The sequence below is a fragment of the Pseudomonas sp. R11-23-07 genome (assembly GCF_003852295.1).
GTDB lineage: Bacteria > Pseudomonadota > Gammaproteobacteria > Pseudomonadales > Pseudomonadaceae > Aquipseudomonas.
In genome coordinates, this window is the sequence record NZ_CP027761.1 from 1,090,559 (window position 1) to 1,148,229 (window position 57,671).

At 61.3% G+C, this 57,671-nt stretch carries 49 protein-coding genes (2 of these 49 running past the window's edge); 20 read left to right on the forward strand and 29 right to left on the reverse strand.

All coding sequences use genetic code 11. The features are described from left to right. The 11 genes from murF to lpxC form a co-directional block, all read left to right on the forward strand. Positions 1-334 carry the 3' end of a UDP-N-acetylmuramoyl-tripeptide--D-alanyl-D-alanine ligase gene (gene murF, locus C4J84_RS04800; protein WP_124434993.1) on the forward strand. It extends 1,037 nt beyond the left edge of the window, so only the last 334 of its 1,371 coding nucleotides appear in the window; its start codon lies beyond the left edge, outside the window; it ends in the stop codon at positions 332-334. Further along, positions 334-1,416 carry a phospho-N-acetylmuramoyl-pentapeptide-transferase gene (gene mraY, locus C4J84_RS04805; RefSeq protein WP_057724619.1) on the forward strand — a complete coding sequence of 361 codons (1,083 nt, stop codon included), beginning with the start codon at positions 334-336 and terminating at the stop codon, positions 1,414-1,416. The genes murF and mraY overlap by 1 nt, the downstream gene beginning before the upstream one ends. Positions 1,417-1,422: 6 nt before the next feature. Continuing rightward, positions 1,423-2,769: a UDP-N-acetylmuramoyl-L-alanine--D-glutamate ligase gene (gene murD / locus C4J84_RS04810; RefSeq protein WP_124434994.1), complete on the forward strand. Its 1,347-nt coding sequence runs from the start codon at positions 1,423-1,425 to the stop codon at positions 2,767-2,769. Then, entirely contained in the window at positions 2,766-3,989 is a 1,224-nt protein-coding gene (ftsW, locus tag C4J84_RS04815) for a putative lipid II flippase FtsW (RefSeq protein WP_124365876.1), read from the forward strand. The genes murD and ftsW overlap by 4 nt, the downstream gene beginning before the upstream one ends. Beyond that, positions 3,979-5,049 carry an undecaprenyldiphospho-muramoylpentapeptide beta-N-acetylglucosaminyltransferase gene (gene murG / locus C4J84_RS04820; protein ID WP_124434995.1) on the forward strand — a complete coding sequence of 357 codons (1,071 nt, stop codon included), beginning with the start codon at positions 3,979-3,981 and terminating at the stop codon, positions 5,047-5,049. The genes ftsW and murG overlap by 11 nt, the downstream gene beginning before the upstream one ends. Further along, entirely contained in the window at positions 5,042-6,487 is a 1,446-nt protein-coding gene (gene murC / locus C4J84_RS04825) for a UDP-N-acetylmuramate--L-alanine ligase (RefSeq protein WP_124434996.1), read from the forward strand. Before murG ends, murC begins: the two co-directional genes overlap by 8 nt. Next, positions 6,484-7,440: a D-alanine--D-alanine ligase gene (locus C4J84_RS04830; RefSeq protein ID WP_124369688.1), complete on the forward strand. Its 957-nt coding sequence runs from the start codon at positions 6,484-6,486 to the stop codon at positions 7,438-7,440. Before murC ends, C4J84_RS04830 begins: the two co-directional genes overlap by 4 nt. Before the next feature lie 4 nt (positions 7,441-7,444). Further along, on the forward strand, positions 7,445-8,314 hold the full coding sequence (locus C4J84_RS04835) for a cell division protein FtsQ/DivIB (protein ID WP_057724625.1): 870 nt from the start codon (positions 7,445-7,447) through the stop codon (positions 8,312-8,314). Between the two features lie 15 nt (positions 8,315-8,329). Next, positions 8,330-9,592, forward strand: a complete 1,263-nt coding sequence (gene ftsA / locus C4J84_RS04840; protein ID WP_057724626.1) for a cell division protein FtsA — start codon at positions 8,330-8,332, stop codon at positions 9,590-9,592. Between the two features lie 75 nt (positions 9,593-9,667). Continuing rightward, positions 9,668-10,864: a cell division protein FtsZ gene (gene ftsZ / locus C4J84_RS04845; protein WP_124434997.1), complete on the forward strand. Its 1,197-nt coding sequence runs from the start codon at positions 9,668-9,670 to the stop codon at positions 10,862-10,864. Positions 10,865-10,976: 112 nt separating this feature from the next. Continuing rightward, positions 10,977-11,888 (forward strand): UDP-3-O-acyl-N-acetylglucosamine deacetylase, encoded by a 912-nt coding sequence (gene lpxC, locus C4J84_RS04850; protein ID WP_003171886.1) that lies wholly within the window; start codon positions 10,977-10,979, stop codon positions 11,886-11,888. 50 nt (positions 11,889-11,938) lie between these two features. Here lpxC and C4J84_RS04855 read toward each other — a convergent pair whose 3' ends face one another. The 6 genes from C4J84_RS04855 to C4J84_RS04880 form a co-directional block, all read right to left on the reverse strand. After that, positions 11,939-13,426, reverse strand: coding sequence for a sensor domain-containing diguanylate cyclase (locus C4J84_RS04855; RefSeq protein WP_124434998.1), 1,488 nt, complete (start codon positions 13,424-13,426; stop codon positions 11,939-11,941). A 187-nt stretch (positions 13,427-13,613) separates the two neighbouring features. Further along, complete coding sequence (locus C4J84_RS04860; protein WP_124434999.1) at positions 13,614-14,942, reverse strand: OprD family porin; 1,329 nt, start codon at positions 14,940-14,942, stop codon at positions 13,614-13,616. Positions 14,943-15,326: 384 nt separating this feature from the next. After that, positions 15,327-16,691, reverse strand: a complete 1,365-nt coding sequence (locus C4J84_RS04865; RefSeq protein ID WP_124435000.1) for a heavy metal sensor histidine kinase — start codon at positions 16,689-16,691, stop codon at positions 15,327-15,329. Then, the gene (locus tag C4J84_RS04870) at positions 16,681-17,358 is read right to left on the reverse strand and encodes a heavy metal response regulator transcription factor (RefSeq protein WP_124361366.1); all 678 of its coding nucleotides are present in this window, start codon (positions 17,356-17,358) and stop codon (positions 16,681-16,683) included. Before C4J84_RS04870 ends, C4J84_RS04865 begins: the two co-directional genes overlap by 11 nt. A 31-nt stretch (positions 17,359-17,389) precedes the next feature. Then, positions 17,390-20,485, reverse strand: coding sequence for a multidrug efflux RND transporter permease subunit (locus C4J84_RS04875; RefSeq protein WP_124435001.1), 3,096 nt, complete (start codon positions 20,483-20,485; stop codon positions 17,390-17,392). Then, a complete protein-coding gene (locus tag C4J84_RS04880; RefSeq protein WP_124435002.1) occupies positions 20,482-21,648 on the reverse strand; it encodes an efflux RND transporter periplasmic adaptor subunit in 1,167 nt (388 codons plus the stop codon). Before C4J84_RS04880 ends, C4J84_RS04875 begins: the two co-directional genes overlap by 4 nt. Positions 21,649-21,861: 213 nt before the next feature. Here C4J84_RS04880 and C4J84_RS04885 point away from each other — a divergent pair, with 213 nt between their 5' ends. Then, a complete protein-coding gene (locus C4J84_RS04885) occupies positions 21,862-22,095 on the forward strand; it encodes a hypothetical protein (protein WP_124361369.1) in 234 nt (77 codons plus the stop codon). Between the two features lie 165 nt (positions 22,096-22,260). Next, positions 22,261-23,070, forward strand: coding sequence for a transporter substrate-binding domain-containing protein (locus C4J84_RS04890; protein WP_124435003.1), 810 nt, complete (start codon positions 22,261-22,263; stop codon positions 23,068-23,070). Here C4J84_RS04890 and C4J84_RS04895 read toward each other — a convergent pair. The 5 genes from C4J84_RS04895 to C4J84_RS04915 form a co-directional block, all read right to left on the reverse strand. Next, positions 23,048-23,791, reverse strand: coding sequence for a YkgJ family cysteine cluster protein (locus C4J84_RS04895; RefSeq protein ID WP_124435004.1), 744 nt, complete (start codon positions 23,789-23,791; stop codon positions 23,048-23,050). The genes C4J84_RS04890 and C4J84_RS04895 overlap by 23 nt on opposite strands. A gap of 107 nt (positions 23,792-23,898) precedes the next feature. Beyond that, positions 23,899-24,378 (reverse strand): N-acetyltransferase, encoded by a 480-nt coding sequence (locus C4J84_RS04900; protein WP_124435005.1) that lies wholly within the window; start codon positions 24,376-24,378, stop codon positions 23,899-23,901. A gap of 3 nt (positions 24,379-24,381) precedes the next feature. Continuing rightward, entirely contained in the window at positions 24,382-25,284 is a 903-nt protein-coding gene (locus tag C4J84_RS04905; RefSeq protein ID WP_124369699.1) for a chemotaxis protein CheV, read from the reverse strand. Positions 25,285-25,482: 198 nt separating this feature from the next. After that, positions 25,483-26,457: a D-glycerate dehydrogenase gene (locus C4J84_RS04910; protein WP_124435006.1), complete on the reverse strand. Its 975-nt coding sequence runs from the start codon at positions 26,455-26,457 to the stop codon at positions 25,483-25,485. Positions 26,458-26,578: 121 nt separating this feature from the next. After that, entirely contained in the window at positions 26,579-27,547 is a 969-nt protein-coding gene (locus tag C4J84_RS04915) for a LysR family transcriptional regulator (protein ID WP_124361375.1), read from the reverse strand. 182 nt (positions 27,548-27,729) lie between these two features. On the opposite strand from C4J84_RS04915, the gene C4J84_RS04920 reads away from it, so the two are divergent. The 4 genes from C4J84_RS04920 to C4J84_RS04935 are packed head-to-tail and all read left to right on the forward strand — an operon-like array spanning position 27,730 to position 32,490. Then, positions 27,730-29,241: an efflux transporter outer membrane subunit gene (locus C4J84_RS04920; protein ID WP_124435007.1), complete on the forward strand. Its 1,512-nt coding sequence runs from the start codon at positions 27,730-27,732 to the stop codon at positions 29,239-29,241. Positions 29,242-29,251: 10 nt separating this feature from the next. Next, positions 29,252-31,429 (forward strand): FUSC family protein, encoded by a 2,178-nt coding sequence (locus C4J84_RS04925; RefSeq protein ID WP_124435008.1) that lies wholly within the window; start codon positions 29,252-29,254, stop codon positions 31,427-31,429. Further along, entirely contained in the window at positions 31,419-31,619 is a 201-nt protein-coding gene (locus C4J84_RS04930; protein WP_124361378.1) for a DUF1656 domain-containing protein, read from the forward strand. Before C4J84_RS04925 ends, C4J84_RS04930 begins: the two co-directional genes overlap by 11 nt. A gap of 10 nt (positions 31,620-31,629) precedes the next feature. Next, entirely contained in the window at positions 31,630-32,490 is an 861-nt protein-coding gene (locus C4J84_RS04935) for an HlyD family secretion protein (RefSeq protein WP_124428726.1), read from the forward strand. A gap of 104 nt (positions 32,491-32,594) precedes the next feature. Here C4J84_RS04935 and C4J84_RS04940 read toward each other — a convergent pair whose 3' ends face one another. From C4J84_RS04940 to C4J84_RS04960, 5 genes are all read right to left on the reverse strand, one after another. Next, the gene (locus C4J84_RS04940) at positions 32,595-32,996 is read right to left on the reverse strand and encodes a DUF4440 domain-containing protein (RefSeq protein ID WP_124435009.1); all 402 of its coding nucleotides are present in this window, start codon (positions 32,994-32,996) and stop codon (positions 32,595-32,597) included. A gap of 13 nt (positions 32,997-33,009) precedes the next feature. Beyond that, complete coding sequence (locus tag C4J84_RS04945; RefSeq protein WP_124435010.1) at positions 33,010-33,639, reverse strand: TIGR02646 family protein; 630 nt, start codon at positions 33,637-33,639, stop codon at positions 33,010-33,012. Then, positions 33,632-34,963, reverse strand: a complete 1,332-nt coding sequence (locus C4J84_RS04950) for an AAA family ATPase (protein WP_124365895.1) — start codon at positions 34,961-34,963, stop codon at positions 33,632-33,634. Before C4J84_RS04950 ends, C4J84_RS04945 begins: the two co-directional genes overlap by 8 nt. A gap of 91 nt (positions 34,964-35,054) precedes the next feature. Beyond that, positions 35,055-35,867: an SDR family oxidoreductase gene (locus tag C4J84_RS04955; protein ID WP_124435011.1), complete on the reverse strand. Its 813-nt coding sequence runs from the start codon at positions 35,865-35,867 to the stop codon at positions 35,055-35,057. Positions 35,868-35,881: 14 nt separating this feature from the next. Next, positions 35,882-36,346, reverse strand: coding sequence for a multidrug transporter (locus C4J84_RS04960; RefSeq protein WP_124369706.1), 465 nt, complete (start codon positions 36,344-36,346; stop codon positions 35,882-35,884). A 156-nt stretch (positions 36,347-36,502) separates the two neighbouring features. On the opposite strand from C4J84_RS04960, the gene C4J84_RS04965 reads away from it, so the two are divergent. Next, the gene (locus tag C4J84_RS04965) at positions 36,503-37,009 is read left to right on the forward strand and encodes a hypothetical protein (RefSeq protein ID WP_124435012.1); all 507 of its coding nucleotides are present in this window, start codon (positions 36,503-36,505) and stop codon (positions 37,007-37,009) included. A gap of 188 nt (positions 37,010-37,197) precedes the next feature. On the opposite strand, the gene C4J84_RS04970 is transcribed toward C4J84_RS04965, so the two are convergent. From C4J84_RS04970 to yaaA, 13 genes are all read right to left on the reverse strand, one after another. Continuing rightward, the gene (locus tag C4J84_RS04970; RefSeq protein WP_124369708.1) at positions 37,198-38,649 is read right to left on the reverse strand and encodes a mannose-1-phosphate guanylyltransferase/mannose-6-phosphate isomerase; all 1,452 of its coding nucleotides are present in this window, start codon (positions 38,647-38,649) and stop codon (positions 37,198-37,200) included. Between the two features lie 220 nt (positions 38,650-38,869). Next, entirely contained in the window at positions 38,870-39,526 is a 657-nt protein-coding gene (locus tag C4J84_RS04980) for an alginate O-acetyltransferase AlgF (protein WP_043049782.1), read from the reverse strand. 16 nt (positions 39,527-39,542) lie between these two features. After that, entirely contained in the window at positions 39,543-40,730 is a 1,188-nt protein-coding gene (locus tag C4J84_RS04985) for an alginate O-acetyltransferase (protein ID WP_124435013.1), read from the reverse strand. A gap of 11 nt (positions 40,731-40,741) precedes the next feature. Beyond that, complete coding sequence (locus C4J84_RS04990) at positions 40,742-42,274, reverse strand: MBOAT family protein (RefSeq protein ID WP_124361386.1); 1,533 nt, start codon at positions 42,272-42,274, stop codon at positions 40,742-40,744. A 189-nt stretch (positions 42,275-42,463) separates the two neighbouring features. Next, entirely contained in the window at positions 42,464-43,573 is a 1,110-nt protein-coding gene (locus C4J84_RS04995) for a mannuronate-specific alginate lyase (protein ID WP_124361387.1), read from the reverse strand. An 8-nt stretch (positions 43,574-43,581) separates the two neighbouring features. Beyond that, positions 43,582-45,030, reverse strand: coding sequence for an alginate O-acetyltransferase (locus tag C4J84_RS05000; protein WP_124365902.1), 1,449 nt, complete (start codon positions 45,028-45,030; stop codon positions 43,582-43,584). A gap of 11 nt (positions 45,031-45,041) precedes the next feature. Continuing rightward, a complete protein-coding gene (gene algG / locus C4J84_RS05005) occupies positions 45,042-46,610 on the reverse strand; it encodes a mannuronan 5-epimerase AlgG (protein ID WP_124428731.1) in 1,569 nt (522 codons plus the stop codon). Then, on the reverse strand, positions 46,610-48,097 hold the full coding sequence (locus C4J84_RS05010; protein ID WP_124365903.1) for an alginate export family protein: 1,488 nt from the start codon (positions 48,095-48,097) through the stop codon (positions 46,610-46,612). The genes algG and C4J84_RS05010 overlap by 1 nt, the downstream gene beginning before the upstream one ends. Beyond that, positions 48,094-49,473 carry an alginate biosynthesis TPR repeat lipoprotein AlgK gene (gene algK, locus C4J84_RS05015; RefSeq protein WP_124369712.1) on the reverse strand — a complete coding sequence of 460 codons (1,380 nt, stop codon included), beginning with the start codon at positions 49,471-49,473 and terminating at the stop codon, positions 48,094-48,096. Before algK ends, C4J84_RS05010 begins: the two co-directional genes overlap by 4 nt. A 170-nt stretch (positions 49,474-49,643) precedes the next feature. Continuing rightward, on the reverse strand, positions 49,644-50,810 hold the full coding sequence (locus tag C4J84_RS05020; RefSeq protein WP_124365905.1) for an alginate biosynthesis protein Alg44: 1,167 nt from the start codon (positions 50,808-50,810) through the stop codon (positions 49,644-49,646). A gap of 38 nt (positions 50,811-50,848) precedes the next feature. Next, complete coding sequence (alg8, locus tag C4J84_RS05030; protein ID WP_164484512.1) at positions 50,849-52,330, reverse strand: mannuronan synthase; 1,482 nt, start codon at positions 52,328-52,330, stop codon at positions 50,849-50,851. A gap of 83 nt (positions 52,331-52,413) precedes the next feature. After that, positions 52,414-53,730 carry a nucleotide sugar dehydrogenase gene (locus C4J84_RS05035; protein ID WP_124365906.1) on the reverse strand — a complete coding sequence of 439 codons (1,317 nt, stop codon included), beginning with the start codon at positions 53,728-53,730 and terminating at the stop codon, positions 52,414-52,416. Between the two features lie 876 nt (positions 53,731-54,606). Next, positions 54,607-55,386 carry a peroxide stress protein YaaA gene (yaaA, locus tag C4J84_RS05040; RefSeq protein ID WP_124365907.1) on the reverse strand — a complete coding sequence of 260 codons (780 nt, stop codon included), beginning with the start codon at positions 55,384-55,386 and terminating at the stop codon, positions 54,607-54,609. Positions 55,387-55,518: 132 nt separating this feature from the next. Here yaaA and C4J84_RS05045 point away from each other — a divergent pair, with 132 nt between their 5' ends. Together C4J84_RS05045 and C4J84_RS05050 are read left to right on the forward strand one after the other, a co-directional pair. Next, positions 55,519-56,643 (forward strand): polysaccharide deacetylase family protein, encoded by a 1,125-nt coding sequence (locus C4J84_RS05045; protein ID WP_124369713.1) that lies wholly within the window; start codon positions 55,519-55,521, stop codon positions 56,641-56,643. A gap of 341 nt (positions 56,644-56,984) precedes the next feature. Next, positions 56,985-57,671, forward strand: partial view of a PhoH family protein gene (locus C4J84_RS05050; RefSeq protein WP_057724660.1) — the beginning only. Its footprint extends 708 nt past the window's final position; 687 of the gene's 1,395 nt are visible here — the first part of the coding sequence; it begins with the start codon at positions 56,985-56,987; its stop codon lies beyond the right edge, outside the window.

Consider the following 57,671-nt stretch of genomic DNA (forward strand, 5'->3'; position numbering starts at 1 on the left):
CGTGGATCTGCTCAGAGGCTTTGATGGCCGCAAGGTGCTGGTACTTGGCGACATCGGCGAATTGGGCGACTGGGCTGAACAAGGGCACCGCGAAGTCGGCGCCTATGCCGCCGATAAAGTCGACGCGTTCTACGCCGTCGGCCCGAACATGGCGCACGCGGTAAACGCCTTCGGCCCCGGTGCGCGGCATTTTGCGACCCAGGGCGAATTGATCCAGGCGTTGGCTGCGGCTGAACACGACACACACACAACCATTTTGATCAAGGGATCGCGCAGCGCGGTGATGGAAAACGTCGTCGCAGCCTTGTGTGGCTCAAGTACGGAGAAACATTAATGCTGCTGCTGCTGGCTGAGTATCTGCAACAGTTCCACAAAGGCTTCGCGGTCTTTCAGTACCTGACCCTGCGCGGGATCCTGGGTGTGCTGACCGCGCTGTGTTTGTCGCTGTTTCTGGGGCCGTGGATGATCCGCACCCTGCAGAACCTGCAAATTGGTCAATCGGTTCGCAATGACGGCCCGCAGTCGCACCTGTCCAAGTCCGGCACCCCGACCATGGGCGGCGCGTTGATCCTGTCGTCCATCGGCGTCAGCACCCTGCTCTGGGCTGACCTGCACAACCGCTACGTGTGGGTGGTGCTGCTGGTGACCCTGCTGTTCGGCGCCATCGGCTGGGTGGACGATTACCGTAAAGTGATCGAGAAAAACTCCAAGGGGCTGCCGAGCCGCTGGAAGTACTTCTGGCAGTCGGTATTCGGCCTGGCGGCGGCGATCTTCCTGTACACCACCGCACCAAGCGCCGTGGAAACCACCTTGATCATCCCGATGCTCAAGGACGCCAGCATTCCACTGGGCATCGGTTTCGTGGTGCTGACCTATTTCGTGATCGTCGGCTCCAGCAATGCGGTGAACCTGACTGATGGCCTCGACGGCCTGGCCATCATGCCGACGGTAATGGTCGGCGGCGCCCTCGGCATTTTCTGCTACCTCTCGGGTAACGTGAAGTTCGCCGAGTACCTGCTGATTCCCTACGTACCGGGTGCGGGTGAGCTGATCGTGTTCTGCGGCGCGCTGATCGGCGCCGGCCTGGGGTTCCTGTGGTTCAACACCTACCCGGCACAAGTGTTCATGGGCGACGTCGGCGCACTCGCACTGGGCGCGGCGCTGGGCACCATCGCGGTGATCGTGCGCCAGGAAATCGTGCTGTTCATCATGGGCGGTGTGTTCGTGATGGAAACCCTGTCGGTGGTCATCCAGGTGGCTTCCTTCAAATTGACCGGGCGCCGTGTATTCCGAATGGCGCCGATCCACCACCACTTTGAACTCAAGGGCTGGCCCGAGCCACGCGTGATCGTCCGTTTCTGGATCATCACCGTGATTCTGGTACTGGTCGGCCTTGCCACCCTGAAACTGAGGTAGAAACGAGTGTCCCTGATCGCTTCAGACCACTTCCGCATCGTTGTCGGCCTCGGCAAGAGCGGCATGTCCCTGGTTCGCTTCCTGGCGAACCGGGGCACGTCGTTTGCCGTGGCCGACACGCGGGAAAATCCACCGGAGCTGGTCACGCTGCGCCGTGACTACCCGCACGTGGAAGTGCGTTGTGGCGAATTGGACGTCGAATTTCTGTGCCGCGCCGATGAGCTTTACGTGAGTCCCGGCCTGGCGTTGGCCACACCGGCCCTGCAAGCGGCAGCGGCGCGTGGCGTGAAGCTGTCCGGCGATATCGACCTGTTTGCGCGTCACGCCAAGGCGCCGATCGTCGCCATCAGCGGTTCCAACGCGAAAAGCACCGTGACCACCCTGGTCGGCGAAATGGCGAAGGCTGCCGGCAAGCGCGTGGCGGTGGGCGGCAATCTTGGGGTGCCGGCGCTGGACCTGCTCAGCGACGACGTTGAGTTGTATGTGATGGAGTTGTCGAGCTTCCAGCTGGAAACCACCCATGACCTCGGTGCCGAAGTGGCCACCGTGTTGAACGTCAGCGAAGACCACATGGACCGCTACAGCGGCCTGCCGGCTTATCACCTGGCCAAGCATCGTATCTTCCGGGGCGCCAAGCAGTTTGTAGTCAACCGCCAGGATGCCTTGAGCCGTCCACTGATAGGCGAAGGCATGCCGTGCTGGACCTTCGGCCTGGGCAAACCCGATTTCAAGGCCTTCGGTATCCGCGAAGAGAACGGCGAGAAATACCTGGCCTTCGAATTCCAGAACCTGATGCCGGTGCGCGAGTTGAAAATCCGCGGCGCCCATAACCAGTCCAACGCCCTGGCAGCCTTGGCGCTCGGCCACGCGGTGGGCTTGCCCTTCGACGCCATGCTCGCCAGCCTGCGTACCTTTGCTGGCCTCGAGCATCGCTGCCAGTGGGTGCGCGACCTCGACGGCGTCAGCTATTACAACGATTCCAAGGCCACCAACGTCGGCGCTGCCGTGGCGGCCATTGAAGGCCTGGGTGCCGATATCGACGGCAAGCTGGTGCTGATCGCCGGTGGCGATGGCAAGGGCGCCGACTTCAAGGACCTTAAAGTGCCGGTCGCTGCGCATTGCCGCGCCGTGGTGCTGATGGGCCGTGACGCGGACCTGATCGCCGCAGCCCTGGGCGACGCGGTGCCGCAAGTGCGCGCTACCTCCCTGGACGACGCGATCGCCCAGTGCAAAGCCCTGGCCCAGCCGGGTGATGCGGTGCTGCTGTCGCCGGCCTGCGCCAGCTTCGATATGTTCAAGAACTATGAAGAGCGCGGCCAGTTGTTCGCCCGCGCCGTGGAGGCTTTGGCATGAGCCTCAACCTGAAAAACATCATCAAGCCGTACCCGTCGCCGATCATTACCGGGCGCGGCATCGACCTGGATTTCCCGATGCTCGCCGGTTGCCTGGCGCTGCTCGGCCTGGGCCTGGTGATGATCACCTCGGCGTCCTCCGAAGTGGCCGCGGTGCAGTCGGGCAACACCCTGTACATGATGATCCGTCACCTGGTGTACCTGGTGATCGGCCTCGGCGCGTGCATCGTCACCATGATGATCCCGATCGCCACGTGGCAGCGCCTGGGTTGGCTGATGCTGATCGGGGCGTTTGGTTTGCTGGTGATGGTGATCCTGCCCGGCATCGGCCGCGAGGTGAACGGTTCGATGCGCTGGATCGGCTTCGGTGCCTTCAACGTGCAACCCTCGGAAATCGCCAAGGTGTTCGTGGTGATCTACCTGGCCGGCTACCTGGTGCGCCGTCAGAAAGAAGTGCGCGAAAGCTGGATGGGCTTTTTCAAGCCATTCATCGTGCTGCTGCCCATGGCCGGCCTGCTGCTGATGGAGCCCGACTTCGGCGCCACCGTGGTGATGATGGGAGCCGCCGCCGCGATGCTGTTCCTGGGTGGCGTCGGCCTGTTCCGCTTCACCTTGATGGTGGTGCTGGCGGTCGCGGCCGTGACGGTGCTGGTGCAGGCGCAACCCTACCGGATGGCCCGTCTGATTACCTTTACCGACCCATGGTCCGACCAGTTCGGTTCCGGCTACCAGTTGACCCAGGCGCTGATTGCCTTCGGTCGCGGCGAGTGGCTGGGCGTGGGCCTGGGCAACAGTGTGCAGAAGCAGTTCTACCTGCCCGAAGCGCACACCGACTTCGTGTTCTCGGTACTGGCCGAGGAACTGGGCGTGGTCGGTTCGCTGTGCACCGTCGCGTTGTTCGTGTTCGTGTGTGTACGCGGCATGTACATCGGCTTGTGGGCCGAGAGGGCGAAACAGTATTTCGCCGCCTATGTGGCGTACGGCTTGTCGTTCCTGTGGATCGGCCAGTTCCTGATCAATATCGGCGTGAACGTCGGGCTGCTGCCGACCAAGGGCCTGACCTTGCCGTTCCTCAGTTACGGCGGCAGTTCGTTGGTGATTTGCTGCGCCTGCCTTGGCTTGTTGTTGCGCATCGAGTGGGAGAGTCGTACTCACCTGGGCAGCGAAGAGATGGAGTTCAGCGAAAGCGACTTCGCCGAGGAGCCGACCCATGGGCGCTAACGTGCTGATCATGGCTGGCGGCACCGGGGGCCATGTGTTCCCGGCCCTGGCCTGCGCGCGCGAATTCCAGAACCGTGGCTACAGCGTGCACTGGTTGGGAACGCCGCGTGGCATCGAGAACGAGCTGGTGCCGAATGCCGGCTTGCCGCTGCACCTGATCAACGTCACGGGCTTGCGGGGCAAGGGCAAATTGTCGCTGCTCAAGGCGCCTTTCGTGTTGCTCAAGGCGGTATGGCAGGCACGCCAGGTCATCCGTGAGTTGCAGCCTGTGTGTGTGCTCGGTTTTGGCGGTTATGTGACCGGCCCCGGTGGCGTGGCGGCAAAACTCGCCGGTGTACCCGTGATCGTGCATGAACAGAACGCCGTCGCCGGTACCGCCAACCGCTTGCTGGTGCCACTGGCCGCGCGGGTGTGTGAAGCGTTCCCGAATACCTTCAGCGCGTCGAGCAAGCGCCGTACCACCGGCAACCCGGTGCGCACCGAGCTGTTCATGGACATCGCCCGCCAAGCGCTGGTCGGACGCAAGGCGCACCTGCTGATCCTCGGCGGAAGCCTGGGCGCCGAGCCGCTGAACAAATTGCTGCCGGAGGCGCTGGCGCAACTCCCTGTGGAATTGCGGCCTGAGATCTTCCACCAAGCCGGCAAGCACCACGATGAAGTCACCGCCACGCGCTATCGCGAGGCCGGTGTCGAGGCGATTGTACAGCCCTTCATCAAAGACATGGCCCACGCCTATGGCTGGGCCGACCTGGTGGTCTGTCGCGCTGGTGCGCTGACCGTCAGTGAACTGGCTGCCGCCGGTCTGCCGTCGTTGCTGGTGCCTCTGCCCCACGCAATCGACGATCACCAGACCCGCAACGCCGAATATTTGGCCGGGGAGGGCGCTGCCTTCCTGCTGCCGCAAAGAACGACTGGCGCCGCCGATTTGGCCGCACGCCTGACCGAGGTTTTGATGCAACCGGAACGACTCAACAGCATGGCGAGCACCGCAAGCCGCCTGGCCAAACCTGACGCAACCCGCACCGTGGTCGATATCTGCCTGGAGGTGGCCCATGGTTGAGAATCAGAAAGCCATGCCACAACCGGAAATGCGCCGCATCCGTCGCATCCACTTCGTCGGTATCGGCGGCGTGGGCATGTGCGGGATTGCCGAAGTATTGCTGAACCTGGGCTACCAGGTGTCCGGCTCTGACCTCAAAGAGTCGCCGGTCACCGAGCGCCTGAAGTCCTTTGGCGCGCAAATCTTCATCGGCCACCGCGCCGAAAACGCCGCCGAGGCAGATGTGCTGGTGGTGTCCAGCGCTGTGAACACGTCCAACCCGGAAGTGGCCACCGCCCTAGAGCGCCGCATCCCGGTGGTGCCGCGTGCCGAGATGCTCGCCGAGCTGATGCGCTACCGCCACGGCATCGCCGTCGCCGGTACCCACGGCAAGACCACTACCACCAGCCTGATCGCCTCGGTGTTCGCCGCCGGTGGCCTGGACCCGACCTTCGTCATCGGTGGCCGCCTGAATGCAGCCGGCACCAATGCCCAGCTCGGTACCAGCCGCTACCTGATCGCCGAAGCCGATGAAAGCGACGCGAGCTTCCTGCACCTGCAACCGCTGGTCGCCGTCGTCACCAACATCGACGAAGACCACATGGCAACCTACGACGGTGACTTCAACAAATTGAAGAAAACCTTCGTCGACTTCCTGCACAACCTGCCGTTCTACGGGTTGGCCGTGGTGTGCCTGGACGATCCGGTGGTGCGCGAGATTCTGCCGCAGGTCAAGCGCCCTACCGTGACCTACGGCTTCAGCGAAGACGCCGACGTGCGCGCGATCAATGTGCGCCAGGAAGGCATGCAGACCTTCTTCACCGTGCTGCGCCCCGACCGCGAGCCGCTGGATGTGTCGGTCAACATGCCGGGCAACCACAACGTACTGAACTCCTTGGCGACCATCTGCATTGCCACCGATGAAGGCGTCAGCGATGAAGCCATCGTCGAAGGCCTGTCGCGCTTTGCCGGTGTTGGCCGCCGCTTCCAGGTCTACGGCCAGCTGCCGGTTGAAGGCGGTGAGGTGATGCTGGTGGATGACTACGGTCACCACCCCACCGAAGTCGCCGCCGTGATCAAGGCCGTGCGCGGTGGCTGGCCGGAGCGTCGCCTGGTGATGGTCTACCAGCCGCACCGCTACAGCCGCACCCGTGACCTGTACGACGACTTCGTCAATGTATTGGCCGATGCCAACGTGCTCTTGCTGATGGAGGTGTACCCGGCCGGTGAAGAACCGATTCCGGGCGCCGACAGCCGCAAGCTGTGCAACAGCATCCGTCAGCGTGGGCAGTTGGATCCGATCTACATCGAGCGGGGCGTCGACCTGGCGCCGATCGTCAAGCCGCTGCTGCGCGCCGGCGACATCCTGCTGTGCCAGGGTGCCGGTGATATCGGTGGGCTTGCGCCTAAATTGCTGGCCAGCCCGCTGTTTACCGCCGAAAAGGGGAAGTCGAAATGATCACTGACTACGCCTCCCTGTTCTCCACTGTCGCGCCTGCCGACTTCGGCCGCGTTGCCGTGCTGTTCGGCGGCAAGAGCGCCGAGCGCGAAGTGTCGCTCAAGTCTGGCAATGCGGTGCTTGAAGCGCTGCAAAGCGCCGGTGTGAACGCCTTCGGTATCGACGTGGGCGATGATTTCCTCGCCCGCCTGCAGGCCGAAAAGATCGACCGCGCCTTCATCATTCTTCACGGCCGTGGCGGTGAAGACGGCAGCATGCAGGGCCTGCTCGAGTGCGCCGGCATCCCCTATACCGGCAGCGGCATCCTGGCGTCGGCGCTTGCGATGGACAAGTTGCGCACCAAGCAGGTGTGGCACAGCCTGGGCATTCCCACACCACGTCACGCCGTGTTGCGCAGCGAGGAAGATTGTATTTGCGCAGCCAAGGAACTGGGCCTGCCTTTGATCGTCAAACCTGCCCATGAAGGCTCCAGTATCGGCATGGCCAAAGTGAACTCGGCCGCTGAATTGATCGACGCATGGAAAGCGGCAAGTACCTACGATTCGCAAGTGTTGGTGGAACAGTGGATCCAGGGTCCCGAGTACACCATCGCCACCCTGCGTGGCCAGGTATTGCCGCCTATCGCATTGGGCACGCCCCACACTTTTTACGATTACGACGCCAAGTACGTGGCTTCCGATACCCAGTACCGGATTCCCTGCGGCCTTGACGCAACCAGGGAACAGCAATTGATGGACCTCACGGCGCAAGCCTGTGAGGCGCTGGGTATCGCCGGTTGGGGGCGGGCAGACGTGATGCAGGATGACCAAGGGAATTTCTGGTTCCTGGAAGTCAACACCGCACCCGGGATGACCGACCACAGCCTGGTCCCTATGGCCGCCCGTGCCGCCGGCCTGGATTTCCAGCAGTTGGTGCTGGCGATCCTGGCCGACAGCATTGAGCCAAGAGGCTAAGCACATGAAAGGCGCATCGCTTCGTCATCAGCCCCCACAAGCACCGAGCCGCAAGCCGGTGCCACGGGGTGCCAGCCGCATGGTGGCCAAAGAGCCGATGTCGGCGCGCCTGCCCAAAGCCAACTTTGGTTTCATCAAGGCGCTGTTCTGGCCGGTGTTGCTGGTGGTACTGGGCTTTGGCACCTACGAAGGGGCGCAGCGCCTGTTGCCATATGCCGACCGGCCGATCACCAAGATCAGCGTGCAGGGCGACTTGAGCTACATCAGCCAGCAAGCGGTACAGCAGCGCATCAGCCCGTTCCTGGCGGCGAGCTTCTTTACCATTGACTTGGCCGGAATGCGCGCAGAACTGGAACAGATGCCGTGGATCGCCCATGCCGAAGTCCGCCGCGTATGGCCGGACCAGGTAACGATCCGCCTGGAAGAACAGCTGCCCGTGGCCCGCTGGGGCGATGGTGCGCTGTTGAACAACCAGGGGCAGGCATTTGCGCCGCGTGAAGTGGCGAACTATGAGCACCTGCCGCAGCTGTTCGGGCCGCAGCGGGCGCAGCAGCAAGTGATGCAGCAGTACCAGGCCTTGAGCCAGATGCTGCGGCCACTGGGCTTCTCCATCGCACGCCTGGAATTGCGTGAGCGGGGCAGCTGGTTTCTGACGACCGGGGCAGGCAGTTCCGGCCCGGGCATCGAGTTGTTGCTGGGACGCGACCGCTTGGTGGAAAAGATGCGCCGCTTTATTGCCATCTATGAAAAAACCTTGAAAGAACAGATTACGAACATTGCGAGCGTCGACCTGCGTTACGCCAACGGCCTGGCCGTCGGTTGGCGTGTACCGGTAGCGCCCACGGCAGCACAACCCGCTGTCGCGAAGAATTAAGAAGAGGCAGGACCCATGGCAAACGTGCAAAGCGGCAAAATGATCGTCGGTCTCGATATCGGCACCTCCAAGGTGGTGGCGCTGGTGGGCGAGGTCGGTGAAGACGGCACGATCGAAATCGTCGGTATTGGCACGCATCCGTCCCGGGGCCTGAAGAAGGGCGTGGTGGTGAACATCGAGTCCACCGTGCAATCGATCCAGCGCGCCATCGAAGAAGCGCAGCTGATGGCCGGTTGCCGGATCCACTCGGCGTTCGTCGGCGTGGCCGGCAACCATATCCGCAGCCTGAACTCCCACGGCATCGTGGCGATCCGCGACCGTGAAGTCAGCGCGGCCGACCTTGAGCGCGTCCTCGACGCCGCCCAGGCCGTGGCGATCCCGGCTGACCAGCGCGTGTTGCACACCTTGCCCCAGGACTACGTGATCGATAACCAGGAGGGCGTTCGCGAGCCACTGGGCATGTCGGGCGTGCGTCTGGAAGCCAAGGTCCACGTAGTGACCTGCGCCGTCAACGCCGCGCAGAACATTGAAAAATGCGTGCGTCGCTGCGGCCTCGAAATCGACGACATCATTCTTGAGCAGTTGGCGTCGGCCTACTCGGTGCTGACCGACGACGAAAAAGAACTGGGCGTGTGCCTGGTGGACATCGGCGGCGGCACCACCGATATCGCGATCTTCACCGAAGGTGCGATCCGTCACACCGCCGTGATCCCGATTGCCGGCGACCAGGTCACCAACGACATCGCCATGGCGTTGCGTACACCGACCCAGTACGCCGAAGAAATCAAGATTCGCTACGCCTGCGCCCTGGCCAAGCTGGCCGGTGCCGGTGAAACCATCAAGGTGCCAAGCGTCGGCGACCGTCCACCGCGCGAGCTGTCGCGCCAGGCCCTGGCCGAAGTGGTCGAGCCGCGCTACGACGAGCTGTTCACCCTGATCCAGGCCGAACTGCGCCGCAGCGGCTACGAAGATCTGATCCCGGCCGGCATCGTGCTGACCGGTGGCACCTCGAAGATGGAAGGCGCGGTCGAACTGGCCGAAGAGATCTTCCACATGCCGGTGCGCCTGGGCGTGCCCCATGGCGTCAAAGGCCTCGGCGACGTGGTGCGCAACCCGATTTATTCCACCGGTGTGGGCTTGCTGTTGTACGGGCTGCAAAAGCAGACCGATGGCATTTCCCTGTCGGGCCCGAGCATCCGTGACAGCTACCGCAGCGATGACGAAGCGAAAGCGCCGTTGTTCGAGCGGCTGCAGGCTTGGGTAAAAGGCAATTTCTGAAGATTTACCGCGACACCGCAACACCCGTAATAAGCAGTAGGCGAAAAAACTAGAGAAAACGAAAGGAGAGGGAACATGTTTGAACTCGTAGACAACATCCCCGCTAGCCCGGTTATCAAAGTAATCGGTGTCGGCGGTGGCGGCGGCAACGCTGTCAACCATATGGTCAAGAGCAACATTGAAGGCGTTGAATTCATCTGCGCCAACACTGATGCCCAGGCGCTGAAAAGCATCGGCGCGCGGACCATCCTGCAATTGGGCACAGCCGTGACCAAGGGCCTCGGCGCTGGCGCCAATCCAGAAGTCGGCCGTCAAGCCGCCCTGGAAGACCGCGAGCGTATTGCCGAAGTGCTGCAAGGCACCAACATGGTGTTCATCACCACCGGCATGGGCGGCGGTACCGGTACCGGTGCAGCGCCGATCATTGCCGAAGTGGCCAAGGAAATGGGGATTCTGACCGTCGCTGTTGTGACGCGTCCGTTCCCGTTCGAAGGCCGCAAGCGCATGCAGATCGCCGACGAAGGCATCCGTCTGCTGTCTGAAAGCGTCGACTCGTTGATCACCATTCCCAACGAGAAACTGCTGACCATCCTGGGCAAGGACGCCAGCCTGCTGTCCGCGTTCGCCAAGGCTGACGATGTACTGGCCGGTGCCGTTCGCGGTATCTCCGACATCATCAAGCGTCCCGGCATGATCAACGTCGACTTTGCCGACGTGCGTACCGTGATGAGCGAAATGGGCATGGCGATGATGGGTACCGGCTGCGCCAGCGGTCCGAACCGTGCACGCGAAGCTACCGAAGCGGCCATCCGCAACCCGCTGCTGGAAGACGTGAACCTGCAAGGTGCGCGCGGCATACTGGTGAATATCACCGCAGGTCCTGACCTGTCCCTGGGTGAGTACTCCGACGTGGGTAGCATCATCGAAGCCTTCGCGTCCGAGCACGCCATGGTCAAGGTCGGCACCGTTATCGACCCGGACATGCGCGACGAACTGCACGTGACCGTGGTTGCGACCGGCCTGGGTGCAAAAATCGAGAAGCCTGTAAAGGTCATCGACAATACCGTCCATACCAGCCACGCCAGCCAGCAAACGGCCGCTCCAGCGCCTTCGCGCCAGGAACTGCCGTCAGTGAACTACCGCGACCTGGACCGTCCGACCGTGATGCGCAACCAGGCTCAGGCCGGTGCTGCGGCGTCCCGTAGCCCGAATCCGCAAGACGATCTGGACTACCTGGACATCCCGGCATTCCTGCGTCGTCAGGCCGATTAATGGAATGTATCAGGGCTATGAAGGTGATTGGTGTTCAGCAAAGGTCTGGTCTGCTATTATCGCCAGCCTTTGTTGATACCAGTTCGCAATTTGCGCTGAAGCGGTCCAAGCCATGATTAAACAACGCACCCTGAAGAATATTATTCGTGCCACAGGTGTAGGTCTGCACTCCGGGGAAAAGGTATACCTGACCCTCAAGCCTGCACCTGTCGACACCGGCATCGTGTTTGTGCGTGCCGACCTGGACCCTGTGGTGCAGATACCTGCTCGCGCGGAAAACGTTGGCGAAACCACTATGTCGACCACATTGGTCAACGGTGACGTCAAAGTGGACACGGTGGAGCACTTGCTCTCGGCAATGGCCGGTTTGGGCATCGATAACGCCTACGTCGAGCTCTCCGCGTCCGAAGTCCCGATCATGGATGGCAGCGCTGGACCCTTCGTATTCCTGATTCAATCTGCCGGCCTGGAAGAACAGGACGCAGCCAAGAAGTTCATTCGCATTCTGCGGGAAGTGACAGTAGAAGACGGCGACAAGCGCGCCACCTTCGTCCCGTTCGAAGGCTTTAAAGTGAGCTTTGAGATCGATTTCGATCACCCGGTATTCCGTGACCGCACCCAAAGTGCAAGCGTGGATTTTTCCAGCACTTCGTTCGTAAAAGAAGTCAGCCGCGCCCGTACCTTTGGTTTCATGAGTGACATCGAGTACCTGCGCAAGCACAACCTCGCACTCGGCGGCAGCGTTGAAAACGCCATTGTGGTCGACGCGGATGGTGTACTGAACGAAGACGGCCTTCGCTATGAAGACGAATTCGTGAAGCACAAGATCCTCGATGCAATCGGTGACCTCTACCTGCTGGGCAATAGCCTGATAGGCGAGTTCAAAGGCTTCAAGTCGGGCCACGCCCTTAACAACCAGCTGCTGCGCAAGTTGATTGAGCAGACAGACGCTTGGGAAGTCGTGACCTTCGAAGATGCCAGCACCGCACCGATCTCTTACATGCGTCCCGTTGCGGCGGTGTAAGTAACAACTCTCTTCTTTAGTTTTAAAGGCTGCCTTCGGGTGGCCTTTTTTTATGTCCCGGCGTTGATCGTCCGATTGCGGCCACTGTGCTTGGCCTCATACAACGCCTGGTCGGCCCTGAGTAGCAAGTCCTCTAGGGACAGGCCGCTGCGCTTTTCCCAGGTACTCATGCCGATGCTCACGGTAATCGGCTGCTCGTCCCATGCCGGCCGTGGCAGGTGCTCAACACCATTGCGGATATGCTCGGCGATCACCCAAGCGCCCTTGGCGTCGGTATCGGGCAGCACCACCGCGAATTCTTCACCGCCGTAACGTGCCGCCAGGTCGGCCGGGCGGCGGATACTGCTGTCGATCACCTGTGCCACCGTGCGCAGCGCATCGTCGCCGCCCTGGTGGCCGTGGCGGTCGTTGAAGGCCTTGAAGTGGTCCACGTCGATCATCAGCACCGTCAACGGCTCGGTTGAACGTTGCGCGCGATCCCATTCCAGACGCAGGCGTTCGTCGAGAGTGCGGCGGTTGGCCAGGCCAGTGAGGGCATCGGTACCTGCCAGTTCTGACAGCACCTGCTCGGCCCGGTGGCGCCGTCGCAGCTCCATGCACAGGGCCCAGGTCAGCCACAACAGGCCAATGCACAGCACCCCGGTCGCGAGGCTGACCAGCCACGCCGCCCTTCGCCATGGCGCGAACACTTCATCGCTGGCCAACGCCACCGCGACAATCAGCGGTAATTCGCCCACGTTCGAGAAACTGTAGAGCCGAGGCTGCTGGTCGAGGCTGGAGACGCTGTGGAAAGTGCCGTCTCGCTCGCGCAGCATGCGCGCCACATTGGGCCGCTGGCTCAGGTCCTTGTTGATGATATCCACTTCCAGCAACGGCTCTTGCGCCAGCAGGATGCCCTGGTGGTTGAGCAGGTTGATGGTGCTGTCGCTGCCGATATTCAGGCTGCTGAACAGTTGGTGGAAGTACGACAGACGCATGGAGGCGACAGCCACACCCAGGAAGCGCCCGTCCGACGACGAAACGCGGCGGCTAAATGCAATGCGCCACGGGTCATCGCATTCGCAGCGGGCCCTGAACGGGCGACTGATATACAGCCCGATGTCGGGATTGGCGCGATGAATCTGGAAATAGTCGCGGTCGGCGAAGTTGCCGGCCTTGGGCGTGAGCAGGGACGAATCGGCAATCACCTCGCCGCTCGGGCCCAGCAACAGGATGTCGCCTTTGTACGGCGCTGTGGCGGAGCGGTCGAACAGCACCAGGTGCCGGATGCTCGCGGACACGCCCTGCAGGTCGGTGCGCTCGGTCGCGGCGATCAGGCCTTGGAGGGCCATGTCATAGAGTTCGACATTGCGCAGCACATCGGCGTCGATCAGCTGGGTGATGGTAGTGGCGGTGCGCTTGGCGGTTTGCAAGGTGTTGGCGTGTTCGCGATTCAACAGTGCGGTGACGATGCCCACGATCAGCAACACCGTGAGGGTGCTGCTCAGGATCAGCAGGCGTTCCGGGCGGCGGGTAGGGCGGGTAAGGCTTGAACTCATCGGGCGTACTTCTGCTCTGAGGATGCCTTTAGCGTAGTAGCAACTCTGGAAGATGGCGCAGAAGCAAAATGTGGGAGGGGGCTTGCTCCCGATGGCGGCGAATCAGTCAAAGTATTATTGACTGACACTCTGCCATCGGGAGCAAGCCCCCTCCCACATTGGATCTTCACTGTTATTCAGATCGTGGTTAGAACACGTTGATTGGGTAGTCCACGATCACGCGGTACTCATCCACATCCCGATCCACCGCCGAGTAGCCATTGCCGCCACGGTTGGTCGCCCATTGCAGGCGTACCGCCAGGTCCTTGGCCTTGCCGTCCTGAACCACGTATTTCAGGTCGATATCGCGCTCCCAGTGCTTGGCGTTCTTGCCGTCGGCGCTGTACCAGTTGCTGTAGCCCCGGCTGTTCGGGTCTACCGTGGTCAGGTCGGTCTTGCCGCTGATATACGACACGGCGGATGTCAGGCCGGGCAGGCCGAGACCGGCGAAGTCGTAGGCATACTTGAGCTTCCACGAACGCTCGTTGGGGCCGTTGAAGTCCGAGTATTGCTGGGAGTTGTCCAGGTACACGCTGTCGCCCTGGGTAATGTAGTCGAACGGCGTGTTGCCGTTGACCCGCTGGTAGGCGGCGGTAACGCTGTGGTTGCCCACGCCCAGTGTCACATGCAGGCTGTAGGTGTTGTTGTCGATAGCGCCCAGCAGTGCCTGGCCGGTGTCCTGGGTGTGGTAGTAATGCAGGCCGGGGGTCAGGCTGACCAGGTCGTTCAGTGCATAGGTGTACTCGAGGTCGTAGTAGTACTGGTGCCACACGTCCTTGAGTTCAGCGGCGTACAGGTTGCTGGTCAACCCGGGGATGCCGCTGAACGCTACACCGGCCCAGTTCAGGTGCTGGGCGTCGGCGTTGGCCGGCAATGCGCCGTAGCTGGTGCCGATGCGCCGGTGGCCGCTCTGGTTGTAGAGCTTGGTGAAGCTGGCCTGGCCGCCTTCGAACATCCAGCCGTCGAGGCTGTGGTTGGCCAGGCTCACGCCGCGAAACGTCTGCGGCAGCATGCGGGTCATGCCGCCGGCGATCACCGGGTTGTTGAGGAACAGGTCGCCGGCCTTCAGCTCGGTATCGAACGCGCGCAGTTTCAAGGTGCCGCCAGCGGTGGAGAACGTGCCGGGCGCCTTGCCGTTGCCGTTGCCGCTGCCGTACGGAAGGATGCTGGAACCGTCGGTGCCACCGCCGCCGTCGAGCTTGAGGCCGAGCATGGCGTTTAGGTCCAGGCCGACGCCTACGGTGCCTTGGGTGTAGCCGGAGGTGAATGTACCGATAAAGCCCTGGCCCCATTCCTTGCTGTCATCGGTATGCAGGTCGCGACGGTCGCGATTCATGTAGTAGTTGCGGGTGTCGATCGTGAGGTGCGAACCCTCGACGAAACCCTCGGTGGGCGTGGCGTCTGCCCCGTGGGCAAGGGGAGTGATCGTTGCTGCGATGGCGAGGAATAACGGGGTGAGTGTCAGCGAGTTCTTCACCGGTGGAGCTCCTTTGATCAATCATGAACGGCCAGTGTCGTGGGGTGTGCCTGGCCTTTTTTACGGCAAAAAAAAGCCGCTGAAGTCAGCGGCTTTAAGACAGATTCCCAGTGTAGAGCCCTGGAAATAAGTCGAGGGAAATTCGGGTGAGGGTTCGGCTGTCTTTACCGTCGCGCTCATCGATGCGTCAAAGTAACGCAGGCGAGCGGTGCGATACAGAGTGTAACAAGATAATGACTGTTGCCCAAATCGTAACAGTTGGCTGGCGGTGGTACCCATTGTGGGAGGGGGCTTGCTCCCGATAGCGGTGGGTCAGCCGGCACATTTGTAGCTGACCCGCCGCCATCGGGAGCAAGCCCCCTCCCACATTTTGATCGCGGCGTGTCAGACGGGCAGGGTGATGCCGAAGGTATTGCCATTGGCGTCGCTGCGCACGAACACATCGCCGCCATGCATCAACGCAATCGCCTTGACGATAGCCAGCCCCAACCCGTGATTGGCCCCGCTGTTGCTGCGCGACGCATCCACCCGATAGAAACGTTCGAACAGTCGAGGCAGGTGCTCGCTGGCAATCACCTCGCCTGGGTTGGTCACGCCGATCGTTACCTGATGCTCCAGCACATCGATGTTCACGTCGATGACCTGCCCAGGCGCGGTGTGCTGCACCGCATTGCTCAACAGGTTGATCAGTGCGCGGCGCAGGTGGGCTTTTTCAATATGCACTTGGGCGTCGCCCTGTACCCGCACCTGAACCTGGGCATCTTCGAAGATGAAGTCCAAGTAGTCGAGGGTGGTGGCGACTTCATCGGCCAGGGAGCTTTCAATCAGCTTGGTGGCCTTGCTGCCCTGGTCGGCACTGGCGAGGAACAGCATGTCGTTGATAATCGAGCGCAGCCGTTCCAGCTCCTCCAGGTTCGATTGCAGCACCTCGAAATAATGCTCGGCCGAACGCCCGCGGGTCAGCGCGACCTGGGTCTGACCGATCAGGTTGGTCAGCGGCGAGCGCAGTTCATGGGCCACGTCGGCATTGAAGGATTCGAGGCGCGAGTAAGCGAGTTCGACGCGGTCGAGGGTGGCGTTGAACGAGTTGACGAACTGGCTCAGTTCCGGCGGCAGCGGTGACAGTTGCAGGCGCCCGGAGAGTTTGGGCGGCGCGAGTTTCTGTGCTTCGTCCGAGAGTTTTTCCAGTGGCTTGAGGCCGATGCGCGACACCCAGAAGCCCAGCAATGAGGCCATCACCACGCCGACCAGCGCCAGGCTGATCAGCGCTACCAGCAGATGATGCTGGGTGGCGCGGAAATTCTCAGTGTCGATGGCGATCATGAAGCGCAGCGGCGGGCGTTGGTCCTTGGCGGCAAACTGGCTCACCAGCACCTTGAACGGGTAATCGTGGCCGGGCAGGTGCAGGTCGCGTTTACCGGTCGGGCCCTGGGCAAAGGCGCGAATCTGCGCATCCGGTTCACCGTATTCGTAACTTGGGTCGCTGCTGACCACCCAGAAGCGAATGCGCTTGTCTTCCTCCCCCAGCAGCTTGAGCTTGGCCTTGATCTTGACCCAATGCTCCGGCGTACCGAAGCGGTTCACCGAGGATTCGAGCACGCTGTAGCGCGCATCCAGCTCGGCCCCCGGCAACAACCCCAAGCCGCGATCCACTTGCTGGTACAGCGCGCCGCCGATCAGCACGAAGATCAGCAGCGCCACCAGGGTGAACATGCCGCTCAGGCGCAGGGCGATGGAGTTAGTCGGCACTGCGGTTCTCCAGCACGTAGCCCATGCCACGAATGGTGTGCAGCAGCTTGTGCTCGAACGGCCCATCGAGTTTGGCGCGCAGGCGCTTGATCGCCACCTCGACCACGTTGGCGTCGCTGTCGAAATTGATGTCCCAGACCATCTCGGCAATCGCCGTCTTGGACAGGATTTCACCCTGGCGCCGCGCCAATACGCTGAGCAACGAGAACTCCTTGGCGGTCAGGTCCAGGCGCACACCGTTGCGACTGGCCTTGCGGCTGATCAGGTCGATCCACAGGTCGGCGACCGTCACCTGCACCGGCTCATGGCCGCCACTGCGGCGGGTCAACGCTTGCAGGCGCGCCACCAGTTCCAGGAAGGAAAACGGCTTGCCCAGGTAGTCGTCGGCGCCTTCGCGCAGGCCACGGATGCGGTCTTCCACGCGCTCGCGGGCGGTAAGCATGATCACCGGTGTCTGTTTGCGTGCGCGTAAAGCACGCAATACGCCAAACCCGTCGAGCGCCGGCAGCATCACGTCGAGCACGATCACCGCGTAGTCGTTCTCCAGCGCCAGGTGCAAACCCTCGACGCCCTCGCGCGCCACATCGACGGTGTAACCTTGCTCCGTCAGGCCGCGGTGCAGGTAGTCCGCGGTTTTTTCTTCATCTTCAATAATCAGGACGCGCATCAGCCTTTTGTTCCAGGGCGGGGCCTTGGCCTCAGTGTGTGGTCGCCAGCTCGAGCGCTGGTTTGGGCCTGTGGAAGAATCGTTCAAGGTACAAGTATATGACCGGCGTGGTGAACAGCGTCAGCGCCTGGCTCACCAGCAAGCCGCCGACCACGGCGATGCCCAATGGCTGGCGCAGTTCCGCGCCAGGGCCTGAGCCGAGCATCAACGGCACCGCGCCAAGCAGGGCGGCGAGGGTGGTCATGATGATCGGCCGGAACCGCGTGACGCAGGCTTCGTAGATCGCGTCCTCAGGCGCCAGGCCGCGTAAGCGCTGGGCCTCCAGGGCGAAGTCGATCATCAGGATGCCATTTTTCTTGACGATGCCGATCAGCAGCACCAGGCCGATCAAGGCCATGATCGAAAAGTCCTGGCCCAGCAGCCACAGCATGATCAACGCGCCCAGGCCCGCCGAGGGCAAGGTGGAAATGATCGTCAGCGGGTGCACGAAGCTCTCGTACAGCACGCCCAGGATAATGTAGACCGCGACCAGTGCCGCGAGGATCAGCCACGGCTGGCTGGCCAGCGAGCTCTGGAAAGCCTGGGCCGCGCCCTGGAAGTTACCGATGATCGTACTGGGCATGCCGATGTCATTCTTGGCCTGGTTGAGCATGATCACCGCATCCCCCAGCGCCACGCCGGGGGCCAGGTTGAACGACAGGTTGGCGGCCGGGAACATGCCGTCGTGGCTGATGGACAACGGCCCCACGCTCGGTGGGTCGACCCTGGCCAGCGCCGACAGTGGCACCATCTCGTTGGTCAGCGGCGAGCGCAGGTAAAAATAGTTCAGGCTCTCGGCCTTGCCGCGCTGTTGGCGGTCCAGCTCCAGCACCACCTGGTACTGGTTGATCTCGGTCTGGTATTCGTTGATCTGGCGCTGGCCGAACGCGTCGTACAGCGCCTGGTCGACGTCGGTGGCGGTCAGGCCAAAACGCGCCGCGGCCTGGCGGTCGATGGTGATGTGGGTGATGCTGCCGCCCAATTGCAGGTCGTTGGACAGGTCCCGAAAGGCCGGGTTGCTGCGCAGTTTTTCGGTGAGGCGCTGAGTCCAGGTGTTCAGGGTCGGGCCGTCGTTGCTCTTGAGTACGTATTGGTACTGGGCGCGGCTGGGGCCGGAGCTCAAGTTGATGTCCTGGCCGGCGCGCAAGTACAAGACGATGCCCGGCACCTTCGCCAGTTGCGGGCGGATGCGGTCGATGAACTGGCTGGCCGACACATCGCGATCACCCCGGTCTTTCAAGGCGATCCAGAAGCGGCCGTTGGCGATGGTCTGGTTGCTGCCGGTCACACCCACCGAGTGGGAGAAGGCTTGCACCGCCGGGTCGGCCTTGACGATGTCGGCCAGTGCCTTGTGCTTGGCGACCATGTCCGGGTACGACACATCGGCTGCCGCCTCGCTGGTGCCCAGCACGAAACCGGTGTCCTGCACCGGGAAGAAGCCCTTGGGGATAAACACATAGCCGACCACGGCCAGGGCCAGGGTCACCACGAAGATCGCCGCCATGCTGCGTTGATGGGCCAGGGCACGCCGCAGGTTGCGCGCATAGCCGGCCAGCAGGCGCTCGCTGAAGGTGGGTTTGGCATGGGCGCGATGGGTTGGCGCACGCATGAACAGTGCGGCGAGGGTGGGCGCCAGGGTCAGCGAAACCACCACCGAAATGAGGATGGTCGAGGTGGCGGTCAGCGCAAATTCCTTGAACAGCCGCCCGACCACGCCCCCCATGAACAGCAGTGGAATAAACGCCGCCACCAGCGAGAAGTTGATGGACACCACGGTAAAGCCGATTTCGCCGGAGCCTTTGATCGCGGCTTCGCGCTTGCCCAGGCCGGCCTCCAGGTGACGATGGATGTTTTCTACCACCACGATCGCATCGTCCACCACAAAGCCCACGGCAATCACGATGGCGACCAGGGTCAGGTTGTTCAAGCTGAAGCCCATCACATACATCAGCGCGAAACTGGCCACCAGCGACACACCGAGCACGGCAGACACAATCAACGTCGCCGACAGCTGGCGCAGGAACAGCGCCATCACCGCCACCACCAACAGGATCGCGATCAGCAGGGTCATTTCCACTTCATGCAACGAGGCGCGGATGGTCTTGGTGCGGTCGGTCAGTACACTGACCTGCACCGACGCCGGCAGCATGGCTTCCAGGCGCGGCAGTGCTTGCTGGATGCGGTCGACCGTGTCGACGATATTCGCCCCCGGCTGGCGCGAAATCACCAGATTGACCCCCGGCGTATCGCCGGACCAGGCCTGCACGTAGGCGTTTTCCGAACCGTTGACGACTTTGGCGATATCCCGCAGTTGCACGGGTGCGCCGTTCTTGTAGGACACGATCAACTGGCCGTATTCGTCGGGGTGAAACAGTTGATCGTTGGTCGACAGGGTCGACACGCTGTTGGCCCCGTATATCGCGCCTTTAGCCAGGTTCAGGCTCGATTGCTGGATGGCCAGGCGGATGTCCGCGAGCGTCAAGCCGACCGCCGCGAGTTTGTCGGGGGAGGCCTGCACGCGAATCGCCGGGCGCTGCTGGCCGGTGATGTTGATCTGGCCGACACCGTCGATCTGGCTGATCTGACGCGCCAGCAGGGTTTCCACGTAGTCGCTCAGTTCCGTGCTCGGCATGCTCGCGGAGCTGACGCTGAGGATCAGCACCGGGCTGTCGGCCGGGTTGACCTTCTTCCAGGTCGGCAGGCTCGGCATATCGCTGGGCAGCTTGCCGGAGGCGGTATTGATCGCGGCCTGCACTTCCTGGGCGGCGGTGTCGATGCTTTTGTCCAGAGTGAATTGCAGGGTCAAGAGGCTTGAGCCCAAGGCGCTGCTGGAGGTCATCTGGGTCATGCCGGGGATAGCGCTGAATTGCACCTCGAGCGGCGTCGCCACCGATGAGGCCATGGTGTCCGGGCTGGCGCCGGGCAGTTGGGCGGTGACCTGGATCGTCGGAAATTCCGCTTCCGGCAGTGGCGCAACGGCCAGCCGCGGGAAGGCAATGATCCCCAGCAGCACCAAGGCAAATGTCAGCAGCAGGGTGGCGACCGGGTGATCGACGCACCAGGCCGAAGGCGAGCGGCTGCCGCTCATGGCTGCACCTTGGCGTCGACGGTCTGGATCACCTGCGGCGGTTCCTTGAGCACTTGCACCTGAGCGCCGGCCTTGAGCCGCGACTGGCCATCGCTGACCAGTACGTCCCCGGCCTGCACGCCCTTGATGATGTTCAGCTCGCTGTTCTGGTAGGTGACTTGCACGGGCACCACCTCCACCTGCTCACCGTTGAGCCGGTACACGAAATGTGAGTCCAGGCCACGCTGCACCACCGTCGGCGGCACCACCAGGGCGTTCCTGTCGACGGCGGTCTGGATCTTGATGGTCACCAGCTGCCCCGGCCACAGCTTCTGCGTGCCGTTCGGGAACTCGGCCTTGGCGCGCAGGGTGCCGGTGGTGGAACTGATCTGGTTGTCGATCAGGCTCAAGCGGCCTTCCCCCAGCAGGTCGCCGGTGTGGCCGTCGGTATCGGCCCCCAGGTAGGCATCGACGCTGGCTTTTTGCGGGGCGGCGATCAGGCCTTGCAAGGTCGGCAACATCTGCTGCGGCAGGGAAAACTCAACCGCGATCGGGTCGATCTGGGTGACCGAGAACAAGCCTTGGGTATCGCCCATGCGCAGGAAGTTGCCTTCATCCACCGTGCGAATGCCGACGCGACCACTGACGGGGGAACGAATCTGGGTGTAGGAAAGTTGTACTTGAGCCGAATCAATCGCCGCCTGGTTGCCCTGCACGGTGGCCTTGAGCTGGTTCACCAGGGCTTGTTGCTGGTCGTAGGTCTGCTTCGATACGCCGTCGTCGATACTCAATTCCTTGTAGCGCTTGAGGTTGACCTGCGCCACTTGCAGCTGCGCCTGGCTTTCCCCCAACTGCGCCTTGGCCTGGTCGAGGCTGGCGCGGATCGAACGGTCATCGATGGTCGCCAGCAGGTCGCCGGCCTTTACCTGTTGGCCTTCCTTGACCAGCAAGCGGGTGAGGATGCCGTCGATCTGCGGGCGGATCACCACGCTGTGCAACGACAACACCGTGCCAATGCCGCTGACGAACCGCGGGACATCCTGTTGCGCCACGCTCACCACGCGCACGGGGATTGCGCTGGGTGCCGCCAGCCGGGCCTTGGCGGGCCGAGTCAAGGTCCAGGCTGCCAGCGCCAGGACCAGAAGGGCGCCCACCAGCAGGGCCGTGTTTCGTTTTGTGGGCATAGAGGTGGCGCCAGGCAAAGGATCGGAAACGTGGAATGACCGTTATAGCCTTTTGATCGGGTCAGCAGAGTGACGGCTATCTGACAGCGCTGTCAGTTAAGCGGCGACCATTCGTACGACGACGCTTAAAGATCCGGGGCGCGCAGGTATACTGCGCGCCACTGTGGCCCGCTTGCCGGGCCCGCTTCATCTTTTGCGCACCTCGGAGCACCCATGACTTCCCCGATCCAACCCCCCGTTGAAGCGGTCGACCTCGTCGATTCGGTCGATGCCGACGGCGTTGAAAAAGCCGAAATCCCGGCGTTCAAGTTCCCTTTCAACCCGGGTGAACTGGCCGGGGCCAAGCAGGCCGCCCAGCCCTGGTACAAAGGTGGCGCGAAGAATGGCCATACCAAAACGCCGGGCATGGCGCCGCCGGGTACGCGTCGTTCGATGGGTAAACGTTGAGAGTAATGCGCATATTCGCCGTATAGGCAGTTGCCTACAACTCGCGTCGATATTTCTTATTGTAGGTCCGCGACCGTTTCTTGAAAGCTTGCGCAGCATCGCCTTGCCCTGATCATTTGTATCGGGACATGGCGACGCAGCTCTCTCCGGAAAAGGACGTTTCCCGTGGCTTTGATACATCTCTGTGTGGCGCTTGCCCTCCTGTTATCGGTGGAGGCCGTGGCCGCCGCCGAGCCGCCGCGACGCGAAATCCGCTTCGCTGTCGCGGCGCATTTTCCCCCCTTTCAAAGCCGTAATGCGCAAGGGCAATTGGTGGGGCTCAATATCGAATTGGGTAACGCCCTGTGCGTGCAGCTCAATGTGCATTGCACGTGGGTCGACCAGATCGTCATGGAAAACTTCCCCGCCCTCGATGCCCGGCAATTTGACGCGATCATGGGGATGGCGCCGACCTTGAGTCGACAGCAGAGAGTCAATTTCAGCGATGACCTCTACCCGATCACCACCTGGCTGGTGGCCCGCAGAAACTCTGGCCTGAGCCCGCACAGGCGGTTACTCAAGGGCAAGCGGGTCGGGGTGTTGGTCAGGAGCAATCGCGAAGCCTTTGCCCGGTCGCAGTGGGCGCCGGCCGGTGTGATCATCGAGAGCTATTGGCTCAATGACCAACTGGTGCGCGGCCTGGTTGCGGGCGAGATCGATGCGACGCTGCAGGGGGCGGTGGAAATCCGAGAGGCCTTGCTCGACACGCCTGAAGGCATGGATTTCGATTTCATGGGCCCGCCGGTATCGTCTGACCTGTTGGGCAACAGTGTCGCGATTGCACTGCGCAAAACCGATACCGTGTTGCGTACCGAGCTCAACCATGCCCTTGAGCAACTCAAGCAGAACGGCGAGTACCAGCGCATCCTCCAGCCCTACCGCCTCGACACCGCGCCCGTGAACCCGTCGAGCCTCAAGCCGCCCGCAACGGGATAAACGCGTAATTGGCCGGCACTTCGGTAGCAATCTGCGCGCCGGCATCCAGCAGTTGTTCGGCAATCTCCATCCCGGAGACGTGAAACACCCACTCGTTGGCCGTGATCGGCTGGTCAGTTGCCAACGCAATGGCTTGGGCAAACGCATTCATATCCGGCAAATACGCCGTGAAGCCGTCGCCCTTGAGTGCGGTGGTACGAATCCCCAGTAAGGCACACACGGCCTCCTTGGTTTGCACATCGTCACGGTCGGCCTGGCGTGAACGGCGGATCAGTTCAGCCAGTTCAGCATCCATCAATGCCCCGCCCACGATCAGCGCCGGCCCCTGTTCCCAGGATTCCGGCGGGCAATCCTTGGCGCTCGGGTTCAGCGGGATGTGCGGATTGATCTCCATCGGATAGATCCGGCACACCAGCGGACGTCGTTCGTAGATGCCGCAGCGATTGTCTTCGTCAAGATTCCGACAGCGCCCGGCGTTGTAGGCCGCAAAGGTGATCGCCACGAATGCCTGGGTATTGCCGCTGGGCACCACCACTGAACGGCGTTCGGCATGTTCACGCTGCTGCTGGGGCAAACCCAGGCCGCTGGCGAGAAAACCTTCTACCAGAACAATGATATTGCCACCGTCCGCCGCCCACTGCCGGGCTTCGTCGAGGGTCAGGGGTACGTGGTGATCGGAGCAGCATTTGCCACAACCTACGCAGGAAAAGTGAGTGTTCATGGCGGATCTGTCACCAGGCAAAGTCAGAGGGCAAGCATGGGCGGTGACGGGTTTTTACCTCTATCCACCGCTTGGGCTCTCTGGAAGCAAGTTGTGCGCCAGTGACGTCAGTCCTCAACCACGTCGCGCAGGACGAACCGCATGCCTGCGCTTTCATACAGCTGCCGCGCGCGCAGATTGCTCTCCAGCACCTTGAGATCCACATAGGGTTCGCCACGCTGCTTGAAAACGTGGAAGGCATGCAGCAGCAACGCTCGGCCAAGCCCCTGGCCCTGGGCGCAGGGGTGTATCGAGAGGTTCTTGATAAAGGCACTGGTCCAGCATTGCGCCACGCCGAGAATGCCCTCGGCGTTACTGGCTACCAGGCACAACGAGGGGTCGAACTCGGCATCGGCAACGAATTGCCGGCGCCATTGCTCAAGGCCCGCGACACGGCCACCGCCCTGATCCTGGGTCATGCGCAATACCGCGTGAATCGCCGGGGCCAGTTCATCGCGATAGTGATCCAGCTGGGTAGCGGCCGGCCACTGCGGCGCCGGCAGGCTGCCGGTCAGGTCGCGTCGCAGCAGCTGGAAATACTCAGCCAAGGCTTACAAACCCTTTTGCGCCACGGTTTGCGCAGCCACCACCAGGCACTTGGTCAGCTCGGGGGAGGAAAACTTGGTCAGCACCGCATCGGCGCCGGCCAGGCGCGCTTTTTCACTGTTCATCGCGCTGTCCAGGGAGGTGTGCAGCAGCACATAGAGCTGCTGGAAGTCCGGGGTTTCGCGCAGGGTGCGGGTGAGGGCATAACCGTCCATCTCGGACATTTCGATGTCCGACACCACCACATTGATTTGCTCGCCCGTGCCTTGCAGCTCCAGCAGCACATCGATGGCCTCCTTGGCGCTGCGCGCGGTGTGACAGGTCAGCCCGAGGTTGCGCAGCGTATGCACCGATTGCTGCAGCGCCACTTGGCTGTCGTCCACCACCAGGATGCGTGCATGGCCGAGGACTTCGGCTTCTTCCATGGTCAGGTCGGTCGGCGCGGCTTCTATCGGCGCCGGGGCGATGCCATGGATGACTTTTTCGATATCCAGCACCTGCACCAAGCCGCCTTCCACCTGGGTCACCCCGGTGATGAATGCGCGATTGCCGCCGGAGCCATAGGGCGGTGGGCGGATATCGGTGGTCAGGCAATGCACGATCTTGCTCACCGCCTGCACATGCAAGCCCTGCTTGGAACGGCTGACATCGGTGACAATCAGGCAGCCGCCGTTCGGGTCCTGCAACGGCATCTCGCCCAGGGCGCGGCTCAGGTCGATCACCGCCAGCGAGTTACCGCGCAACGTGGCGATGCCTTTAACGTGGGGGTGCGACTCCGGCAGTTTGGTCAGCGGAGGGCAAGGGATGATTTCGCTGACTTTCAGCAGGTTGATCGCCATCAGCTTGCCGCTGCGCAAGGTAAAGAGCAGAAGCGAAAGTGAGTCTGCGCGGGCTTTGGTGGTGGGCATAAAAACCTTCTGTGGATCAGGGGTGGCGATCTATGGAAGGTTATCGACCCTCTCACGAAAAACTAAAGGTGTGACCTTTGGCGAGGGAGCTTGCTCCCGCTGGGCTGCGAAGCGGCCCCAAAAAGCCTGGGAGCGCTACGCACTCCAGCGCGAGCAAGCTCGCTCGCCACAACAAGCGCGTTCCAACAGGGCCGGGTGTCAGCCTTTCCACACCTGTGGGTTCACCAGGTCCTGCGGGCGTTGGCCGAGCAGGGCGCTGCGCAGGTTGTCGAGCGCGCGGTTGGCCATGGCTTCGCGGGTTTCATGGGTCGCCGAACCGATATGCGGCAGCGTCACCGCATTGCTCAACTGGAACAGGGGCGACTCGGCCAGCGGTTCCTTTTCATACACATCCAGCCCGGCGCCACGAATGCGCTGGGTTTGCAGGGCCTCGATCAACGCAGGCTCGTCCACTACCGGGCCACGGGAGATGTTGATCAGGATCGCACTGGACTTCATCAGTGCCAGTTCCCGGCTGCTGATCAGGTGACGGGTCTTGTCGCTCAGCGGCACCACCAGGCAAACGAAATCCGCCTCGGCCAGCAGCTGGTCCAGGCTGCGAAACTGTGCGCCCAGCTCTTGTTCCAGCGCGCTCTTGCGGCTGTTGCCGCTGTACAGGATCGGCATATTGAAGCCCAGGCGCCCACGCCGGGCCACGGCCGCGCCGATATTGCCCATGCCGACGATGCCCAGGGTCTTGCCGTGCACATCGCAGCCAAACAACGGGGCGCCAACGCTGGCTTTCCACTGGCCGGCCTTGGTCCAGGCGTCCAGTTCGGCCACGCGGCGTGCGCTGCTCATCAACAGGGCGAAGGCCAGGTCGGCGGTGCTTTCGGTGAGCACGTCGGGGGTATTGGTGAGCATGATCCCGCGCTCGTTGAAGTAGGCGACATCGTAGTTGTCGTAGCCCACCGACACACTGGACACCACCTCCAACTGGCGCGCGCCTTCAAGCTGTTCGCGGCCCAGCTTGCGGCCCACGCCGATCAGACCGTGGGCGTGGGGCAGGGCTTCGTTGAATTGGGCGTTGATGTCCCCCAGCTTGGGGTTGGGCGCAATCACCTCGAAATCCTGTTGCAGGCGCTCGATCATTGGCGGGGTGACACGGCTGAAGGCAAGGACAGTCTTTTTCATTGCAGGCGGGCTCATCGACTACGGAAGAATGCCAAGCAACCTAACATATTGTCATGACCCCGTTGAACCCATGTGGGAGGGCAAGCTCCCTCCAACAAGGTTCTCTATTGTCTGCCAGGAATCAGTTGGCCAAACGCGCACCGCTCAGGGTGCCGCTCAACTCGTATGCCACCAATTCCGCTTGATGAGCCGCGAGAATCTCCGGCAGCGAACCGCGCAAGTATTCCACCCAGGTCTTGATCTTCGCATCCAGGTATTGGCGCGACGGGTAGATGGCGTACAGGTTCAGCTCCTGGGAACGGTAGTTGGGCATTACCCGCACCAGCGTGCCGTTACGCAAACCTTCTATCGCGGCATACACCGGCAGCAGGCCGACGCCCATGCCGCTGGTGATCGCGGTTTTCATCGCGTCGGCCGAGTTGACCAAAAACGGCGAGCTGTTCACCGCAACGCTTTCCTGGCCTTCGGGCCCGTTGAAGGTCCATTTATCCAGCTGGATCACCGGGCTGACCAGACGCAGGCAGGCGTGATTGAGCAAATCCTGGGGCCTTTGTGCGCAACCCTTGGCCTTGACGTATTCCGGCGAGGCGCAGGCGATGCTGTAGGTGATGCCCAAGCGTTGCGAGACGAAACCGGAATCCGGCAGTTCGCTGGCCAGCACGATGGACACGTCATAGCCCTCATCGAGCAGGTCCGGCACGCGGTTGGCGAGCGTCAGGTCGAAGGTCACGTCGGGGTGGGTGCGGCGGTAGCGGGCAATCGCGTCGATCACGAAGTGCTGGCCGATACCGGTCATGGTGTGCACTTTCAATTGCCCGGCGGGACGCGCATGGGCGTCGCTGGCTTCCGCCTCGGCTTCCTCGACGTAGGCGAGGATTTGCTCGCAGCGCAGCAAATAGCGCTTACCGGCCTCGGTCAGCGCGATGCGGCGCGTGGTGCGGTTGAGCAAGCGGGTTTGCAGGTGGGCCTCAAGGTTTGAGACCGCGCGCGAGACGTTGGCGGTGGTAGTGTCCAGCTGCGCGGCGGCGGCGGTGAAGCTGCCGGCCTCTGCAACGCAACTGAACGCGCGCATGTTTTGCAAAGTGTCCATGGGGTGTTCTCAAGGGAGATGGCAAATTGTGACAGAAAGTTGCGCCGTCCAGTGATCCCTACCAACGGATTATCGCCTTAACGGTAACAAAGATTCACAGGAATGACAGCTTATCGGCGCTCATCGCGGGCCCTAGAATTGCGCCACCTCTCCCCGTAACACCCTCTCAGGAATTCGTCAGCGTGCCGCGTCGCATCAGCAGAGAGCTGAAGACTCTCAGTGTTTGGGCCTTTACGCTCGCCATCAGCGGCTGTATCGGAACCGCAGGAATCGGCCCCCAGGGCCAATCCTTGAATGCCAACGAGCTGGCCACGGACGAAGCGATCCAGAACGCCGCCAGCGACGCCCACTGGCCCACCGCCCGATGGTGGCAGGCCTACGGCGATCCGCAACTGAACCGCTGGGTCGAACTTGCCACGCAAAACAGTCCGAGCATGGCCATGGCCGCTGCACGGGTGCGTGAAGCGCGCGCCATGGCCGGGGTGGCGGAGTCTGCCGAGTCCCTGCAGATCGACAGCGACACCACCCTCAAACGCCACAACTGGCCGAAGGATCAGTTCTACGGCCCCGGCGAATTGAGCGGTGCGAACACCTGGGATAACAATTCATCCCTGGGCTTGAGTTACGCACTCGACCTGTGGGGCCGCGAAAGCAACGCCACCGAGCGTGCCGTCGACCTGGCTCATATGAACGTCGCCCAAGCGCGCCAGGCCCAGCTCGAGCTGCAGAACAACGTGGTGCGTGCCTATATTCAGTTGTCGCTGCATTACGCCGATCGTGACATCGTCGCCGCCACCTTGGCCCAGCAACAGCAGATGCTGGAGCTGGCCAACAAACGCCTGGACGCCGGGATCGGCACGCACTTCGACGTCAGCCAGGCCGAGACCCCGCTGCCGGAAACCCACCGTCAGTTGGACGCGCTCGATGAGGAAATCGCCCTGAGCCGCAACCAGCTGGCGGCGCTGGCCGGCAAAGGTCCGGGGGAGGGCGCCCGGTTGCGGCGCCCCAGCCTGTCGCTGGCCGCTGCGTTGAAACTACCTTCGAATTTGCCTGCGCAATTGCTCGGCCAGCGACCGGATGTGGTCGCCAGTCGCTGGCAGGTGGCGGCGCAGGCGCGTGGCATCGATGTCGCCCATGCAGGTTTCTACCCCAACGTCGATCTGGTCGGCAGCCTCGGTTTCATGGCCACCGGTGGCGGCATGCTGGAGTTCCTTGCGGGCAGCAAATTCAATTACAACGTCGGCCCGGCTATTACCCTGCCGATCTTCGACGGTGGGCGTCTGCGTGCGCAACTGGGGCAAGCCAGCGCCGGTTACGACATCGCCGTGGCGCATTACAACCAAACCCTGGTCAACGCGCTCAAGGGCATCAGTGACCAACTGATCCGTCGCGAGTCCGTGGACAAACAGGCGGCGTTTGCCGCGCAATCGGTGGCGTCGGCACAGAAAACCTACGACATCGCGATCATCGCCTATCAACGCGGCCTCACCGACTACCTCAATGTGCTGAATGCCCAGACCCTGCTGTTTCGCCAGCAGCAGATAGCGCAACACGTACAGGCCGCACGCCTGAGTGCTCATGCCGAACTGGTGACTGCCTTGGGCGGTGGCCTCGGTGCCGACGACGATGTACCGCGCAACGACAAGACCCTCCCCGGCAAGACCCCCGCGGCGCTGGCCGTGTTCGATCACTGAGTAGATGGCCATGATTTCCTTGCCTGCACCCCTGCGCTGGCTGCACGCCCTTGAGTGGCGCCGTGGTTTTTTCGACTGGGCGCGCAGCGATGGCGTGACCTGGGTATATATCTTCAAGGTGCTGCTCGCTGCGTTCCTCACGCTGTGGCTGGCGATGCGCCTGGAACTGCCGCAGCCGCGCACCGCAATGATCACGGTATTTATCGTGATGCAACCGCAGAGCGGCCAGGTATTCGCCAAGAGTTTTTACCGCTTTCTCGGCACCTTGGCCGGTTCGGCGGTGATGGTGTTGCTGATCGCGTTGTTTGCGCAGAACACCGAACTGTTCCTCGGCGCCCTGGCCATCTGGGTGGGTATCTGCACCGCCGGTGCCACGCGTAACCGTAACTTTCGCGCCTACGGGTTTGTGCTCGCCGGCTACACCGCGGCGATGGTCGGCTTGCCGGCGCTGGCCCACCCGGACGGCGCCTTTATGGCGGCGGTGTGGCGCGTGCTGGAGATTTCCCTGGGGATTCTCTGCTCGACGCTGGTCAGCGCCGCGATACTGCCGCAGACCTCCAGCGCCGCGATGCGCAATGCGCTGTATCAACGCTTTGGCGTGTTCGCGCTGTTCGTCACCGACGGTCTGCGCGGTCGCAGTCAGCGTGAAGAGTTTGAAAGCACCAACGTGCGCTTTATCGCCGAGGCGGTGGGCTTGGAAGGTTTGCGCAGCGTCACCGTGTTCGAAGACCCGCACATGCGCCGGCGCAACGGCCGGCTCAATCGTCTCAACAGCGAGTTCATGAGCATCACCACGCGCTTCAACGCCTTGCACCAGTTGCTGGCGCGGTTGCGCGCCGACGCAGCCGATCACGTGGTCGCGGCGATCAAGCCCGGCCTGCAGGACCTGGCCGAAGTGCTCGACGGGTTTTCCGGCCAGGCGCTGACCAGCCCCGACGCGGCACGGTTGGTCAACTTGCTCGGTGCCTATAAGGACAGCTTGCCTGCCAAGGTGCGCAGCCTGCGCGCCGGCTTCCAGCAAAGTGCCCCCACCGAAGCCGAACAACTGGATTTTCATACCGCCTACGAGCTGCTGTACCGCTTCGTCGACGACCTGCACAACTATGCGCAAACCCATGCGTCCCTGGCCGATCACCGCCACGCGCGGGAAGACTGGGACCAGGCCTATACGCCGAAAACCAACTGGCTGGCCTGCGCCGCCGCCGGGATACGCGCCTCGTTCATCCTGGTCGTCCTCGGCAGTTATTGGGTAGCCACGGCCTGGCCCAGCGGCGCCACCATGACCTTGATCGCGGCCGCCACCGTCGGCCTGTCCGCCGCCACGCCCAATCCCAAGCGCATGGCCTTCCAGATGGCCTGCGGCACCATGGTTGGTGCGCTGGTGGGCTTCGTCGAAATGTTCTTCGTGTTTCCCTTGATCGATGGCTTCGCGCTGCTGTGCGTGATGCTGGCGCCGGTGATCATTTTCGGCGCCTTTCTCGCCTCACGCCCGCAGTACGCCGGGGTCGGCGTGGGCTTGCTGATCTTCTTCAGCACCGGCTCGGTGCCGGATAACCTGACGCTCTACAACCCTTACAGCTTTATCAACGACTACATCGCCATGGTCATCGGCATGCTGGTGTGCGCGGCGGCCGGGGCAATCATCCTGCCGCCCAACAGCCGTTGGCTGTGGCGTCGCCTCGAGCAAGACCTGCGCGAGCAAGTGGTGTACGCGATCAGCGGCAAGCTCAAGGGCCTGGCGTCGAGTTTCGAAAGCCGCACCCGTGACCTGCTGCACCAGGCCTATGGCCTCGCCGCCGGCCAGCCGCAGGTGCAACGCGAGCTGCTGCGCTGGATGTTCGTGGTGCTGGAGATCGGCCACGCGATCATCGAACTGCGCAAGGAACAGGCGATCCTGCCGGTGCACCCGGCGTACGCCGAATCCCAGCCCTGGCGCCAGGCGATCCGCGTGATGGGGCGCTCGCTGGTGCGGCTGTTCCTGCAGCCCAGCGCCAGCAACCTGGAGCGCGGGCTGATCGCCGTTGACCATGCGATCAGCCGCGTGCAGGCCACCGATGAACCCTTCGCGCCGCACTTCGACACCTCGGCCCTGCGCCGCGTGAAAAGCTACCTGCACTTTATCCGCACCTCGTTGTTGGACCCGCAATCGCCGCTGGCGGCCCTTAAAGGACATTCGAATGCCCCGTGAAATAGCCTTCCACGGCCTCTACATGCCGAGCATGACCCTGATGTTCCTGATCGCGGCTGTGCTGGCCTGGGCCCTGGACCGTTTCCTGGCCGGATTCGACCTGTACCGGTTTTTCTGGCACCCGGCGTTGCTGCGCCTGAGCCTGTTCGTTTGCCTGTTCGGCGCCCTGGCGCTGAGCGTCTACCGTTGAGAATGCCCCGATGAAAAAGTTTTTCAGCCTGCTCGCGACCCTGCTGGTGCTGGCGTTGGCGATCTGGATTGGCCGCACGTTGTGGGTGCATTACATGGAAACGCCGTGGACCCGCGACGGCCGTGTACGCGCCGATATCATCAACGTCGCTGCCGACGTTACTGGCGAAGTGGTGGACGTGCCGGTGCGTGATAACCAGTTGGTGAAGAAGGGAGACCTGCTGATGCAGATCGACCCCGAGCACTACCGCATCGCGGTCAAGCAAGCGCAGTCGCTGGTGGCGTCGCGCAAAGCCACCTGGGAAATGCGCAAGGTCAACGCACACCGTCGCGCCGACCTCGATGCGCTGGTGATCTCCCGGGAAAACCGCGACGACGCCAGCAACATTGCCGACTCGGCCCTGGCTGATTACCAGCACGCGCTGGCGCAACTGGAAGCGGCTGAACTCAATTTGAAACGCACCCACGTCGTGGCGGCGGTAGACGGCTATGTCACCAACCTCAACGTGCACCGCGGTGACTATGCGCGTATCGGCGAGGCGAAGATGGCCGTGGTGGATATGAATTCGTTCTGGGTTTACGGCTTTTTCGAAGAGACCAAGCTGCCCCACGTGAAGGTCGGCGACACAGCCGACCTGCAGTTAATGAGTGGCGAGACCCTCAAGGGCCACGTGGAAAGCATCTCGCGCGGCATCTACGACCGCGACAACCCCGAGAGCCGCGAGCTGATCGCCGATGTGAACCCTACGTTCAACTGGGTGAGGCTGGCCCAACGCGTGCCGGTACGGATTCACATTGATGAAGTGCCGGAAGGCGTGCTGCTGGCGGCGGGCATCACCTGCACCGTGATCGTCAACCAGGCGCAAAACTAAAATGTGGGAGGGGGCTTGCTCCCGATAGCGGTAATTCAGTCATGGATTCAGTGGCTGGCACTCCGCTATCGGGAGCAAGCCCCCTCCCACATTCTTCAATCCAGTCAGGCCTTGATAAAAGTTTCATGCAAATGGCGCCACAACAGCGCACCACTGGCCTGCTTCTCGAACACTACCGTCGCGCGGCGATCAGTCTGGGTACCGCTGTCATCAACTTGGTGCTCGCGGTAGCTCACCGTGGCGCCACGCGCATGCCGGTCGATGCCGGTCATTTCGCTCAAGGTGATTTTCAGCCCTGGCCGCATGCCGCCAAGGCGAGTGAACAGGGCATTCACCCCGGCTGTGTTGACCCGCGTACCCGTGGCGGGCGCGACCATGCTGAATTCGGGTGAGAAGCGCGCCAGCAGACTCTGCAGGGTGCCTTCGGGCGCGACGCCGGCAAACCATTGCTCGATCTCGAGGTGGGTCTGGATCACTTCTTCGAAAAAGTCGCTGTAGTCGATCATGGTGTACTCACTTTCAGGCGCTTAAATGGCGAATTACATTCACCAGAACGGGGGCGAAGGGTTTCAGGCGGTTGTCGGCGTCGGGTTGTTGCAGCTCTTCCCTCAGCATCATCAACAAGTCGAAATCGGCGACTTCAAGGTCATCGCCGTCCATACCGCTGTCATAGAGCAGTGCATCCAGGATGGACTTTCTGGCGCCGAACAGGGCGCGATTGTTTTCACGACTGTTTCCAAGGTTCAGTACTTGAATAGAGGTTAATGCTCTGGGAGTCAGGCCTTCCACACGACCGGACAGATAAAATTTCAGCTCGGTTTCGCACTCATTCATCAAGGAGGTAAGCGGCAAAGCCTGATGGGCGTGCGCTTTGCCGCACTGCTTACTACGGTTGCAACTGGCAACGATATTAGAGAAGTCCAACGAACGGTGTGGCGCTGTTTGCCTGGCCTCAACATGTTCGTTGTGGGCGCTGCCTGATGTGATTCCGTGGCAGCAATACGCACATAGGCCATGTTGTTCTTCGATACAGGCTTCTCGGATACAGGTTCTTTCTTGGGGGCTTAAATCTGTATAGCCGCCATTCGGGTGCGTACGCTTCCATTGTGTCAGGGCTGCTGGTTCCTCTCCTTTGGTGATCTTACGCACTGCGCAACTCCAATTTGCGAATCAGAAGGGCGGCTTTGGTCAGTTCGATATGACCGGCGGGCAAGTCGGTGGACAGTTCTTCGAAGAGGGTTTTTGCCTCTTTTAATTTTTTGTCTTGCAGCAGCTCTAGCAGGCGATCAAGCCGGGCTTGAACCTTGCTGTTGCGGACGTCGGTGTCCATGACACTGAGCAGTACCTGATTGGCATCGAGGCCGTAGAGGCCATTGCGCTCTTCCAATTCGCCGTCATCGAGGACATAGCATAGGACGTCTTTGCTATCGCTGATCACCAGTGGCGAGTGGGTAGTCAGGATGAACTGGCAGTTGGGGAAGGTTTCTGTGAATTGGTGGATCAGGCGGCGTTGCCACTTAGGGTGTAAATGGAGATCTACTTCGTCGATGAGCACGACGCCGTAGCCCTGTAGTGGGTTTTCCAGGGAAGGATTCATCATGGCAAGACGACGGGCTATGTCGCCAACCAAGGCCATCATGGACTTTTCGCCTTGTGACAATTGGGAGACATCCAACGTGTGGCCGGATTTATCGATAGCCATATGCAAATGTGGTCGACGTTGGACACGCAGGTTAGTGAACCCAGGCATGAACGCTCCTACAGCGGAACGGACGGCTGTTAACTGTCGATCACGAGATGAGGCGTGTGCTTTTTCCAGGTATTTCCATAACTGACTGTCCGGCGTGCCAATGATTTTTTGCACTTCTGCTAATGCACTGGCTGAAATACCGGTTTCGTTTTCACTGTCCTCTCGCTCTCGGAACCATTCGAAGAAGCGGCGAAAGTCTACACCTCGGTTTAAGGAGTTATCGTAGCCGTCCAACTGGCTAAAGCTGTGCCGGGTTTTAATCTTCAGGGGAACTTCAAGTACTGAACGTTCGACTGGATAGTAGGCAATGAGGGGAACAGACGTGTTTTCGTCACGCGTTAAATTGTCCCTATAAACACTAGCCAGAGCTGATGCGTCGCCGAGTTCGCTGGTGACCTTTGCCTTCCGACCCCGCCTGGACTTTGCCAAAGACCAATGGAAGTCGACATACAGTTCTTCGGCCTCGATAGAGATTGACGCAACGTTTGAACCGTTGCGTAAGGCGCTTTCTTCAATAGGGCTGCCGCTGCCGCTGTCGGATCGAGTTCTTGCAACCAACCAGCTTAGAGAGGTGGCCAGCGATCTTAGAATCGTCGTCTTCCCCGCCCCATTATTCCCCACAAACACCGTCACCTTCGACGCATGCTTTTCGGTCGGCGCAAAGGCGACTTCCAAGTCGGTAAAACGACCGACGTTATTCAGTCGAATTTTTCTGATTTCCATCGCATTACCCTTGTGGGGCCAGTCAGTGTCTATAGGCAGGCGGCGATTATGGCACTCATCCCAGGTTTTGGCAGGTGCGCTTCATAGATGCTTACAACACGCCACCCAACCCAAAGCGCTTCTTCAACATCGTCTCCAGCAACCCTTTGGGCAACAGCGTCGCCATCAAAGGCAACGCTCGACTGCCATTGCCCGAGCGCAACAGGCGCGGTGGCTGGGTTTGTTGTACGGCCTTGAGCACATCCGCCGCAAACTTGCTGGCCGAAGTCGGCTTGTTCTGCGAGGCCTGGGAGCGCGCACGAATGCCTTCGCGCAACGGCCACCACGGCGACTGTTCATTGATCAACAGCTCGGCCTGGGCCCCGGCATTCTTTGCAAAGCGTGTATCGATCGCACCGGGTTGAACCTCCATGACGCGCACGCCAAACGGCGCCAGCTCCATGCGCAGGGCGTCGCTCAAGGCATGTACGGCGGCTTTCGACGCGCAGTAGGCCCCGGCGAAGGGTGTGACCAGCACGCCGGAGACGCTGCCGATATTGATGACCAGGCCTCTGCCGCGCCGCAGGGCGGGAAACAGCGCCTGCGTCACGCCGACGATGGAAAACACGTTGGTCTCGAACTGGCGTTGCATCGCCTCGGTGCCGCCATCGAGCAGCGGGCCCATGGCGCCGTAGCCGGCGTTGTTAACCAGCACATCGAGCTCGCTCAGTTGTTCGGCCAGGCGCTGCAAGGCGCCAGGGTCGTTGACGTCCAGCTGTACGGCGTTGAAGCCGGCGGCGGCGAGGGCGGCGACATCGTCTGTGCGACGGGCGCTGGCCCACACCTCGAAGCCGGCGGACTTGAAGGCATCAGCCAGGGCGCGGCCGATGCCGCTGGAGCAACCGGTGATCAGTACGTTGGGCATGCATCAATCCTTTGTCAGTCCGAGAAACTGCCTTGCAGGTGCTCGGCACGAAATTCCAGGGTTTGTGGGCGGTAGCCGGGGCGTAACGGCGGGACGGGCAGGCAGTCTTCCCAAGTGGCGCCGGCCTGCAGGTCGCCTGGGCCGCGATAGCGTGGGGCCGCGTACACGTTGTCGGCCAGGTTCACGGTGTCGCCGGGTGCGTAGGCGGCGATACGCCAGCGCAGTTCGGTCAGCGGTACATCGTTGCCGTTGTTCAGCGTCAGCTTCAATGGGCGGTCGGCAGGGCATTCCTGCGCAGCGTAGCTGACGCGCAGTTCCAGGCGGGCCAGTTGCGCGGCTTCGCGGTTGTCGAGCCACGCCACCCAGACTGCCACCAAACCCAGGCCGACGGCAGCGGCCAGCGACACCGGCAGGGCCTTGGCCGGATAGCGCAGCAGCAGGACCAGCCAGGTGATGATCAGCAACACACCAAAGAACATACACACAACCTCGCACAGGGATAAAACATCCTACTCGTGGGGCGGGCCGATTGCCTATGGTGCAGCGCTGCTTTCCCTCGTGCGCAGGTATCTATTCCCTCTGATGCAGGAACTGCATCGCTCTCTTTTGCCACGAAGTCTTTACAAGGAACGTCCTTGAAAGCCAGGAAGGTGCCCAACCGTAGATTCATGAAGTCAGGTGCTTTTATGACCGTCTCAAATATCGCCACACCCGTGTTGACCTCCCTCAGCGCACCTATGGCGCCGGTACCGCCCGCAGTGTCGGCAGCAATCAGTCAAGCGCCCAATCCAGAGGTCGGCTCAACATCATTGCCGCGTATGCAGAACCTGGGGCTGACGAGCTTGCGGCAGACTGTCATGCAAGGTATCAGCGACCAACTCAGTTCATACGTTTCTCCTAGGCTTTCGATGAACTCGGAACAAACCAAAGGGGCTGCCTTGACGCTAGCTGGGGGGATGGCAAAAGTGGTTGGACAGAGCATGACGAAATCAGGTGGTGCAAGCTCCAAAGCGGTGGGTACGGCTTTGATATGGGGAGGCAAAACGGCTGAAAAAATTGGCAAAGGCACTTATAAAGAGGCTGGCAAGGATCACGGGACGGGTGATTACAATGCCTTTGCCCCGCGGAACTGGGCCAAGTAACCCATGGTGGCCTGCTATTGAGCTGCGGGCCCGCTGCCTGGGTCGGCATCTTGATGCACTGCACGGCCAACAGTTTGGGTTTGCAAGCTGCGACGCCGTGGGACATTCATTGCATTAAAAAGCCCCCGCCTGACCGGCTGCGGATAGGGGACGCAGCCTGCTGGGCGGGGGCTTTCTGTACGACTCCTTTATTGCGCGATAGTTTTCACGGAAACACCACGTTCAATCGGGGTCGAGCGGCCGTAGATATCTTCGAACCGCTCGATATCGTCTTCGCCCAGGTAGCTGCCCGATTGCACTTCGATGATCTCCAACGGGATCTTGCCCGGGTTGCGCAGGCGGTGCACCGAGGCAATCGGGATGTAAGTGGACTGGTTCTCGCACAGCAGGAACACGTTGTCGTCACAGGTGACTTCAGCGGTGCCGCTGACCACGATCCAGTGTTCGGCGCGGTGGTGGTGCATCTGCAGTGACAGGCAGGCGCCCGGCTTGACCGAGATGTGCTTGACCTGGAACCGCCCGCCCATATCCACCGAGTCGTAGGAGCCCCACGGACGATACACTTCGCAGTGGTTCTGGGTTTCGCTGCGGCCCTGCTCATTGAGGGTGTTGACCATCTGCTTGACGCCCTGGACCTTGTCCTTGTGGGCAATCATCATCGCGTCCTTGGTTTCCACCACCACGATGTTGTCCAGGCCGATCACCGAGACCAGCTTGCCGTTGCCATGCACCATGCAGTTGCGGCTGTCCTGGATGACCACGTCACCCTTGCTCACGTTGCCGTTGGCGTCTTTATCGTTGACCGCCCACAGCGAGGCCCAGCAACCCACATCGCTCCAACCGGCGCTCAGGGGCACCACACAGGCGCGTTGGGTTTTTTCCATCACGGCGTAGTCGATGGAGTTGTCCGGGCAGCAGGCGAAGGTGGCTTCGTCGAAGGTCACGGTGTCGGCGGTCTGCTCGCTGCGCTCCAGGGTCAGGACGCAGGTGTCGTAGATGTCCGGATCGTGCTTTTTCAGCTCTTCCAGGAAACGGCTGGCGCGGAACAGGAACATGCCGCTGTTCCAGAAGTAGCCACCGCTTTTGACGAACTCGACCGCGCGTTTTTCATCGGGTTTTTCCACGAACTGCTGTACGCGGCTCACGCCTTCGGGCAGCAGCGAATCGTTGGTGGACTTGATGTAGCCGTAGCCGGTTTCCGGGCGCGTGGCCGGTACGCCGAACAGCACCATTTCGCCGCGCTCGGCCGCCACGGTGGCCAGGGCCAGGGCGCGTTGCAGGGCTTTCTGGTCGTCGATGACGTGGTCGGCGGGCAGCACCAGCATCAACTCGTCACGGCCTTCATTGACCAGCATCATCGCGGTCAGGGCCACGGCCGGCGCGGTGTTGCGGCCGAACGGTTCCATCAGGATGCGTTGGCATTCGAGTTTGCGCGCGCTCAACTGCTCGTTGACGATGAAGCGGTGATCCTTGTTGCAGACCACGATCGGTGAGTCCATGCCTTCGAACACCAGGCGCTCCAGGGTTTGCTGGAACAGCGTGTGCTCGCCGGTCAGGGCCAGGAATTGTTTTGGGAACTGTTTACGGGAAAGCGGCCAAAGACGTGAGCCGCTACCACCGGAAAGGATTACTGGGATCATGTGTTTCTCCTTGAATCAATTTGGGTCAGAGCTACGAAGGTTTGTCGTTTCACTCTTGTTTTTGTCTCGATCCGAACCGGCGCCTCGATCCCCTGTAGGAGCGAGCTTGCTCGCGAAAAACCTGAGAGCACCGCGATAAACCAAAGGCGCTGCGTCATCGTTGACGTTCTTCGCGGGCAAGCCCGCTCCTACAGTAGATTGCGTTCAGTCCGGGAAATAATCAGCGGGTCGACACCGGGCGTTTCACCCAGACCGGCGACAGGCTTGAACCCGAACCGGTGACGTACAGCACCGCTGCTTCACCGCGCTCCAGGGCAACCGGCTTCACATCGCCGACTTTCTTGTCGCCGTCATACAGAGCCAGGCTCACCTTCACCGGGTTGATTTCACGTTCGCCACGGCCTTTGGCGGCTACCGACTTGACCACGTCGGTCTTGCCATCGGCGGTTTTCAGGGTCAGGGCCTTGTCGCTGAGGTTCTGCACGCGAACCAGGGATTTCTGCTTGTTCTTGAACGGCGGCTCTTCGATCAGTTGCGGCTGGCCGCTGCTGTTGTTGACCAGGGTGTAGTAGTGATCGGCCGCAAGCTTGACCGGCACGGTCTGGCTGCCGACCTTGGCGCTGTAGTCACCACCGGGCATGAAGCTGAAGTCGCTGCTGGCCAGCGGTGCGACGTCGCTGAGGTTGGTGCTGCCAACGGTGGCGCTGACTTCCTGGTTGCTGGCGTTGTAGATGCGCACGAAGCTCGAACCTTTTGGCGCGGTAGGGCCGTAGAGCGCGGCGTCACCACCGGCGAAGGCGGACATCGATACGAAGCTCAGGCCGGCAGCGATAGCCAGGGTCTTGGCGAGACGACGAGGAGTTGTAGTGAAAGTCATGTGAGTTACCTCTCTTTCAGTTTTGCGCCCGGTCGGGCGTCTCGGATTTCTGATTTTTAAAAGCGGGGATGTTCTGTGCCATGTTTTGTTGGCGCGAACCGGCTTCTTTAAGCTGCGCAACCCAGGCCGGGTCGGCATCACCGATTTCGTTATTGACGGGCAGATAGCGTTCAGGGAACTCCCAGATCAGCACCTGCGGCGGGCTGTTCTTGAAGTCATCACTTTTCAGGTAGCTGAGCATCGGCAGGATCGGGCCGTGGCCGTCTTCGGCGTAGCTGACCACGTCGCTGCCCAGGGCTTGCTTGAGGGCGCCGACGAAGTTCCAGTTGGGGTTGGCGCTGTAGCTGGTGCCGACCAGTGCCACCGGGGTTTCGCTGTCGCTGAACAGCGCGTCGTCGCCCTGGGTTTCGGCCAGGTGCGTCACGCGTTTTTCCAGCGGCTCTTTAGGCGGCATCAGGTTTTCGAACAGCGGGTCCAGCGGCAGGAACAGACGCAGGTCGCCTTTATGCGGCTCGGTTTTTTCCGCTTCGGTAACGAAGCGCTGCGGCTCGCCGCTGAGCGGAGTCTTGTCGGCAATCGCCTTGGCCAATTGCTTGGCGGCGATTTCGGCACCGTCCGGGGTCCAGTGGGTGTCGGTGCGCAGGAACACTTGCTTGCCGCCCAGCTTGGCCTGTTGCAGCGGGCCGAGCAGGTCGGGGGCGATGATCTTGTCTGCCGCGACACGGGCGTGGAAGTCCTGGTACAGGTTGGCGTGAATGCTCGCCGGTTTCACTTCACCCAGATGCTCCGGATACAGGCGCACCTTGGCCGGCACGATCGCCATCACCAGTTGGATGCCCTGGGCCTTGAGCTTCTGGCGCACACCTTCGACCAGCGCGTAATTGTCTTGCAGGTTCTGGTCTTCGTTGACGGCGGGGTTGAACTCCTCGTCGCTGTACAACCAGTGATCGCGGCCCAGCACCACGCCAGGGCGGCCTTCATTGAACAGCTTGTAGTCCAGCGCCGCCCAGAGGTTGGTGCCCAGGCGCTTGATCGGGAACTCGTCGTCGTAATGGGTCTCGACGGCTTTGGTCCAGCGACCGTTGAGCACGGTGGCATCGGCATTGGTGCTGAAGCCGAAGAAACTGCGCAGCGACCAGGCGCCCAGGGCCAACAGCACCACCAGGAACAGGCCGATATAGAGGACGCGTAATGAACGGGTCATGGTCGGCTCCCTCAGAATTGGAAGTAAAGGAACGGCGAGAAACTCTGCGCCGACAGTTTCAGGATCGACGCCACGAACAGCAGCAGCACGGCGGCGCGCATGGCGTAGCGTGGCCAGTCAGCGGTCCAGTAGGCCGGTTGCACGGCGGCGTCACGACCCACCGTGAAGCCCGGCTCGTGGATGCTGCCGGGGTTGTCGCCCGGTACGGCCTTGATCAGGCTCGGATCGCTCGGCTTGGTCTTGTCGGCAGGGCGATTGCGGTAGAAATCGCGCAGGCCGAAGAACGCCAGCGTTGCGTAGGCCACCACCAGGGTCGCCACTTGCAGGCCGGTGAGGCTGGCGCGGTTGAGTTCCGACAGCGACCATTCGCCAAAGCTGAACATCGCACCGTACATGCGCCCGGCGACATGCAGGTTTTCCGCGCGGAAGATTACCCAGCCCATCACCACCAGCAGGAAGGTGAAGGCCCAGCGCAGCACATTGAAGCTGCGCGGCGCGGTGTTGAGGCCGATGGCTTTTTCAATCGCCAGCCACATGCCGTGCCAGGCACCCCACACGATGTAGGTGATGTTGGCGCCGTGCCACAGGCCACCGAGCAGCATGGTCAGGAACAGGTTGCGGTAGGTGGTCAGCGTGCCTTTGCGGTTGCCGCCCAGGGTGATGTACAGGTAGTCGCGCAGCCAGGTCGACAGGCTGATGTGCCAGCGCCGCCAGAACTCGGTGATCGACTGGCTGATGTACGGCTGCTTGAAGTTTTCCATGAAGCGGAAACCCATCATCAAGCCCAGGCCGATGGCCATGTCGCTGTAGCCGGAGAAGTCAAAATACAACTGTGCGGTGTAGGCCAGCGCACCGAGCCAGGCATCGCCCGTGGTCGGGTTTTGCAGGGCGAAGCAGTGGTCCGCGACTACCGCCAGGGTGTCGGCGATAAACACCTTCTTGATGAAACCCTGCATGAACCGCGTGCAGCCCTCGGAGAACTTGTCGAGGGTGTGGGTGCGGTTGTTGAACTGGTCGGCCAGGTCACGAAAACGCAACACGGGGCCTGCGATCAGGTGCGGGAAGATCGCCACGAACGCCGCGAAGTCGATCAGGTTGCGCGTCGCCGGCGTATCGCCACGGTACACGTCGATGATGTAGCTGATGGACTCGAAAATGTAGAACGAGATACCAATCGGCAACAGCACGTGGGTGAGGATGAACGGCTCCAGGCCCATCGACTTCATCATCACGTTGATGCTGTCGACGCCGAAGTTGGCGTACTTGAAGTAGCCGAGGATGCACAGGTCGACCGCCACGCCGAGCAGCAGCCAGCGTTGGGCCGGTTTGGTGCGCACGCCGGCGGCGCCGACCTTGAGGCCGATCCAGTAATTCCACAGGGTCACTGCGGCGAACAAAGCCAGGAAGTCCACTCGCCACCAGGCGTAGAACACATAGCTGGCAATCAGCAGCAGCAGGTTGCGATAGCGTTGCCCGCTCAAATAGTACAAGCCGAGAAAGATCGGCAAGAACAGAAACAGGAACACATTGGACGAGAAAACCATCCCGATCTCTCCATGTTTAACCAACAGTCAAGGGCCAGAGCCCCCCCAAACCCCCCCACGATTTCGGGGGAGGCTTTGATCGTTCCCACGCTCTGCGTGGGAATGCCTCTTGTGACGCTCTGCGTCACGCTTTGGGACGCAGAGCGTCCCGTGCTGCATTCCCACGCGGAGCATGGGAACGATCAGCGACTAGCTGCCTTTGTTGCCTTTTTCGTGCGTCGGGTCGTAGACCTTGGTCAAGTCACCACCCAGGCGGAACGTCTTGAATGGCTGCATGCCATGCTTGCGTTCGAGCACATCCGGGGCGCAGGTGTAGAGGGTGCAGAACGGCTCAAGCCAGGCGAATTTCATCGCCTGCTTCAAATCCTTCATGTCCTGCTCCTTGCCGTTCTTCTGTTCGAAGATGTCCGGGTCTTTCACCCCGGCCAGCACCTTGTCGCCCAGGCGCTTGAGCGCACTGTTGTTTTCCTGGCGCAGGTCCACACCGTTGACCAGGGCAAAGCTGGCGATCATCGACAGCGGCGGCAGGGCGTAGTTGTGATACGACAACGCCCGTTGCTGACGCTTCAATTCGTTGGGCAGGAAGCCTTGGTCGTCGACCTGATTCACCCCGACCTTGTATTCCTTGACAGCCCAATCGAACAGGTCGCGACGGTTAGTGGCGATGGACGTTGCCATCACCGACCAGGCGGCCCAGTACGAGTGGTTGTTGGTTTTTTCCAGCGGCAGGTTGTCCCAGTCGCTCACCACCTGATCGGCCAGCTTGTTGAACCAGGCCTCGATCAGTTGCGATTCCTGCTGATGGTTGGCCAGCGGGTGCGAGTCGGAGAATTTCAAGCGCACATAGGCCGAAGCCATGCTGCCCAGCGCCCATTTGCGCATGGACTTGCCGGTGTGGTTGAAGTCCTTGGACATCAAGGCGTCGGCCTTGGCCCACGACACCAGCCAGTTCAGCGTGCATTCGAGCTGCTGCGGACGACCGTCGCGCATGAACTGCATCACGCGCTTGCTGGTGTCTTTTTCCAGCTTGGTGATGTCGGCAGTGCTGTCGCGAAAGGCCTGTTCCGATTGCACGTTCAGGGTCGAACGCGCCTTGTCGGAGCCTTCGTACTTGCTGCGAAATTGCAAAGGCCCGGTGTAGGGCGTCGGCATGGCGTCGCAGTTTTCCTTGAAGTCGCCGGTCTTGAACGCTTCGATCGGTGCGAAATAGCCCTGGGGCGGCCGCAGGGGTGCGGCGGCGTTGACGGAGCCGGCAAACATCGCCAGGCCTAGCAGGGTGGGCAGCAATAACTTTTGCATAAGTAACCTCACTTCCCGAGCTGGGCGGTCTGCTGACCACCGCTTGGGAATACGTTGCGTGTGCAAATTTTCGCTTCGACCTTCTGCGCCGCAGCACCCTTTTCCGGACCCTGCACTTCCACGGCCAGCAAGTTCTGCGAGGCCCAGTCTTCATCGGTGCGCAATTCAAAGGCGAAACGCCCGTCTGTATCGGATGTCTCGGGTTTTTCGATCTTGATGTCCTCGTGGCGCCCGTTCATGTACCAGAGGGTGGCTTGCAAGGTTTTCACCGAAGGATCGGCGAAGCGGATATCGACCTGATGGTTGGCGTTGCGCAGGTCTTTGTTCGCGCTGTTGACCATCAGTTCGTTTTTGCCTGGTTTGAGCGTGGTGCTGGCTGACATCTGTGCGGTCTTGCCCTCACAGCCGTTGTCGAGCAGCGCCATCATCTGGCGGTAGATGGTTTCCTGGTCGAGACGGTACAGCGGCGAGAATTCCCAGATCAGGATCTTTGGCGGGTTTTTCTGGAACTCTTCGCTGCCCAGGTACTGGATCATCGAGCCTTCCAGACCACCGCCGGGGAATGCGACGTTGAGGATGTCGGCACCGATTTCCTCCTGCAGGAAGCCGGCGAAGTTGTAGTTCTTGCCGCTGTGGCTGGTGCCCACCAGGGTGATCTGCGGGTTGCCCGAATCGCTGAACAGGTCGCCGTCACCGGCTTCGCCCTTGGGCTCGGTGGTGAATTGGTCCATGTACTGGATCGCGTAGCTGGTGCCGCACAGCTGCCCGGCCATGTTGTGCAGGGTGCCGGTCTTGCCCATGCGGCCCGAGCGCTTGGTCTCGAATTCGCGCTTGGGAATTTCCGCGTATTGCGGCATCTGCTTGACCTTGGCCGCCACGATTTTCGCGGTGCGCTGGGCGCCGTAAGGGGTCCAGTGCTGGTCGCCACGGAAGTAAAAGTCGTGGGCCGGCAGTTCATCCGGCAACTGCTCGTTGGTCAACGGCGAGAGGTCCGGCACCACGTAGCCCATCTTGGCGAAACGGCCGAGCATGGTCTTGTAGTTGGTCAGGGCCTTGTCGAAATCGTACTTGGCCTTTTCCTCGGGGTTGAGCTTGTTGCGGTTCACCAGGCCACGGGTCGGCTGGTAGACCACCACCAGTTCCACGCCCTTGGCTTTGAACGCATCGTGCAACTGCTGCATGCGCTTGTAGCCGGCCGGGGTGGTGTCGAATTCGGTACGCAGGTCTTCCTGGGTCCGGAACAGCCAGTCGCCTTGGGCTTGCACCAAGGTGGTGAAGTTCTGCTGGTAGCGCGTGGTGTAGTTCTTCGCGTCATGGGCCGCCGGGCACAGGCTGCAGCACGGCTCGGCGGTGAACGTCGGTGCTTTCACCTCGTCGGCGCGCACGCCCTGGCTGGCCGCGAGCAGGCCGAGGGTCAGACCCGAGAGGCTCAGCAATTTGATCATGTGTGGGTGCATAAGGGTCATCCTCAATCCTGCATTTCGGTCTGGCGTTCGACAGGGTCGATCAGCACGGCTTTCTGCTGGCGTACCAGCAGGTCGAGAATCTCTTCCTGGCGCTCGCCAAGAACGCCGGAGAAGCTGATGCCGCTGGATTTGGTCGGCGCCAGCATCGACACGCGGTACAACTCGATACTCAGCGGCGAGTCGATGGACAACGGCCCGCTGCCGTTGCCCGCCAGTTCACCGCCGACCACGATCAGCGAGACCTTGGCGTCGAACGGGTCAAGGGCGATGTCGCGGTCGGTGTCGGTCAGATCCTTGATGTGGCCGTACACACCGGTAAGCCCGTTGGCCATGGCGGTGTTTTCGTACAGCTTGATGTTCACGCTGTTACGTATGCGGATGCCGTGGCGACGGTTGCTGATCACCTTGTTGCCCCACAACAGGTTGTCACCGCTCTCATAGAGGGTGATGCCGTCGGTGTGGTTGCGGTAGATCTCGTTGTCGGCGATCAGGTTGTTGACGCTGTTACGGTCGATCACCAGGCCCGAGAGCTTGTTGTCATAGCTGCGGTTGTTGAAGATGAAGCTGTCGTTCACTTCCCGGGAAATGATGATGCCGTGCTTCTTCTTGGTGCCGTACACGGTGTTGTCGGCGATGATCAGGCCGTGGGAACGGTCATGGGGGTCGATGCCGTAGACGATGTTGTCTTTGTAGGTATTGCCCTTGATCACAAAGCCCGTGGTTTCGTAGCAGTAGAAGCCGTACCACATGTCCGAGAACTCGGAATCGATGATCCAGCCGGTCGGTTCAGGACGCTTGAGCACCTTGGCCATGTTCGGCGTGTACTGGGAAATACTCACCCCGTACGACTTACTGTTGGCGTAACCGAAGCTGGCCATCTTGGTCTTGGAAATGTAGGTCTCGGTGCCGCCCCAGGCCAGCAGGAACGGGCGAAATTCCTTGGGCGACTTGAACAGCGCCGGGCCGTTGGTTTTTTCATCCCAACCGGTGACTTTGGTGTCACGCACGAACAGTTGGCCGTCGTTGATCAGAAACGAACCGGCTTGCTGGGACAGGCGCAATTCCTGGGTCTGCTTGTCGATATCGAGGATGCCTTTACGGCCGACCACGATCGGCAACTTGGCCAGGAACACACCCGGCGACGTCTCGCTGAAGTACTGCTTGGGCACCTTGCCCAGCAAGTCCTTGAGGTTCATGTAGCCATCGTCGACGAAGATCGCCTGGGGAATGCCGTGCTGGCGCACCACCCATTCGGCCATCTTGTTATCGCCGCCGATAAAGTCCTTGAGGGCGTCTTCCTGCATCATGCGACGGATGCTGACCTTGCCCGCCTTGGTCTTGACGATTTTCTTTTCCATGGCCGCAGCGGTGTAGCCCGACAGATCGGGCAGCGCCGGCTTGGCCATTTCCAGCGGCGCGGTCGGCGGGCTGGAAATGGTGTAGGTCTTGGCCTGTTGCAGTTCCTTGGCGATGGTCGGCGCCTTGGCCGCCGTATCGGCGAACGCTGGGGCACTGGCCACCAGCATTGCCGCGACGAGTAGGCTTTGAGCATTCATTGCGCAGGCTCCCATCAGAATTTCCAGATCACGTCGACAAAGGCGCGGTGCATGTACGAGTCGACCTGGCTACCATAGGCATCGCCCGGTTTGAACACGCCGGCGCGCAGGCGCACCAGCGCCGACGGCTCGTCGATCGACTGGCTGAGCGCGGCCGGCAACAGGCCTTTCTTGAAGTACTTGGTGACGACCAGGTCCATCTCCTGGCCCAGGTCTTTCTTGCCATCTTCAAGGGGCAGGGACGTGCTGGACAGGATCGCGCCAGTCACGTCATCGGTGTTGTTCTGCACCGCATCGATGCCGTTGCTGCCCACCGGCTTGTTGCCGTCGACGCGCCAGAACTTGTGGTACACCAGGCTGGCGTCGTAGTCCTCGCGCAGCTGCCAGGAACCGAACAGGCTCATGGACTGCATGTTGTTCATTTCGCCGCGAAACGCTTCGCCGAAGCGATGCACGCGGGACTGGGTACCGGTCCAGTTCGAACGGTTGCTTTGCAGGCCGTTCTGTTCGTACTCGGCACTGGCGCGCGAATAGGCCGCACCCACTTGCCACTGCGGGTCGAGACGCAGGCGCACGCCGATATCGGTGGCCCAGCCGCTCACGTCATCGCTGCGCTTGGCGTTGGTCGGGCGGGTGCCGTCGGCGCTCAAGGCGTTGACCGTGTCGCGGTCGCCGCGCATGCCGGTGATGCTCGCCCAGTAGTTGACGGTGTTGGTGTTGCGCCAGTTATAGGCGTCGCTGTTGGCTTCGATGCCGAGCCAGGTCAGGTCGCCGTTTTCGCGCTTGTCCAACGGGTCGCTGGCCACGCCCGGTTCGGCGTAGTCGAGCTTGCCGTCGTCATGGGTGTGGTGGCCGCGCAGGCCGATCCACTGGCCCGGCGTCCACTGGTAGGCGGCGTCGGCGTAGAAGTGCTGGCGGTCCTTGTCCTTGGGCGACAGTTCCTTGAGGTCGGTGCGGTATTCGCTGAAACGCTCGGCGGCGCCGACGTTGGCCTTGAGCAGGGTGGTGTCGAAGGTCCAGTTCAGCGCTTCGATATTGGTGTCGCGCCATTGGCCGTCGTCATTGCGCAGGCGCTGGCGACCGAACTTGAGCAGTTCTCCGGGGTAGGGCGTGAAGCCGCTGTAGCCGACCCAGAACTCGCGCAGGGCCAGGTAGTTTTTCTTGGCCTTGCGGTCGTCGTTGCTCGATTGTTCGGTGGTGTCATCCGCCGACTGCTGCAGGGTGTCGGTCTCGATGATGTCGCTGGACACCACCGCCTGGCCCATGGCGTAGGCGCTCCACGCGCCGCTTTCGGCGTAGATCCACGGGCGCAGGTCGAGGCCGATGCCGTTGACGTCGCCGCCTTTCTGGGTACCCAGGTCGCGGTCGTCTTCGGACTGCGCGGTGGCTTTGACTTCCAGGCCGAAGTTCTTGGCTTCGGTCAGCGCGGCCAGGGTCGGGCACGACCACAGCAGGGCGAAGGACAGGCCGATGCCGGCCTTGACGAATGGGTTGAGCTTCATAGGGATTCCTCGCCGTCTTCTTCTTGCAGGGCGTGCAGTTGCAGCGTGCTTTGGGCCAGGGTGCCGCGGGCGGCCAGTTCCTGCTGCACCAGGCGTTGGCCTTCGGCGCGTTGCTCAGGCGTCAGCGGGGCTTCGAGCTGGGTGGCCAGCTCATTGGCCTCTGGCGTGTCCTGGGCCTTGGCCAGCTGGCTGAAGACATAGGCGTTCAGCGGGTCGGGCTTGGTGCCCTTGCCTTGGGAAAACAGTTGGGCGATGGCGAAGTCGGCGCTGTTCTGGCCGTTGCGCGCAGCGGTCAGCAGATGGTCCAGGGCTTTTTGCGGGTAAACCTTGCCCAGGTAGCCACGGCGGTAGATCTGGCCGAGGTAGTAATCGGCGGCCACTTCACGGCCCACGGCTTTTTCGAAATGGGCTTCGGCGGCCTTGGCGTCGGCCGGCACCCACTTGCCTTCGTAGTAGAGCTTGCCCAGCAGCAATTCGGCGCGCGGCTGGTCGGCGGCGCGGCCGTTGTCGAGGTACTTCATCATCTGGTCGACGTCGCCCAGTTCGGGGAAGTCGTAGAGCAGTTGCGCCAGGCTGACCCAGGATGCCGGGTAGCCAGGGGCGATTTTTTCCAGCAGGGCCTGGGCGGTTTTCTCGTCCGGCGTGCCGAGGGTGGCATCGCCCAGCACACGGGCGACGCTGTCGACACGTTGGGCGGTGACGGTGCCACGGCTGTAGCCTGCCTCCATCTGCTTGAGCAGTTCGGCCTGTTGTTCCGGCTGGGCTTTTTTCTGGTAGACCGTGGCCAGTTCGACGTAGCAGATATCGGTGGTGTTCAGCGCGGCTTTGCAGATGCGCTCCACATCATCCAGATGCTGGTCGTAGGTGCCCTGGGTGCGGTACAGCAACACCTGGGCCAAACCGGCTTCCGGATAACCGGCGGCTTGCCACTGGCTGATCTGCTGCTGGGCATTCACGTTGGGGAAGCTGTGCGGGTATTGCAGGTACAGCATCGCCAGCGGGATCAGGGTGTTGCCTTCGCCATTGGCAAAGGCTTTTTTCAGCAGGCTTTCGGCTTCGTGGTGCTCGGCTTCGGTGGCGCCGGGCTTGGCCACCAGCAGGCGGCCCAGGCGTGCCTGGGCGCGGGGCGAGGTGTCCGCCGCAGCACGGTAAGTGGCTTCGGCCTGTTTGATTTGCGCCGGGTCACGGGTGCCTACCTGGATGTCGGCCAGGCCCACCTGGGCCTCGCTGTAGCCCAGGTCGGCCAGTTGCTGGTAGTTCTGTTGCGCGGTGACGGTGTCGCCGCGTTTCAGTGCTTCGTTGGCCAGGCGTTGGTCAGGCAGGCCGGCACAACCGGCCAGGCTCACCGCAATCGCCAGCAACGCTACCGAACCCATGTGGGACCGGCGTTTGTGGCGAGGGAGCTTGCTCCCGCTGGGGTGCGAAGCGCCCCCAAGAGCCGGCTCCAGCTGCGCTGTCGAGCGGGAGCAAGCTCCCTCGCCACAGCAAGCCCGCTCCCACAGGGATTGTGTTGTTCTTGAAATAGGGTTCACAGGCATGTCCTCGCTTACAGACCGTGAGCCATGGCTTTATCGATCAGCCAGTTCAGCGAAGGGCCACGGTCGCTGGTGACTTCTACCGGGCGGCCGGCGTAGGTGCTGTCCAGCGGGGCGTCAGGCTTGATCTGCACGCGGATGTCCGAAGACAGGTCGGCGCTGTTCAGGCTGGTGCTGCTGACGATGGTGCCGGTGCGCACCTGTTCTTCGTCGGCGACCTGGAAGCTCACCGGCGTACCTGGGCGCACATCACCGAATTGGCGATAGCTGAAGCGTGCTTCCACGTTGGCCTGGCTGCCGCGTGGCACCAGTTGGAAGATCACATCACCCTTGCTGGCGTACTGGCCGTCGGCGACCAATTGCTGGGCGACCACGCAATCGCATGGCGAGGTCAGGGTGCCGGTCATTTGCTTGCCGAACAGCTCTTCGACCTTGGCCGGTTGCAGTTGGTCTTCGTCCAGGTGGCCCTTGAGCACGTCGAGCATGCTGGTGCTGAAGGTGGCCAGTGGCGCGCCTTTGGCCGCTACCGCGTCACCTTTGAGCAGGCTTTGCACGGTGCCGTCGCGCGGCATGGTCACGTTCATGCCCGGCACGCTGACAAGCCCGGCCTGGGCGTGGCTGACGAAATACATGCCGTACAGCGACTTGAAGACAAAACCGAAGGCCGCCAGGCCCACCAGGAAGATCGCCAGGCTGAACGTCACGGCGCGCAGGCGCCCGAACGCGGTCATGCCGCTGCCGCCGTCCTTGACCTTGCGCGCCTTGGTGAAGTTGTCGCGTTGCAGGGTGGCGAGCACGTCGCCCATGGTCACGATGTCGCCCGACAGGTGCGAGGTGATCAGGTGGCGCAGGGTGGAAATGTCCTGGGCATCGAGGTTCTGGAACTGGCAACCGGTGCGGCCGGTCTGGCGGTCGTAGGAGCGGATCTGCAGCTCCACGTCCATCGCCAGGCCGAGGTTATCGATGACGAATTGCAGACGACCCTTGTGCACCTGGCCGACGGTGAGCGGCTGGGTGGCGGTGAACGCCAGGCCGCCGGCGGACAGGTCGATGACCTTGGCCTCGGTCGGCGTGCGGTCGCTGTTGAAAAAGCGCAGCTTGGCCGGGATTTTTACCCGGGCGTGCTGGCGCTGGGCTTCGGATTCGTGGACAACGTTGGCGTTTACTTGGCTGTTCATGACGGTGTAATTCCTTGGTTAATTCAGGCTTGGCAGGGTCAGACCATCATCAGCAACACGGCAACGAAGATGCTGCCGGCGGAGAAGGTCATGGTCCGAGACGACCAGGTGTTGAACCAACGTTGAAAGCTGGCCAAATCGCGGGTCAGTTTGGTGTCCTGGCGGGTCCAGGACTGTTGATCAAGGCGGAAGAACACGTAGATCTTCACCAACGCGCCCATGATCTGGTTGTAATAGAGAATCAGCGGGTAGGCCGGGCCGATCTTGTGGCCGGAGCACGACAGCAACAGGGTGAGAATCAGGCGGGTGATGCCGATCCACAGCAGGTACGCGAGGATGAACGCGCCGCCGTACTTGAAGGTGGCGATGATCGCCACGGTCAGGCCGAGCAGGGAGGTCCACATCGATACGCGCTGGTCGAACAGCACCACGCTGGTGAACAGGCCGAGGCGGCGTACACCCAGGCCCAGGGCGCGAGAGTTCTGGCGCAGGTTGTTGCCGTACCAGCGGAACATCAGCTTGCGGCTGGCCTTGATGAAGCTCTTTTCCGGCGGGTGCTCCACGGTATTGATCGCGGCATCCGGCACGTAGAAGGTGTCGTAGCCCAGGCGCATCAGGCTGAACCAGCTGGATTTATCGTCGCCGGTCAGAAACTTGAAGCGGCCCAGGCGCCAGTGTTGCAGCGAGTCGCTTTCCACGTCGGCGATAAAGCCCGGGTCGGTCACTACGCTGGCACGGAACACCGACATCCGCCCGGTCATGGTCAGCACGCGCTTGGACAGGGCCATGGAGCACATGTTGATGTGGCGTTGGGCGAAGCGCAGTTTGTGCCACTCGCTCATGATGTAGCCGCCGCGCACTTCGCAGAACTCGTTGGTGGTCAGGCCGCCGACATTGCCGAACAACTGGAACCACGGCACGGTCTTGCGCACCACGCCCTCGGCGAGCACGGTGTCGCCATCGATCACGGCCACCACGGCGCGGTCATCCGGCAGGTGGCGCGAGATGGCGCGAAAACCGAAGGCCAGGCCGTCACGCTTGCCGGTGCCGGCGATGCGCACGAAGTCGAGCTTGACGTGATCCGGCGGGTTGAGTTTTTCCCACAGGCTCTTGACAAGCAGTTCATCGGACATTTCCACCAGCGAGCAGACCACGGTGGTGGGGAAGCCACATTCGATGGCTTCGCGAATCACCGAGCTGTAGACCTGCGCGGTGGTCAGCGCGTCGATACGAAAGCTGGTGACCATCAGGAACACATGGGATGGGTCGGCGGCCTTGCCCAGCTTGCGCACTTTGCGGCGCAGGTGCGGGTAGACCACGTAGAGGAACAGCATGCCGCGAAAGAAATGCGTTGCACCCATCGAGTAGCGCCAGATACCGACGGCGCCAATCAGGAAAATAAAGTTCTTCGATTGCGAATCGAAGGTGCTCGCCGGCAACGCCAGGGCGAGTCCCATCAGCAGGCTGAGGAACAACAGCCAACCGGCGGCTTGCAGGAATACATGTTTTAACTTGGACATAAGCGTCATCCGCAAGGAGAGGAGGTTTCAGGCTGCAAGCGCTGGGGATAAAGACACTTGCAGCCTGAAACTTGCCGTTGCTGTTACCAGCAAATACCTTCGGTACGGCCGCTTACGCTGGTGGCCTTGGACATGAAGCCCACCAGGTCGACCACTTGCTTGCCATCCGGGGCGTTGTGCGCCAGGGCACGGAACTTCTCGTCGCGGTTACCCAGGATGATCACGTCGGAGTTGTTGATCACAGCGTCGAAGTCCGAGTTGAGCAGGGACGACACGTGCGGGATCTTGCCTTCGATGTAGTCCTTGTTCGCACCGTGTACGCGGGCGTATTCGACGTTGCTGTCGTAGATGCTCAGGTCGTAGCCCTTGCCGATCAGCATTTCCGCCAGTTCCACCAATGGGCTTTCGCGCAGGTCATCGGTACCGGCCTTGAAGCTCAGGCCCAGCAGGGCGACTTTGCGTTTGTCGTGGCTGGAAACGATGTCGAAGGCGTTCTGCACCTGGGACTCGTTACTGCGCATCAGCGAGTTGAGCAGCGGCGCTTCCACGTCCAGGGAACCGGCGCGGTAGGTCAGGGCGCGCACGTCTTTTGGCAGGCACGAGCCGCCGAACGCGAAGCCTGGGCGCATGTAGTACTGGGACAGGTTGAGGGTCTTGTCCTGGCAGACCACGTCCATCACTTCACGGCCATCGACGCCGACGGCCTTGGCGATGTTGCCGATTTCATTGGCGAAGGTGACTTTGGTGGCGTGCCACACGTTGCAGGTGTACTTGATCATCTCGGCGACAGCGATGTCCTTGCGGATGATCGGCGCGTCGAGTTCTTCGTACAGCGACTGCAGGACATCGCCGGAGGCTGTGTCGAATTCGCCGATAACCGTCATTGGCGGCTGGTCGTAGTCTGCGATGGCGGTGGATTCGCGCAGGAATTCCGGGTTGACCGCAACGCCGAAGTCGACACCGGCTTTTTTGCCGGAGCAGTCTTCGAGGATCGGGATCACCACGTTGGCCACGGTGCCGGGCAGTACGGTGCTGCGCACCACGATGGTGTGGCGGGTGGTCTTGTCACGCAGGACAAAGCCGATCTCGCGGCATACCGATTCGATGTAGTTGAGTTCCAAGTCGCCGTTTTTCTTGCTCGGCGTGCCGACGCAAATCATCGACAAGTCGGTATCGCGAATGGCTTCGGCGAAGTTGGTAGTGCCACGCAGCCGGCCCGTCTGGATACCCTGGCTCAACAGCTCGCCCAGACCCGGTTCAACGATCGGCGATTTGCCGGCGTTGATCAGGTCGATCTTTTCCTTGGAGATGTCTACGCCGACCACTTCGTGGCCACGGGCAGACAGGCAACCGGCACACACTGCGCCAACGTAACCCAAACCAAATATGCTGATGCGCATCGCAATTACCTCTGTATTTAAATCATGCCATTAGATGGCCGGAGTTCATGTTTGCAAGCGTCACTGATGCCGCGAAAGTTGGGCGAATAGACGCCGACTTACCGCGTGCAGGCATGTTGAATAACGAGTGACTAACTATTGCACTCAAGTTGTGCGCGACCAGGCCTTATTATTGGGGCTTGCCCTGAAATGCAGCCGGGCTCCCTTGGAGGAAGGCTCCGGCGCCGGTGCTGCAAGGTCTTGATGCAGGCAAAACGCCTTTTTTATCAATGCCTTGAATGCATGCACGGCTCATTTAGGTCAGGCGCTGCCTTGGCCTGTAGGGGATAGCAATGCGTACTTATCGCCACCCTTAACTCGATCAGTTGATGTTGTGACCATAGAGTCAAAGTGTTCTGTGACAACTTGACTACTTCCGTTGGTCGTTATGTAAGTCATCTCTTACAGCAGCAGAGAATTTCGTTACCGGTGGTATGAGCGGTGCTTCAGGATGAAGTTCCTGGCCGCTCATCCTGTTTCCGGAAATTTTTTGAAATATTAGGAAAGATGGCACTGGTACTATAGTGATAGCACTTGCTATTTAGGCCAGTAGTTGTGGGGAGTTGGCACGTTGAGATAGTTTTGTGCCACTACTGTTTAAAAAACTGGTGCCACTACGAAAAAAACCGACGAGTGTCGAGTGAAGAAATTGTTAGAGTTGTGTCTGGAAGTTTTTCTGGCGCCAAATTAATGACGATTTGCCGGCCTGGAATACCATCAAAATGTGGGAGGGGGCTTGCCCCCGATAGCGGTGGATCAGTCAATACTTCAGTGACTGACACTCCGCCATCGGGGGCAAGCCCCCTCCCACATTTGTAATTCAGTGCCTGGCTGGCCTTATTCCGGTGCGTGATCGCGTAGAAACACCAGGTTGTCCGGCTTGGACTGCTCCGCATTGAAGCGATAACCCTGCGCATCGAACTGCTTGAGCCTGGCCGGGTCGTTGATCCGCTCTTGAATCACAAACCGGCTCATCATGCCCCGGGCTTTTTTCGCGTAGAAGCTGATGATCTTGTACTGGCCGTTCTTCAGGTCCTTGAACTCGGTGTTGATGACCCGTGCATTCAGGGCCGTGCGCTTGACCGCCGAGAAATACTCGTTGGACGCCAGGTTGAGCAGCACATCGTCACCTTGTTCGGCCAGCGCCTCATTGAGCCACTCGCTGATGCGCGTGCCCCAGAAGGCATAGAGGTCCTTGCCACGGGCGTTGGCGAGTTTGGTGCCCATCTCCAGGCGATACGGCATCATCAGGTCCAGCGGGCGCAGCAGGCCATACAGGCCGGAAAGCATGCGCAGGTGATCCTGGGCGTAGCTGAAATCGGCGTCGCTGAAGGTTTCGGCGTTGAGGCCGGTGTATACGTCGCCCTTGAACGCCAGCAGCGCCTGTTTGGCATTGGCCGGCGTGAAAGCGGGCGTCCAGCTGCCGAAACGGGCGGCATTGAGGCCACCGATCTTGTCCGACACGTGCATCAACTCACTGATCTGCGCCGGGCTGAGTTCGCGCAGTTGCTCGATCAGTTCTTGGGAATGATCAAGGTATTGCGGCTGGGTGAAGCGCGGGGTTACCGGCTTGGACTCGAAGTCGAGGGTCTTGGCGGGGGAAATCACCATCAGCATGAAGTTGGCTCCAGAAATCGTGGCGTGTAGCGTGGCTGCGATTCTAGGGGTTGGGGCAGTTTGACTCCACCTATGATGGTGATAGGCGCGATCCGCTATGATGGCCGGCAACTCTGGAGAGGGAGACCCCAAGTGCGATTAGCGCTTTTTGTGACGGCGTGCCTGTGGTGCCTGAATGTGCAGGCCGCGCCGGTTGATGTCGCCAGCCTCGACCGCGCCACCTGGCCGGAAAAACTCGGCAGCCCGGCGCTGTTCGACGTCGCCTCGCGTGCGGAAATCCTGATGTTTGCCCATGGTTTGATCCTCAGCGAAGCCCAGGACGAAACCGCGCTCAAGCAACGCCTGGGGCTGAAAAACATCAACCTGGCGGCCATCGACGACCTGCGCCGCCAGCTCTGGCAGCGTTTGCTCCAGAACTACGACTTTGCCCAGCAGAGCTGCGAGCAGGACGCCTCGTTCTGCTATCTGGTGGAAAACATCGATGACCTGCGCGAGCAGGCCGGCAAATTCGAAGTCAGTGACAACTCTTTCTATATAGGCTGGGCCGCCCCCAGCCGGCAGTTCCATGGGCGCTATCTGGATGAACTGCTGCGCAAGGCCGCGCTGTTGCCGCAGATCAGCAGCGAAGTCGCGCGCTTTGGTGACCATGAACGCAATGGTGACGAGCTTAATGACCGGATGTTCCTGCTGACCTTCGACGGCGGGCCGGCGCCGGTCGGTGGCAATACCGACTGGCTCGCCGACTACCTGCGCCAGCAAAAGATGAACGCTACGTTCTTCGCCCTCGGCAGCAGCCTGCAGACCCGTGTGGAACGCAGCTCGGCCGCCGATGTGCAGGCGCTGTACCAGGGGCAGTGCGTGGGCAGCCAGGGCTGGCAATATCGCTCCCACAGCCATTGGGTCGACTGGCAAGACTCGATCATCCGCAGCGCATCGTTGGTGCAGAACCTGCTGCCGGAAAACTATGTGCCGCTGTTCCGGCCGCCTTACGGGCAGCGCCGTGCGGACAGCCAGGGGTTCTTTCAGGCGCAAGGTCTGCAAGTGGCATTGTGGGATATCGATTCCCAGGACGATCCGGGCAAGCTCAAGGCCGAGGAATCGGCGCAACGGGTGCTGACGCTGATGCTGTTGTGGCGCAAAGGGGTGATTGTGTTTCACGACACCCAGGACAAGGCGCGAGTGGCATTGCCGCTGCTGTTGCAGGCAACGGCGCAAAGTGGCCTGGGTTGGCAGGAGTGTCGCGAGGCATTTCGCTGAAAATGCCCGGCCCTGTTGGGCGAGAGGCATTTTCGGGGTAATTTGCTGCGACATTTCGCAGCAGGCGGACTTCCGACTTTAACGGCCTGCCTGGTACTCGGCTAGTGCTATTCGTCATCCTGAAAAATAAACTTCAAAAAAGCGTCAAAGTGCTTTTTCCTGTCATGGGTTTTGCGGTATTACGAAGTCAGATCGCCGAACCCTGCAACACAGGTGGCGTCTTCCAAGACTCCTCATGTGGGCACCGCGCTTGACGTCACTCAAGCTGCGGTCGGTGGTCGAATCGAGGCGCAGCACCGCCCAGGTATTGCGTCGACTGGCTCCCACAAAGGTGACCGAGTATGGATGATCATGGACGCACCCCTTCTTCCGACCAGCCAATCCTTTATGTGCTTGATACCAACGTACTGATTCACGATCCAAACGCACTGCTTAACTTTGAAGAACACCATGTCGCCATCCCGATGATCGTGCTGGAGGAGCTCGACAAACTCAAAAGCGGCCATCACAGCGTCGCCGCCGAATGCCGCCAGGCCATCCGCCTGATCGACAAGACCCTGGGTGAAGCTTCGCCCGAGGACGTTGAAGTCGGCGTACCGATCCAGCGCGGCAAAAGCGGGCCCAAGGGTTTGCTGTCGATCCTGATGAGCAAGCGCAACGAGCCCAACAGCCTGCTGCCGGAAAACCTCAACGACAACAAGATCATCAACCAATTGATCGACCTGCATGCGCGCGACAAGGACCTGCGCGTGGTGCTGGTGACCAAAGACATCAATATGCGCCTCAAGGCCCGAGCGTGTGGGATCGCGGCCGAGGACTACAGCACCGACCAACTGGTTGATGACGTGTCGATGTTGTCGCGCGGCTATCACATGATGACCGGCTCGTTCTGGGACCGCGTCAGCAAGGTCGAAACCCGCCAGGACCATGGCCGCACCTGGCACCAGGTGCAATTGATCGACAACCTGCCGGCCGTGCATATCAATGAATTCATCGTCGACGAACAGGGCTTCGTGGGCTGGATCAAA

Bases quoted from the DNA above. Each gene is read 5' to 3' on its own strand.
- C4J84_RS04930 (WP_124361378.1), top strand. From the start codon at position 31,419: ATGCCCCGTGAAATAGCCTTCCACGGCCTCTACATGCCGAGCATGACC.
- C4J84_RS04895 (WP_124435004.1), bottom strand. From the start codon at position 23,791: ATGAACACTCACTTTTCCTGCGTAGGTTGTGGCAAATGCTGCTCCGAT.
- mraY (WP_057724619.1), top strand. From the start codon at position 334: ATGCTGCTGCTGCTGGCTGAGTATCTGCAACAGTTCCACAAAGGCTTC.
- C4J84_RS05035 (WP_124365906.1), bottom strand. From the start codon at position 53,730: ATGCGCATCAGCATATTTGGTTTGGGTTACGTTGGCGCAGTGTGTGCC.
- C4J84_RS04835 (WP_057724625.1), top strand. From the start codon at position 7,445: ATGAAAGGCGCATCGCTTCGTCATCAGCCCCCACAAGCACCGAGCCGC.
- algG (WP_124428731.1), bottom strand. From the start codon at position 46,610: ATGGGAGCCTGCGCAATGAATGCTCAAAGCCTACTCGTCGCGGCAATG.
- alg8 (WP_164484512.1), bottom strand. From the start codon at position 52,330: ATGTCCAAGTTAAAACATGTATTCCTGCAAGCCGCCGGTTGGCTGTTG.
- C4J84_RS05000 (WP_124365902.1), bottom strand. From the start codon at position 45,030: ATGCACCCACACATGATCAAATTGCTGAGCCTCTCGGGTCTGACCCTC.
- C4J84_RS04870 (WP_124361366.1), bottom strand. From the start codon at position 17,358: ATGCGCGTCCTGATTATTGAAGATGAAGAAAAAACCGCGGACTACCTG.
- C4J84_RS04960 (WP_124369706.1), bottom strand. From the start codon at position 36,346: ATGTTCTTTGGTGTGTTGCTGATCATCACCTGGCTGGTCCTGCTGCTG.
- C4J84_RS04980 (WP_043049782.1), bottom strand. From the start codon at position 39,526: ATGACTTTCACTACAACTCCTCGTCGTCTCGCCAAGACCCTGGCTATC.
- C4J84_RS05020 (WP_124365905.1), bottom strand. From the start codon at position 50,810: ATGAACAGCCAAGTAAACGCCAACGTTGTCCACGAATCCGAAGCCCAG.
- C4J84_RS04995 (WP_124361387.1), bottom strand. From the start codon at position 43,573: ATGCAAAAGTTATTGCTGCCCACCCTGCTAGGCCTGGCGATGTTTGCC.
- lpxC (WP_003171886.1), top strand. From the start codon at position 10,977: ATGATTAAACAACGCACCCTGAAGAATATTATTCGTGCCACAGGTGTA.
- C4J84_RS04880 (WP_124435002.1), bottom strand. From the start codon at position 21,648: ATGCCCACAAAACGAAACACGGCCCTGCTGGTGGGCGCCCTTCTGGTC.
- murC (WP_124434996.1), top strand. From the start codon at position 5,042: ATGGTTGAGAATCAGAAAGCCATGCCACAACCGGAAATGCGCCGCATC.
- C4J84_RS04910 (WP_124435006.1), bottom strand. From the start codon at position 26,457: ATGAAAAAGACTGTCCTTGCCTTCAGCCGTGTCACCCCGCCAATGATC.
- C4J84_RS05010 (WP_124365903.1), bottom strand. From the start codon at position 48,097: ATGAAGCTCAACCCATTCGTCAAGGCCGGCATCGGCCTGTCCTTCGCC.
- C4J84_RS04990 (WP_124361386.1), bottom strand. From the start codon at position 42,274: ATGGTTTTCTCGTCCAATGTGTTCCTGTTTCTGTTCTTGCCGATCTTT.
- C4J84_RS04915 (WP_124361375.1), bottom strand. From the start codon at position 27,547: ATGGACACTTTGCAAAACATGCGCGCGTTCAGTTGCGTTGCAGAGGCC.
- ftsW (WP_124365876.1), top strand. From the start codon at position 2,766: ATGAGCCTCAACCTGAAAAACATCATCAAGCCGTACCCGTCGCCGATC.
- algK (WP_124369712.1), bottom strand. From the start codon at position 49,473: ATGGGTTCGGTAGCGTTGCTGGCGATTGCGGTGAGCCTGGCCGGTTGT.
- C4J84_RS04950 (WP_124365895.1), bottom strand. From the start codon at position 34,963: ATGGAAATCAGAAAAATTCGACTGAATAACGTCGGTCGTTTTACCGAC.
- C4J84_RS04925 (WP_124435008.1), top strand. From the start codon at position 29,252: ATGATTTCCTTGCCTGCACCCCTGCGCTGGCTGCACGCCCTTGAGTGG.
- yaaA (WP_124365907.1), bottom strand. From the start codon at position 55,386: ATGCTGATGGTGATTTCCCCCGCCAAGACCCTCGACTTCGAGTCCAAG.
- C4J84_RS04855 (WP_124434998.1), bottom strand. From the start codon at position 13,426: ATGAGTTCAAGCCTTACCCGCCCTACCCGCCGCCCGGAACGCCTGCTG.
- C4J84_RS04905 (WP_124369699.1), bottom strand. From the start codon at position 25,284: ATGCCCACCACCAAAGCCCGCGCAGACTCACTTTCGCTTCTGCTCTTT.
- C4J84_RS04885 (WP_124361369.1), top strand. From the start codon at position 21,862: ATGACTTCCCCGATCCAACCCCCCGTTGAAGCGGTCGACCTCGTCGAT.
- C4J84_RS04970 (WP_124369708.1), bottom strand. From the start codon at position 38,649: ATGATCCCAGTAATCCTTTCCGGTGGTAGCGGCTCACGTCTTTGGCCG.
- ftsZ (WP_124434997.1), top strand. From the start codon at position 9,668: ATGTTTGAACTCGTAGACAACATCCCCGCTAGCCCGGTTATCAAAGTA.
- C4J84_RS04940 (WP_124435009.1), bottom strand. From the start codon at position 32,996: ATGATCGACTACAGCGACTTTTTCGAAGAAGTGATCCAGACCCACCTC.
- C4J84_RS04935 (WP_124428726.1), top strand. From the start codon at position 31,630: ATGAAAAAGTTTTTCAGCCTGCTCGCGACCCTGCTGGTGCTGGCGTTG.
- C4J84_RS04985 (WP_124435013.1), bottom strand. From the start codon at position 40,730: ATGACCCGTTCATTACGCGTCCTCTATATCGGCCTGTTCCTGGTGGTG.
- C4J84_RS04830 (WP_124369688.1), top strand. From the start codon at position 6,484: ATGATCACTGACTACGCCTCCCTGTTCTCCACTGTCGCGCCTGCCGAC.
- murG (WP_124434995.1), top strand. From the start codon at position 3,979: ATGGGCGCTAACGTGCTGATCATGGCTGGCGGCACCGGGGGCCATGTG.
- C4J84_RS04875 (WP_124435001.1), bottom strand. From the start codon at position 20,485: ATGAGCGGCAGCCGCTCGCCTTCGGCCTGGTGCGTCGATCACCCGGTC.
- ftsA (WP_057724626.1), top strand. From the start codon at position 8,330: ATGGCAAACGTGCAAAGCGGCAAAATGATCGTCGGTCTCGATATCGGC.
- C4J84_RS04955 (WP_124435011.1), bottom strand. From the start codon at position 35,867: ATGCCCAACGTACTGATCACCGGTTGCTCCAGCGGCATCGGCCGCGCC.